Origin of the sequence: Flavonifractor sp. An91, from assembly GCF_002159225.1 — a bacterium.
Classification (GTDB): Bacteria; Bacillota; Clostridia; order Oscillospirales; family Oscillospiraceae; genus Flavonifractor; species Flavonifractor avicola.
This window is the reverse complement of record NZ_NFHA01000016.1, coordinates 1-56,618: the sequence shown is the minus strand read 5'-3', so window position 1 is coordinate 56,618 and position 56,618 is coordinate 1. Positions and strand designations below refer to the sequence as shown.

Annotated in this window: 53 protein-coding genes, 2 tRNA genes, 1 pseudogene and 1 riboswitch (1 of these 57 running past the window's edge); of the genes and pseudogenes, 27 read left to right on the top strand and 29 right to left on the bottom strand. The window is 61.7% G+C overall.

The features are described 5' to 3' along the window. From B5G42_RS10405 to B5G42_RS10385, 5 genes are all read right to left on the bottom strand, one after another. Positions 1-1,153: the 5' portion of a serpin family protein gene (locus tag B5G42_RS10405; protein ID WP_087269945.1), read on the bottom strand. It extends 308 nt beyond the left edge of the window; only the first 1,153 of its 1,461 coding nucleotides appear in the window; it begins with the start codon at positions 1,151-1,153; the stop codon falls past the left edge of the window. Then, the gene (locus B5G42_RS10400) at positions 1,150-1,656 is read right to left on the bottom strand and encodes an RNA polymerase sigma factor (RefSeq protein ID WP_242961199.1); all 507 of its coding nucleotides are present in this window, start codon (positions 1,654-1,656) and stop codon (positions 1,150-1,152) included. Before B5G42_RS10400 ends, B5G42_RS10405 begins: the two co-directional genes overlap by 4 nt. Before the next feature lie 123 nt (positions 1,657-1,779). Next, the gene (locus tag B5G42_RS10395) at positions 1,780-3,051 is read right to left on the bottom strand and encodes an amidohydrolase family protein (RefSeq protein ID WP_087269939.1); all 1,272 of its coding nucleotides are present in this window, start codon (positions 3,049-3,051) and stop codon (positions 1,780-1,782) included. Between the two features lie 28 nt (positions 3,052-3,079). Beyond that, complete coding sequence (locus B5G42_RS10390; protein WP_087269936.1) at positions 3,080-4,441, bottom strand: TraB/GumN family protein; 1,362 nt, start codon at positions 4,439-4,441, stop codon at positions 3,080-3,082. 34 nt (positions 4,442-4,475) lie between these two features. After that, on the bottom strand, positions 4,476-5,678 hold the full coding sequence (locus B5G42_RS10385; protein WP_087269933.1) for an ATP-binding protein: 1,203 nt from the start codon (positions 5,676-5,678) through the stop codon (positions 4,476-4,478). Between the two features lie 127 nt (positions 5,679-5,805). Between B5G42_RS10385 and B5G42_RS10380 the strand changes: the two genes are divergently transcribed. The 4 genes from B5G42_RS10380 (at position 5,806) to B5G42_RS10365 (ending at position 11,463) form a co-directional block, all read left to right on the top strand. Then, on the top strand, positions 5,806-6,450 hold the full coding sequence (locus B5G42_RS10380) for an L-fuculose-phosphate aldolase (protein WP_087269931.1): 645 nt from the start codon (positions 5,806-5,808) through the stop codon (positions 6,448-6,450). 67 nt (positions 6,451-6,517) lie between these two features. Next, positions 6,518-7,171: a helix-turn-helix transcriptional regulator gene (locus tag B5G42_RS10375; RefSeq protein WP_087189213.1), complete on the top strand. Its 654-nt coding sequence runs from the start codon at positions 6,518-6,520 to the stop codon at positions 7,169-7,171. Positions 7,172-7,176: 5 nt separating this feature from the next. Further along, the gene (locus B5G42_RS10370; protein ID WP_087269928.1) at positions 7,177-8,583 is read left to right on the top strand and encodes a Sapep family Mn(2+)-dependent dipeptidase; all 1,407 of its coding nucleotides are present in this window, start codon (positions 7,177-7,179) and stop codon (positions 8,581-8,583) included. A gap of 198 nt (positions 8,584-8,781) precedes the next feature. Beyond that, on the top strand, positions 8,782-11,463 hold the full coding sequence (locus B5G42_RS10365) for an S-layer homology domain-containing protein (RefSeq protein WP_162611077.1): 2,682 nt from the start codon (positions 8,782-8,784) through the stop codon (positions 11,461-11,463). Between the two features lie 70 nt (positions 11,464-11,533). Here B5G42_RS10365 and B5G42_RS10360 read toward each other — a convergent pair whose 3' ends face one another. Next, positions 11,534-11,980, bottom strand: coding sequence for a hypothetical protein (locus B5G42_RS10360; RefSeq protein WP_087269922.1), 447 nt, complete (start codon positions 11,978-11,980; stop codon positions 11,534-11,536). A 201-nt stretch (positions 11,981-12,181) separates the two neighbouring features. On the opposite strand from B5G42_RS10360, the gene B5G42_RS10355 reads away from it, so the two are divergent. Together B5G42_RS10355 and tnpA are read left to right on the top strand one after the other, a co-directional pair. Further along, positions 12,182-13,276: an aldose epimerase family protein gene (locus B5G42_RS10355; RefSeq protein WP_206406180.1), complete on the top strand. Its 1,095-nt coding sequence runs from the start codon at positions 12,182-12,184 to the stop codon at positions 13,274-13,276. A gap of 204 nt (positions 13,277-13,480) precedes the next feature. Then, a complete protein-coding gene (gene tnpA, locus B5G42_RS10350) occupies positions 13,481-13,957 on the top strand; it encodes an IS200/IS605 family transposase (protein ID WP_206404945.1) in 477 nt (158 codons plus the stop codon). Between the two features lie 133 nt (positions 13,958-14,090). Here the strand turns inward: tnpA and B5G42_RS10345 are convergent, their stop codons facing one another. Continuing rightward, on the bottom strand, positions 14,091-15,044 hold the full coding sequence (locus B5G42_RS10345) for a hypothetical protein (protein WP_087269916.1): 954 nt from the start codon (positions 15,042-15,044) through the stop codon (positions 14,091-14,093). A 128-nt stretch (positions 15,045-15,172) separates the two neighbouring features. Between B5G42_RS10345 and B5G42_RS10340 the strand changes: the two genes are divergently transcribed. Together B5G42_RS10340 and B5G42_RS10335 are read left to right on the top strand one after the other, a co-directional pair. Continuing rightward, a complete protein-coding gene (locus B5G42_RS10340) occupies positions 15,173-17,344 on the top strand; it encodes a Tex family protein (RefSeq protein WP_087269913.1) in 2,172 nt (723 codons plus the stop codon). After that, positions 17,341-17,724: a metallopeptidase family protein gene (locus B5G42_RS10335; protein ID WP_087269910.1), complete on the top strand. Its 384-nt coding sequence runs from the start codon at positions 17,341-17,343 to the stop codon at positions 17,722-17,724. Before B5G42_RS10340 ends, B5G42_RS10335 begins: the two co-directional genes overlap by 4 nt. A gap of 209 nt (positions 17,725-17,933) precedes the next feature. Here the strand turns inward: B5G42_RS10335 and B5G42_RS10330 are convergent, their stop codons facing one another. The 6 genes from B5G42_RS10330 to B5G42_RS10305 all read right to left on the bottom strand — a co-directional run bounded on the left by B5G42_RS10330 (position 17,934) and on the right by B5G42_RS10305 (position 19,948). After that, on the bottom strand, positions 17,934-18,122 hold the full coding sequence (locus B5G42_RS10330; protein WP_087269907.1) for a hypothetical protein: 189 nt from the start codon (positions 18,120-18,122) through the stop codon (positions 17,934-17,936). Between the two features lie 23 nt (positions 18,123-18,145). After that, the gene (locus tag B5G42_RS10325) at positions 18,146-18,478 is read right to left on the bottom strand and encodes a cupin domain-containing protein (RefSeq protein ID WP_087269904.1); all 333 of its coding nucleotides are present in this window, start codon (positions 18,476-18,478) and stop codon (positions 18,146-18,148) included. A gap of 13 nt (positions 18,479-18,491) precedes the next feature. After that, on the bottom strand, positions 18,492-18,851 hold the full coding sequence (locus B5G42_RS10320) for a DUF6483 family protein (protein ID WP_087188356.1): 360 nt from the start codon (positions 18,849-18,851) through the stop codon (positions 18,492-18,494). Between the two features lie 15 nt (positions 18,852-18,866). Then, positions 18,867-19,496, bottom strand: a complete 630-nt coding sequence (locus B5G42_RS10315) for a LexA family protein (RefSeq protein WP_087269901.1) — start codon at positions 19,494-19,496, stop codon at positions 18,867-18,869. Positions 19,497-19,775: 279 nt separating this feature from the next. Then, a tRNA-Tyr gene (locus B5G42_RS10310) sits at positions 19,776-19,860 on the bottom strand. Positions 19,861-19,872: 12 nt separating this feature from the next. Continuing rightward, positions 19,873-19,948, bottom strand: a tRNA-Thr gene (locus tag B5G42_RS10305). Positions 19,949-20,206: 258 nt separating this feature from the next. Between B5G42_RS10305 and B5G42_RS10300 the strand changes: the two genes are divergently transcribed. The 4 genes from B5G42_RS10300 (at position 20,207) to B5G42_RS10285 (ending at position 22,871) form a co-directional block, all read left to right on the top strand. Then, a complete protein-coding gene (locus B5G42_RS10300; RefSeq protein WP_087269898.1) occupies positions 20,207-20,440 on the top strand; it encodes a hypothetical protein in 234 nt (77 codons plus the stop codon). A gap of 25 nt (positions 20,441-20,465) precedes the next feature. Further along, on the top strand, positions 20,466-20,738 hold the full coding sequence (locus B5G42_RS10295) for a sigma-70 family RNA polymerase sigma factor (RefSeq protein WP_087188353.1): 273 nt from the start codon (positions 20,466-20,468) through the stop codon (positions 20,736-20,738). A 97-nt stretch (positions 20,739-20,835) separates the two neighbouring features. Continuing rightward, entirely contained in the window at positions 20,836-22,200 is a 1,365-nt protein-coding gene (gene rpoN, locus B5G42_RS10290) for an RNA polymerase factor sigma-54 (RefSeq protein ID WP_087269895.1), read from the top strand. 14 nt (positions 22,201-22,214) lie between these two features. Beyond that, complete coding sequence (locus tag B5G42_RS10285) at positions 22,215-22,871, top strand: HAD family hydrolase (protein ID WP_087270005.1); 657 nt, start codon at positions 22,215-22,217, stop codon at positions 22,869-22,871. 150 nt (positions 22,872-23,021) lie between these two features. Here B5G42_RS10285 and B5G42_RS10280 read toward each other — a convergent pair whose 3' ends face one another. The 8 genes from B5G42_RS10280 to rd all read right to left on the bottom strand — a co-directional run bounded on the left by B5G42_RS10280 (position 23,022) and on the right by rd (position 32,638). Next, the gene (locus B5G42_RS10280) at positions 23,022-23,810 is read right to left on the bottom strand and encodes an OAM dimerization domain-containing protein (protein WP_087188351.1); all 789 of its coding nucleotides are present in this window, start codon (positions 23,808-23,810) and stop codon (positions 23,022-23,024) included. Next, on the bottom strand, positions 23,807-25,375 hold the full coding sequence (locus tag B5G42_RS10275; RefSeq protein ID WP_087188350.1) for a lysine 5,6-aminomutase subunit alpha: 1,569 nt from the start codon (positions 25,373-25,375) through the stop codon (positions 23,807-23,809). Before B5G42_RS10275 ends, B5G42_RS10280 begins: the two co-directional genes overlap by 4 nt. An 83-nt stretch (positions 25,376-25,458) precedes the next feature. Continuing rightward, complete coding sequence (gene ablA, locus B5G42_RS10270; protein ID WP_087269892.1) at positions 25,459-26,712, bottom strand: lysine 2,3-aminomutase; 1,254 nt, start codon at positions 26,710-26,712, stop codon at positions 25,459-25,461. A gap of 429 nt (positions 26,713-27,141) precedes the next feature. Then, a complete protein-coding gene (locus tag B5G42_RS10265) occupies positions 27,142-28,182 on the bottom strand; it encodes an L-erythro-3,5-diaminohexanoate dehydrogenase (protein WP_087188348.1) in 1,041 nt (346 codons plus the stop codon). A gap of 79 nt (positions 28,183-28,261) precedes the next feature. After that, positions 28,262-29,080, bottom strand: a complete 819-nt coding sequence (locus B5G42_RS10260; RefSeq protein ID WP_087269889.1) for a 3-keto-5-aminohexanoate cleavage protein — start codon at positions 29,078-29,080, stop codon at positions 28,262-28,264. A 121-nt stretch (positions 29,081-29,201) separates the two neighbouring features. Then, positions 29,202-29,379, bottom strand: a riboswitch (Lysine riboswitch). Between the two features lie 204 nt (positions 29,380-29,583). Further along, entirely contained in the window at positions 29,584-31,083 is a 1,500-nt protein-coding gene (locus B5G42_RS10255; RefSeq protein WP_242961198.1) for a MutS-related protein, read from the bottom strand. Next, on the bottom strand, positions 31,064-32,080 hold the full coding sequence (locus B5G42_RS10250) for a hypothetical protein (protein ID WP_087188345.1): 1,017 nt from the start codon (positions 32,078-32,080) through the stop codon (positions 31,064-31,066). Before B5G42_RS10250 ends, B5G42_RS10255 begins: the two co-directional genes overlap by 20 nt. A 399-nt stretch (positions 32,081-32,479) precedes the next feature. Further along, positions 32,480-32,638: a rubredoxin gene (rd, locus tag B5G42_RS10245; RefSeq protein WP_087269882.1), complete on the bottom strand. Its 159-nt coding sequence runs from the start codon at positions 32,636-32,638 to the stop codon at positions 32,480-32,482. Between the two features lie 132 nt (positions 32,639-32,770). Between rd and dusB the strand changes: the two genes are divergently transcribed. From dusB to B5G42_RS10215, 6 genes are all read left to right on the top strand, one after another. Beyond that, the gene (gene dusB, locus B5G42_RS10240; RefSeq protein ID WP_087269879.1) at positions 32,771-33,757 is read left to right on the top strand and encodes a tRNA dihydrouridine synthase DusB; all 987 of its coding nucleotides are present in this window, start codon (positions 32,771-32,773) and stop codon (positions 33,755-33,757) included. A 39-nt stretch (positions 33,758-33,796) separates the two neighbouring features. Then, positions 33,797-34,393, top strand: a complete 597-nt coding sequence (locus B5G42_RS10235; RefSeq protein WP_087269876.1) for an RNA polymerase sigma factor — start codon at positions 33,797-33,799, stop codon at positions 34,391-34,393. A gap of 41 nt (positions 34,394-34,434) precedes the next feature. Next, positions 34,435-35,394, top strand: coding sequence for an anti-sigma factor family protein (locus tag B5G42_RS10230; RefSeq protein ID WP_087269873.1), 960 nt, complete (start codon positions 34,435-34,437; stop codon positions 35,392-35,394). Between the two features lie 120 nt (positions 35,395-35,514). Next, complete coding sequence (locus B5G42_RS10225) at positions 35,515-36,018, top strand: RNA polymerase sigma factor (protein ID WP_242961197.1); 504 nt, start codon at positions 35,515-35,517, stop codon at positions 36,016-36,018. Further along, on the top strand, positions 36,011-37,348 hold the full coding sequence (locus B5G42_RS10220; RefSeq protein ID WP_087269870.1) for a DUF4179 domain-containing protein: 1,338 nt from the start codon (positions 36,011-36,013) through the stop codon (positions 37,346-37,348). The genes B5G42_RS10225 and B5G42_RS10220 overlap by 8 nt, the downstream gene beginning before the upstream one ends. A 172-nt stretch (positions 37,349-37,520) precedes the next feature. Beyond that, the gene (locus B5G42_RS10215; RefSeq protein WP_087269867.1) at positions 37,521-39,599 is read left to right on the top strand and encodes an elongation factor G; all 2,079 of its coding nucleotides are present in this window, start codon (positions 37,521-37,523) and stop codon (positions 39,597-39,599) included. Between the two features lie 325 nt (positions 39,600-39,924). Here the strand turns inward: B5G42_RS10215 and B5G42_RS10210 are convergent, their stop codons facing one another. Together B5G42_RS10210 and B5G42_RS18685 are read right to left on the bottom strand one after the other, a co-directional pair. Continuing rightward, positions 39,925-41,397 (bottom strand): hypothetical protein, encoded by a 1,473-nt coding sequence (locus B5G42_RS10210; RefSeq protein WP_087269864.1) that lies wholly within the window; start codon positions 41,395-41,397, stop codon positions 39,925-39,927. Then, a pseudogene (locus B5G42_RS18685) lies at positions 41,384-41,932 on the bottom strand (sigma-70 family RNA polymerase sigma factor). The gene B5G42_RS10210 and the pseudogene B5G42_RS18685 overlap by 14 nt, the downstream one beginning before the upstream one ends. 188 nt (positions 41,933-42,120) lie before the next feature. On the opposite strand from B5G42_RS18685, the gene B5G42_RS10195 reads away from it, so the two are divergent. Further along, a complete protein-coding gene (locus B5G42_RS10195) occupies positions 42,121-42,957 on the top strand; it encodes a DUF6612 family protein (RefSeq protein ID WP_087269859.1) in 837 nt (278 codons plus the stop codon). A 64-nt stretch (positions 42,958-43,021) separates the two neighbouring features. Here the strand turns inward: B5G42_RS10195 and B5G42_RS10190 are convergent, their stop codons facing one another. After that, on the bottom strand, positions 43,022-44,506 hold the full coding sequence (locus tag B5G42_RS10190; RefSeq protein ID WP_087269856.1) for a DUF1846 domain-containing protein: 1,485 nt from the start codon (positions 44,504-44,506) through the stop codon (positions 43,022-43,024). Positions 44,507-44,679: 173 nt separating this feature from the next. On the opposite strand from B5G42_RS10190, the gene B5G42_RS10185 reads away from it, so the two are divergent. From B5G42_RS10185 to B5G42_RS18150, 6 genes are all read left to right on the top strand, one after another. Next, entirely contained in the window at positions 44,680-45,045 is a 366-nt protein-coding gene (locus B5G42_RS10185) for a BlaI/MecI/CopY family transcriptional regulator (protein WP_087269853.1), read from the top strand. A gap of 3 nt (positions 45,046-45,048) precedes the next feature. After that, positions 45,049-46,983: a M56 family metallopeptidase gene (locus B5G42_RS10180; RefSeq protein ID WP_087269850.1), complete on the top strand. Its 1,935-nt coding sequence runs from the start codon at positions 45,049-45,051 to the stop codon at positions 46,981-46,983. Then, complete coding sequence (locus B5G42_RS10175; protein WP_087269847.1) at positions 46,980-47,516, top strand: hypothetical protein; 537 nt, start codon at positions 46,980-46,982, stop codon at positions 47,514-47,516. Before B5G42_RS10180 ends, B5G42_RS10175 begins: the two co-directional genes overlap by 4 nt. Positions 47,517-47,794: 278 nt before the next feature. Then, positions 47,795-48,154, top strand: a complete 360-nt coding sequence (locus B5G42_RS10170; protein WP_087269844.1) for a BlaI/MecI/CopY family transcriptional regulator — start codon at positions 47,795-47,797, stop codon at positions 48,152-48,154. A gap of 6 nt (positions 48,155-48,160) precedes the next feature. Beyond that, the gene (locus tag B5G42_RS10165; RefSeq protein ID WP_087269841.1) at positions 48,161-50,746 is read left to right on the top strand and encodes a M56 family metallopeptidase; all 2,586 of its coding nucleotides are present in this window, start codon (positions 48,161-48,163) and stop codon (positions 50,744-50,746) included. Then, positions 50,743-50,904, top strand: coding sequence for a hypothetical protein (locus tag B5G42_RS18150; protein ID WP_162611076.1), 162 nt, complete (start codon positions 50,743-50,745; stop codon positions 50,902-50,904). Before B5G42_RS10165 ends, B5G42_RS18150 begins: the two co-directional genes overlap by 4 nt. A gap of 43 nt (positions 50,905-50,947) precedes the next feature. Here the strand turns inward: B5G42_RS18150 and udk are convergent, their stop codons facing one another. The 5 genes from udk to selD all read right to left on the bottom strand — a co-directional run bounded on the left by udk (position 50,948) and on the right by selD (position 54,408). Further along, complete coding sequence (gene udk / locus B5G42_RS10160; RefSeq protein ID WP_087269838.1) at positions 50,948-51,565, bottom strand: uridine kinase; 618 nt, start codon at positions 51,563-51,565, stop codon at positions 50,948-50,950. Positions 51,566-51,640: 75 nt separating this feature from the next. After that, positions 51,641-51,901 (bottom strand): DUF3343 domain-containing protein, encoded by a 261-nt coding sequence (locus B5G42_RS10155; RefSeq protein ID WP_087269835.1) that lies wholly within the window; start codon positions 51,899-51,901, stop codon positions 51,641-51,643. Beyond that, on the bottom strand, positions 51,879-52,082 hold the full coding sequence (locus B5G42_RS10150; protein ID WP_087269832.1) for a sulfurtransferase TusA family protein: 204 nt from the start codon (positions 52,080-52,082) through the stop codon (positions 51,879-51,881). The genes B5G42_RS10155 and B5G42_RS10150 overlap by 23 nt, the downstream gene beginning before the upstream one ends. A gap of 10 nt (positions 52,083-52,092) precedes the next feature. Beyond that, complete coding sequence (gene yedE / locus B5G42_RS10145; protein ID WP_242961196.1) at positions 52,093-53,166, bottom strand: YedE family putative selenium transporter; 1,074 nt, start codon at positions 53,164-53,166, stop codon at positions 52,093-52,095. Positions 53,167-53,364: 198 nt separating this feature from the next. After that, positions 53,365-54,408 carry a selenide, water dikinase SelD gene (selD, locus tag B5G42_RS10140; protein ID WP_087269829.1) on the bottom strand — a complete coding sequence of 348 codons (1,044 nt, stop codon included), beginning with the start codon at positions 54,406-54,408 and terminating at the stop codon, positions 53,365-53,367. Between the two features lie 72 nt (positions 54,409-54,480). On the opposite strand from selD, the gene B5G42_RS10135 reads away from it, so the two are divergent. After that, positions 54,481-55,386 carry a selenium metabolism-associated LysR family transcriptional regulator gene (locus tag B5G42_RS10135; RefSeq protein ID WP_087269826.1) on the top strand — a complete coding sequence of 302 codons (906 nt, stop codon included), beginning with the start codon at positions 54,481-54,483 and terminating at the stop codon, positions 55,384-55,386. A gap of 68 nt (positions 55,387-55,454) precedes the next feature. After that, positions 55,455-56,543, top strand: a complete 1,089-nt coding sequence (locus B5G42_RS10130) for a hypothetical protein (protein WP_242961195.1) — start codon at positions 55,455-55,457, stop codon at positions 56,541-56,543. Positions 56,544-56,618: the final 75 nt, after the last annotated feature.

Here is a 56,618-nt window from a genome sequence, read left to right as displayed (position 1 = left end):
GGCCGGACACGTCAAATTTGGGCATGGACAGGTTGACTCTGAGGTACTTCTGGTTTTCCCATTCCCCGTTGGAGAGCAGGAACTCCATGACCTCCGGGTCGTCCAGCAGCTGATCTACGCTCACCCCTTCGTCGGGCAGGACCATCCACAGGGTACCGCCGTACAGCACGGACTTCCCCACGGCGGAGAACTGATCCCCCCAGCAGTAGTTGTTGGAGGAGGAGCTGTGCATGAAGTCGCACTTTACGTCCCCGTCGGGGGCGTGGAACGTGTCGGGGGCGGTGTTGTCCGGGTTGAACTCCTGGGACCACCGGCCCTGGTAATAGACGGTGGTGGCCAGGGCCAGCACGGTCTCCGGGTCCAGGCTCATCTGGCCTGCCGCCTCCTTCAGCAGCCCGCCGGTCTGGTCGTTGAGCCACGTTTGCAGGGCCTGGTCCAGCTCGGCGGAGCCCATCTCCCCCTGGTAGGAGGAGGCGTAGTAGGTGTCCGCCAGGGTGTCCAGGGTGGACTGGTTAAAGGGTACATCCTCATTGAGCCACAGGGAGGAGGCCAGCACGCTGGTCAGCATCCCGTCGTCGCTGTAGTTGGCGTTCCATAGGGCCCTGGCCTGGGCCCGCAGGGTGTCGATGCTGTCCTGCCCCAGCAGGTCCAGGATCTGCTGGCGGCTGCTGCCGTCGGTGAGTTCTGCCAGCATCCCCAGAGCGAAGTAGATGTTCAGGGGGGAGCACACCTTGTTTTCTGTCCCACTGCCCCCCAGGAACTGGCGCAGGGTAGCGGTATAGTATCCCTCCAGCCCGCTGTCATAGCCCTCGGGCTGGTTCAGCTGGGCCTTTTGGCTGGTCCGCCAGGTGTCGTAGTCGGCGCTCCAGCGGTCGGAATCCAGGGAACCGTCGGGGTTGAGATAGTCCATCTCGTTGGGGTAGGGGGCCATGTCCGGATACTCCGCCACCGCCAGGGCGGAGGCCTGGCCTGTCAAAGGGCTGCCTCCGGGCCACAGCACAATGCCGATGACGATGGCGGCGGCTGCCGCCACGGCGGTAAGCCCCATCCACAGGGGGCGGCGGTGAGGCGCTTTTTGGGGCGGTTTGTCTGCCTGAGCCACCAGCTCCGGGTCTACGTGCTCCAGGCTGTCCAGCAGATCATCCGCTTTCATACCGTAAATCCCTCCTTGGTCAGGTGGTCCCGCAGCCGCTGCCGGGTGCGGAACAGGGTGGTTTTCACCTTGCTCTGGGTGAGCCCGTATCGCCGGGCGATGGCGGCGATGGGGTCAAAGAACCAGTACCGCCGCAGGAAAAGGTTCCGGGGCTCCTCGGGCAGGGCTTTGAGGAAGGCGTTCAGGCTCTCGCCCAGGGCCAGCGCGTCCACAAGCGCCTGGGTGTGGTCAGGGCCGGGGAGGCAGTCCTCCAGCTCCTGAGTGAGAGCGGTGAGCCGGGCCAGGAAGGGAAAGAGGTAGTCTCTGGGCTGGTGGGGCGGAATGCTGTCCCAGGCCAGCAGGTAGGCGTCGTTTTCGCACTCCTCCACCGTCAGCCGGTCGGGCAGCAGCCGGAAGCCCAGCTGCCGCAGGCGGCTGCCGTACTTGTCCGATGCCGCCCGGATGCCTCCCTCGTCCCGGGTCAGAAATAAGGTCACAATCTGGGCGTCCTCCACGGTACTCACTCCTCTCCTGTGGGCTGGTGAAAAGGCCTTTCACCCCTGTCAGCGAGTTGGGAGGGGGAAAGGTTACAGTCAGAACTAATTTTTATGGGAAAAAGGGGCCTGCCGCTGGCAGGCCCCTTTTATTCAGATCTGAGGGAAAGGCTGAGAAATCAACTCCCCGGCGCAGTAGCGGGCGGCGATGTTCCGGTCGTCCCCGTCATAGAGGAACTGCTCCAGCCGCTCGAAGGGAGTGCGCTCCACCAGGGCATCCAGAGCGGAGGGGCGGAGCACCAGGGCGTCAAATTCGAAGCCGGGCAGGAAGGCCCCTACCTGACCGAAGAAGGAGCCCGCGCCCCGGGTGGCCAGATAGAAGGCTTCCGTCAGGGAGAGGGGGGCCTGGTCGGGGTGGTTGAGCCAGTTCAGCTTGGAGGCCTGCACCGTGGCGGTTACGCTGCGGCTCACGTTGGCGGTGTGGCCACCGGCCACGTCGCTGGCCACGCAGCAGCGCAGCCCCTGCCCCAGATCCTGCCGCAGAGGCATGATGCCGCTGGACAGGTTGGTGTTGGACAGGGCGCAGTGGGCCAGCATGACCCCCTTGTCCCGGAGCAGGGCCTTCTCCCCGTCGGACAGGTGGATGGCGTGGGCCATGATGGTCTTGTCCTGCCGCAGCAGGCCGAAGTGCTCATACACCTGGGTGTAGGTGGGGATATCCGGGTGGAGCTGGGCTACCCAGGCCACCTCGCTGGGGTTCTCCGACAGGTGGGACTGGATGGGCAGATCATACTTCTCGCCCAGTCGGCCCAGACCGTCCATCAGCCTGGCCGTGGTGGAGGGGACGAACCGGGGGGTGAGGATGAAGCCGGTGCGGCGCAGCGCTTCCCGGCTGCGGCAGATCAGCTCCTCGGTGTCTGCCAGGGAGGCGTCGGTGTCCTCCCGCAGGTCGTCCGGGGAGTTGCGGTCCATGTTCACCTTGCCGATGAGGCCCCGGAGGCCGGAGGCCTCGGACAGCTCCATAAGACGCCAGGCCGCGTCCTTGTGGATGGTGGCAAAGGCGGCAAAGCGCAGGGTGCCCACCGCCCACAGATGGTTGAGGAAGGCCTTCCACGCCCGGTCGGCAAAGGAAGAATCGGCAAAGCGGGCCTCCGCCGGGAAGGTATAGGTCTCCAGCCAGGGCAGCAGCTCCTTGTCGTAGCCGATGCCCCGGTTAATGATCTGGGGGGCGTGGATATGCAGGTCGGTAAAGGCAGGGATGATCAGGGCGTCCCCCCAGTCCTCCACCGGCTGGGCGGCGTACTGCGGGGGCAGGGTGTCGTACAGCCCCACAATGGTTTCGCCTTCAGAGACCAGATAGGCATTTTGGCGTACCTCCAGTTCTCCCAAAGCAGGGGTGTGGAGGAAGGTTCCTTTCAGGATCATATGGTACTCCTTTCGGGATTAGCGGAGTTTAGGGCACCAGTTCCACAGTATAGCCCAGCTCTTTCAGCCCGCTGACAATACCGCCGGGGTCCACCATGTGGCCCGCACCCACTGCCATAAAGTAGGTGTGGCTCCCCTCGGTCTCCAGATAGCCTGCGGCGGCCTCAATCATGCCGGGGTCCCGCTGGGTGAACAGCTTGGAGTTGAGCTCGTCGGTGCTGTTGATAATGGCGGCCTTGTCATAGACCTTGGAGAAGGCCTCCGGGTCCCGGTCCTTCCAGGCGGCGAACATGGCGGAGAGCATCTCCTCCTGTGCCTGGAGCGCCTCGTCGATCTCGGGGGAAGTGGCGGCGCCGGACAGGGTGGCCTCAAAACCAGCCAGAGCGGAGTCCAGATAAGACTCCTGATACTCGGGGGAGAGACCGTCAAAGATGCCGCCCTGGAAGGCGTAGGTCTCCACCGCGCCGATGGCCTTGCCGGAATTGACGGCGGCGGCGTTCACATAGAGGTCAATGGCCATGGCGTTGCTGCCGGTGGTGTCGTCCTGCATGGACAGGGTGGAGAAGGTGGAGGCCAGAGCCCAGGGCTTATAGGCGTCCAGCCCGTTGGGGGCCATGCCCAGGGCGGCAGCGGCGGCCTGTACCCGCTGATAGAGCTCGGGGCTGATGTGGTCGGCCAGAGTGGTGCCATCCTGATAGGTCTGGAGGCTCTGAAGCAGGGCGATACCCTCCTGGTCGTTGAGATCCAGCTCAAAGATGACCTCCTCGGAGGCCTGAATGGCGTCCCGGAGGGACTTGTGGAGGGGATAGACGTTGTCCCGGTCCAGATGTATGGTGCCCAGCAGATACAGGGTATTATCCCCGTTGGTGGCCTTCCACAGCAGGCCCTTGGAGCCGGCGTCCTGCCCGTCATAGATGGCCAGAATCAGCCGGTTGGCCATGACCATGGCCTCCTGATAGGTGCAGGTGCGCTCCTGGGCCAGGCTTGCGCCGTCTCCCTGGACCACGCCCAGCCCGGTCAGAAAGGCCTCCGGGCCCTCCTCCACGCCGGGCAGGTCATAAGTGGCCGCCTCTTGATACAGGGCGTTCATCACGCCGCCCCGGGTGGTGTCTACCACCAGGCCCACGGCGTCTGCCGTCCGGGGTTCCAGCTCCAGCAGGGCCAGCTTGTCGGCCACTACCTTGGTCATGGACTCCAACTGCTCCATGGTCACCGGGCTCTGGATATAGGTGGTGTAGTTATCGTCCACCAGACCCAGGGCGTAGCTGTCGGCCAGCTGGCTTACCGCCCAGGAGGAGGGCTGCTGAGGCTCCGCCGCCAGCGTGGGGAGGACCAGCAGAGCGGCGGAGAGCAGACCGGCCAGTGCTTTTTTCAACAGATTCCGTCTCATAGAGATGCTCCTTTCCTTGTACGGGGCACTGTGTTTATGCCAGACTGAGGCTGGCGATGTACTGTTTAGCGGTTCTGGGGGTTCGGCCGGGATGTCTCATCTCCCAGCGGTCGGCGCCGGTGCGGAGGGTCTCCCGGTCCATGGTCACGCCGTACAGAACGGCCATTTTTTCCACCAGGTCCAGGAATTCAGCCTTGTTCAGGGCCAGATAGGGGATACGCAGGCCGAACCGCTCGGCCAGAGAGGTCTTTTCCTGGATGGTCTCGCTGGCGTCCACCTCGTCCCCCGCCCGGTCGGAGAAGGTCTGCCGCACCAGATGGCGGCGGTTGGAGGTGGCGTAGATGGCCACGTTGGCGGGACGGCGCTCCAGACCGCCCTCCAGGATGGTTTTCATGACAGAATAGGTGGTGTCGTCCTGATCGAAGGCCAGATCGTCGATAAACAGGATGAACTTGAGCCGCCGCCCGCCCAGCTTCCGGATGAGCCGGGGCAGATCGGCCAGCCCCTCCTTCTGTACCTCGATGAGCCGCAGGTCCTCAAAGCCGGGCTGGGAGAGCAGGCTCTTCACCGTGGCCGACTTGCCGGTGCCGCTGTCGCCGAAGAGCAGCACGTTGTTGACGTGGTGACCCTCCAGCATGGCCCGGGTGTTGGCAATGACCTGGTCCCGCTGGAGCTCGTAGCCCAGCATCTCGTCGGGGCCGGGACAGTCGGGCTCCTCCACCGGGAAGAGCTGGCCGTCCTCCCACAGGAAGGCACGGCTGCGGGCGAAGAGGCCGGAGCCGTGGGCACGGTAGAAATCGGTGAGCCCCTCAAAGGTGAAGGGACAGCCGGCGGGCCACCGGGGCAGGCCCTCCAGCACCGGCAGCAGGGCGGGGTCGGCCTTCCGGGCCATGGCGGCGATGAGCTGCCCGCAGTCCAGCTCACACAGCTGGGCGAAGATGGCCACGTCCCGGCGGGCGGCCTCCTCCAGGGCGGGGTCTGACCCGCCCTCCTCGGCCAGCCGGGCGTAGGGGGACTCGGTATAGCGCAGCTGGTCGTACAGCCAGTCCCCCAGGCCGGGATACCGGCCCTCCCGCAGGGTATAGAAGAGACTGGCGTAGGCCTCCGCCGCGCCGGCAGCGTCCCCTCCGGCCAGCTTGTCCAGCAGCGTGCGTACCAGACCCAGCTCAGGGGTGTCCAGAATATGTCGATAAGCGGCCACGCCCCCCAGGGCGAAGCGCAGGGTTTCCGTTGTCATAATGGGTGCCTCCTTGTCTGTATCCATTTTATGCGCGGGTGGCCCTGCTGTCAATGCAAAGGCTTGACTTGCGCTCCGGTTTTCCGTATGCTTGAGGAAACGAGCATGGAGAAAGGAAGTCTTGTTTATGCTGTTACAGGAGCAGCGGGAGCAGGTGGTGGAGTACGGCAAAAAGCTGGTCACCACCGGCCTCACCGACGGAACCTTCGGCAACCTCAGCGTCTTTGACCGGGAGAGCGGCCTCATGGCCATCAGCCCCTCCGGTATGGACTATTTTGCCACCACCCCGGAGGACGTGGTGGTGACTGACCTGGAGGGCAAGGTGGTGGAGGGCAAGCGCAAGCCCTCCAGCGAACTGGACCTCCACCGGCTGTTTTACCAGCGGCGGCAGGATGTAAATGGGGTGGTCCACACCCACTCCACCTTCGCTACGGTGCTCTCCTGCCTGCGCTGGAATATTGAGCCGGTCCACTATCTGGTGGCCTACGCCGGGCGGCAGGTGCCCTGCATCCCCTACTATCCCTTCGGCTCTCTGGAGCTGGCCGAGGCGGCCTGGGAGGGGATGAAGGAGGAGTACAACGCCTGCCTGCTGGGCAATCACGGCCTGCTGGCGGTGGGGGGCAGCCTGTCCTTCGCCTTTGACGCCGCCCAGCAGCTGGAGTTTCTGGCCAAGGTGTACTACTACACCAGGCAGGCCGGGGGCGGCGTGAACCTGACTCCGGAGGAGCTGGAGGCGGTGCTGGGTAAGTTCCAGAGCTACCGCCAGGCCTGAGCCTTGCATTTTAGCCCGGTTCAGAGTACAATCTGGACTGGAAACCAAGAGAGAAGGAAGTGAACCAATGGATCGGGAGGAAGCCTTTGAATTTCTGGACCGGACCGCCCGGGGGATCGCGGAGATGTTTGGCTCCACCTGCGAGACGCTGGTCCACGACATGGGGGACCCCAGGCACCCCATTTTATCCATTTATAACGGCCATGTATCCGGCCGGACGGTAGGCTCCACCATGGACATCCTGGGCACCGCCAAGGAGCTGGACCAGGACGCCTTGGTCACCGATTTCGTCAACCTCTACGCCACCACCCCCTCGGGCCAGCAGATCAAGAGCAGTACCTTCCACCTCATCGGGGAGGACTTCAACCTGGCCCTGGGCATCAACTTTGACTACAGCTCTCTGGTCTATGCCAACCGCATTCTGGTGGACCTGATGAGCGCCGAGGCCGACCTGCAAAGCGCCATGTGGCACGGCGGGGAGGGTCAGCTGACCCAGATCTTCGAGGAGTGTCTGGCGGCGGTGGGCAAGCCGGTGAATGTATTGACCAAGCGGGACCGGATGAAGATCATTGCCCTGTTGGACCAGAAAAACGCCTTTTCCTTCCGCAAGTCGGTGCCCTTTGTGGCCAAGCGGCTCCAGGTGTCCCGGTATACGGTGTACAAGTACCTGGGGGAGCTGACCGGCGCCGCCGGCGGAGATGAAGAACCCAAGGAGGAATAAGTTCCATGTATCAGGATCAAATCAACGCCTATTTTGACGACCCGGCCCGCCGGCAGCAGCTGGTGGAGGCCATTTCCCGGCTGGTGCGTATCCGCAGCGTCCGGGAGGAGGCCCAGCCCGGGATGCCCTTTGGCCCAGGCCCCGCCGCCGCCCTGGCGGAGGGCCTGAAACTGGCGGAGGAGCTGGGCTTCTCCGTCAAGAACTACGATAACTATGTAGGCACTGTGGACTTCAACGATCAGGAGACCCAGCTGCACATCCTGTGCCACCTGGACGTGGTGGGGGAGGGCACCGGCTGGACGGTGACGGAGCCCTATGAGCCCATCGAGGTAGACGGGATGCTGTACGGCCGGGGCACCGACGACGACAAGGGCCCGGTGGCCGCCGTGCTGCTGGCCATGCAGGCCGTCAAGGACCTGGGTGTACCCCTGAAGAAGAATGTCCGGCTGCTGCTGGGCACCGACGAGGAGAGCGGCTCTGAGGATATCGCCTATTATTATAGTAAGGAGCCCTACGCCCCCTGCACCTTCTCCCCCGACGGCGAGTTCCCCGTCATCAACCTGGAGAAGGGCAGCTACAAGCCGGTATTCACCAAGACCTGGGCGGCGGAGAGCGCCACCCCCCGGGTGAAGGAGTTCCACGGCGGCTTCCGCATCAACGTGCTGCCTCCCGAGGCGGAGTGCGTGGTGGCCGGCCTGTCCGCCGAAGCGGCTCAGCCCTACTGCGACAAGGCTGCTGCTGAGACCGGCGTCACCTATGTGCTTACCGAGCGGGGGGATGACCTGCACATCCTGTGCAAGGGCAAGGGCGCCCACGCCTCCACCCCGGAGGAGGGTGTCAACGCCATCACCGGCCTGATCCATCTGCTGTGCGCTCTGCCCCTGGCCAAGGTGGGTTCCACCGCTGCCCTCCATGCCCTCAACGCCCTCTTCCCCCACGGGGACTGCGCCGGTAAGGCTCTGGGCATTGCCCAGGCCGACGAGATGTCCGGTCCTCTGACCCTGGCCTTCTCCCTGCTGGAGCTGAACGACACCGGACTGTCCGGCCAGTTTGACAGCCGGGTGCCGGTGTGTGCCAATGAGGATAACTGTAAGGCCGTGACTGAGGCTGCCTTCGCCAAGTTCGGCTTTACTGCCGAGGGTGGGATGCAGGCCCCCCATTATACCCCCGCCGATACCCCGCTGGTCAGCACTCTGCTCAAGTGCTACGAGCAGTACAGTGGCCGGAAGGGGGAGTGCCTGGCCATCGGCGGCGGCACCTACGTCCACGATATCCCCGGCGGCGTGGCCTTCGGCTGCGCCATGCCCGGCTTCAATGGCAATATGCACGGCGCCGACGAGCACACCTGCATTGCCGACCAGCTCACCGCCGCCAAGATCTTCGCTCAGGCCATCATTGACCTGTGCGGCTGATGGAAATCCATTGATTGGGTCAAAAAGGCCGAAATCTCCAAACAGGGGATTTCGGCCTTTTTTGTGGCTACCTGACGGCTACCCGCTGGCTACCAGTAGCCGGTTAAAAAAGTGGAAAGCCTTGCAGCACAGCCTGTTCTTGAAAAACTCGCAGGATGTTCCCTCCTCATGGTCAAATCAAATAAGGAGGAATTCCAAATGAGAAACCTCAAGAGGACTCTCAGCCTGGCTCTGGCCGCTGTTATGCTGATGGGCATGATGGTCGTGGGCGCCGGCGCTGCGAGCAAGGATTTCACTGATGCCAGTGAGATCAAGAATGTTGAGGCTGTCGACGTTATGGTTGCTCTCGGTATTCTCGAGGGCGGCGATAAGGGCGACTTCCAGCCCAACACCATTCTGACCCGCGAGCAGGCTGCAAAGATCATCACCTATATGCTGCTTGGCTCCGACGCTGCTGAGAAGCTGACCACCAACTCCGCCGTCTTTAAGGACGTGGCTGCTGATCGTTGGTCCGCTCCCTACATCGGCTACTGTGTGAACCTGGGCATCCTGGCCGGCGACGGCAACGGCAACTTCTTCCCCGAGGGCAAGCTGACCGGCGCTGCTTTCGCCAAGATGCTGCTGGTTGCTCTGGGCTATGATGCCAAGATCGAGAAGTACGTGGACAACGAGTGGGTTATCAATGTGGCCACCGACGCCATTGCTGCGGGCATCGTTCCCTCCGGCCTGGTGCTGACCGATAACCTGTCCCGTCAGGACGCTGCTCAGATGGCTTTCGAGACCCTGAAGGCCGACATGGTGAAGTACGATGGCAAGGGCAGCGTTACTGTGGGTGACATCACCATCAACCAGAACGCCAGCGCTGAGAAGATTGCTGCTTCCAGCAAGTCCGGCTACAAGACTTCCGGCAACGACGAGTATCAGCAGTTCTGTGAGAAGTACTTCACCGATCTGAAGCTGAACGAGAACTCCAACGATGACTTTGGCGCTCCCGCCAGCAAGTGGACCTACAAGAACAAGGTTGTGGGTACCTATGCTCAGGCTGCCGATGCCACCTACAGCGAGGAAGTGCAGTCCAAGGAGCTGTACTCCGACCTGGGTCTGGACACCACTGTGAAGGCCGACGTGATTAAGGACGGCAAGACCGAGGGCACCTTCACCATCCAGAAGGGTAACACCACCGACAAGATCGGCGGCAAGGGCATTGTTGTCAATGCTTACGCTGACGACAAGAACAACGTGACCCTGGTTGTGATCAACACCTATGTGGGTGAGGTCTCCAAGGTTACCGCTGCCAAGGGTGACGAGAAGGCCTATGTCACCGTGGACGGCATGAAGTACGAGACCGAGAACTTCGCTAAGGACGACGTGGTCCTCTACACCAAGGCTGACGGCGTCATTCAGAGCATGGCTCTGGCTGAGAAGGTCGAGGGCGTTGAGGTTACTCGCGTTAACGGCACCTCCAGCTTTGTGGCTGACGGCACCACCTACAAGTTCAACAGCAACGTGACCTTCTCCGATGACGTGAAGGTTGACAGCGTTCTGGACCTGTATCTGGACAGCTACGGCTATGTCATGAAGGTAGATGTCTCCAAGGCTTCCAGCGACTACGCCTATGTGGTTGACACTGGCGCCAGCAAGGGCATCTACAGCAACGAGGACAACTACTATGCCAAGCTGGTCCTGGCCGACGGCACTCAGACCGAGGTCACCGTGGACGGCGACAAGCTGACCGGCAGCGGCTTTGACGATAAGAAGGGCAATCTGGATAATCTGAAGGGCGATATCGTGGAGTACACCAAGGACTCCAAGGATCTCTACACTCTGAAGCATGTGGCTGAGCACGCTACCGGTAAGGTGGAGATCAAGAAGGGCGAGTCCGCCATGACCTTTGGTAGCGGTAGCGGTAATACCAAGTACGCCAACAGCAAGACCATCTTCATTGTGCAGTCCGGCACCGACAGCAAGGCCACCTATGCCACCTACACCGGCTACGCCAACGTGCCCAGCATGAACAGCAGCAACGGCACCTACACCGTGTTCTGCAAGAGCGGCGATGTTGCCACTATTGTGTTTGTCTCCGGTGTTGCCACCAGCTCCAAGGACATCGTCTACGTCCTGGCCTCCAAGGCTGGCGTTAAGGTCAACGACAGCGATGCCGGTACCTACTGGGAGTACAAGGCTGTTGTCAACGGCGAGATCACCACTGTTAAGATGAACAAGGAGATTACCGGTAACGACAGCAAGGACGTGCTGTACAGCAGCATCTCCTACGCCGACAAGGACAATGAGATCCTGGATACCGCTGCCTGCGTGCCCTACACCACCGATAAGGGCGACAACTATGCCCTGAAGGATAAGCAGGTCACCGCTGAGGCCAAGGACGGTATCATCGGCATCGGTGGCACCAACTACGCTCTGTCCTCCGAGGTGGAGCTGTACGCTGTCACCACCAAGGACAAGATCGAGACTGGCGCTCTGGCTGACGTGGCCAAGAACGCTACCGTGACCGCCATCGTGAAGAACGGCGAGGTCGTCGCTATCTTCTACGGCGTGACCGACGAGGGCCCCATCGGCCCCGGCGTGGGCGACACCTACAGCGTGTCCCTGGCCAAGGATCAGGATGTCTCTTCCACTCTGAAGCTGACTGTGAAGAGCACCAACGACTCTGACAATGCCAAGTTCACCTACAAGGTGTTTGCTTTCAAGCTTGGCGCTAATAAGGACACCGCCATTGAGGTCAGCGCTGGTGAGAACACCCTGGCTAACGGTGCCAAGACTGTCGAGGCCATCAAGAACACCAGCAACGATCAGGTGTACTACGTTGTTGTGACCGTGGGCGGCGAGACTCTGACCACTTCTACCGTCATCGGCGGCTAAAAAGCGGTCCCGTCAGAACAACTGACACTTTATAGCAGCGGCCCCGCTCCTCTGGAGCGGGGCCGCTTTTTTAACGAAAGGCGATATAGTGATAGGTGACCCCTGCAGTGTTAAATCCGCGTCCTTGGGAGAAAGCATCACCATTGATTTGAAATCCCGAGGGGGTCATATAAAAAATCCCCTCTCGGACCCAGGTACTGCCGGTGTTATCAAATGCACATTGGATCTCCCCGGTACCCAGGGCGAATTTATAAATATAATGGTCACCCGTGGGATCGCAGTTGAACAGATACAGCAGCGACGGCTGAAAGGCAAGGGGGATATTCTGCAGCCCCGTGCCGCCGTCCCCGATATAACTGCCCAGGACAAAGACCTTTTTGTCCTCGCCGTATTTTTGGGAAGCCAGCTGGAAAAGGGCCTCATCCACCTTGCCAAAGTCCTGGTTGAAGTCTGTCCGCAGGAAGGGGTCCGACGGTTTCCACTGGTGCAGCTGATAATGTTCCGTATAGCTTGCCATGCACATTCCTCCTTGTTTTTGCTTGGACCGTTATGATCCATCAACAGCGCCAGACGGCGATCTGTTGCACAGGCAAAAAACAACTGGCAGACTGCCGGCAAGGAGTGCCCTTGCGGAGCGTCTGGCTATTGGCATGGGACGCAAAATATGTTATCATTTCCTGTAAGGCTGTCCCGGGAACGGGACCGGATATGGAGTGGAATGATCAGGCAGAACGGGCTTTGCTCACAGGAAGGGGAGGCCCGCTTCGGCCGGGAGAAAGGTGGAACCATGGCAGACTGGACAAGAGAACCTTTCGGCGTCACAGCCGGGGGCAAGGAAGTGGAACAGTGGACCGCCCAGGCGGGCAGCTATACGGCCAAGATCCTCACCTATGGCGGCATCCTCCGCAGCTTTATGGTGGAGGACAGAGACGTGGTGCTGGGGTGCGACACGCTGGCCGACTATGAGAAGCAGGACAAATACTTCGGCGCCCTGGTGGGCCGGGTGGCCAACCGCATCGGCGGCGCCTCCTTTGACCTGAACGGGGTCCATTACCCCCTGGCCGCCAACAACGGCCCCAACTGCCTCCATGGCGGTGTTCACGGCTTTCATGAGGCCGTGTGGGAGGCGGCGGTCCGGGAGGGCAGGCTGGTGCTCTCCCACACCAGCCCCGACGGGGAGGAGGGCTTCCCCGGCACCCTGGAGGTGCGGGTGAGCTACGACCTCACCGCCGACGGCGTGCTCTCCCTGGACTACTGGGCCAAGAGCGACAAGGATACCCTGTGTAACCTGACCAACCACAGCTACTTCAATTTGATGGGCCACAACTTTGGGTCCCTGGAGGGACAGCGGGTCCAGGTGTATGCCAGCGCCATCACCGAGAACGACGCCGACAGCACCCCCACCGGCTCCCTGCTGGCGGTGGAGGGCACCCCCTTTGACCTCCGTTTCCCCCGGGCGTTCCTGCAGGGACTGGCCATGCAGCATCCCCAGCTGACGGTGGGCAACGGCTACGACCACAACTTTGTGCTGCGGACCCAGCCCAATGCCCCTCTGGGGCTGGCCGCCCGGGTCATGGGCGGCGGGCTGTGCCTGGAGTGCTACACCACCCAGTGCGGCCTCCAGCTCTACACCGCCAACTATCTGGACGGCGTGTCCGGCAAGGACGGGGCGGTGTACGGGCCCCGGTCGGCCTTCTGCCTGGAGACCCAGGGCTGGCCCGACGCCATCCACCACCAGGGCTTCCCAAGCCCCATCCTGCGGGCGGGGGAGGAGTACCGCCACACCACCACCTACCGGCTGGCTACCATATAATCCGGGTGGACGAAATAAAAAGAGCCGGTCTGCCCCATTGGCAGGCCGGCTCTTTTGCGTTGGTGGTACCAAAGTCAACCCCCGGCTATGCCGGGGGTAAAAAATAGCTTATAGCGAGGAGGAAAGTAGAAAAGTAAAAAACTCCCTGATAAGGTAGGAGTGGTTTGCCGACCACACAACTACGATAACAGGGAGGCCTTCATCGTGAAAGATAAAGACATAAGTAGTTTAGAGCATACAAGCTGGAGATGTCAATATCACATCGTCTTTGCGCCGAAATACCGGAGGATGGAGATATATGGCCAGATAAAACAGGATATAGGAGTGATACTGAGGAAACTATGCCAGCAAAAGGGGGTAGAAATTATAGAAGCCAGAGCATGCCCAGACCATATACACATGCTGATAAGCATACCGCCCAAGTACAGCGTATCACAGATTATGGGGTACCTGAAAGGAAAGAGTAGTCTGATGATATTTGATCGGCATGCAAATCTGAAATATAAGTATGGGAATCGACACTTTTGGGCCAGAGGATATTATGTGGATACAGTGGGACGCAATAAGAAGCAAATAGCAGAGTATATCCGAAACCAACTGGCATCGGATCAAATCGCAGACCAGATAGGACTGAAAGAGTTTGTTGACCCGTTTACGGGTCGCGAGAACAAGAAGGCATAAAAGGAACCCCTTAAGGGGTAGCCCGAGAAAGAAATGCAGTCGGCAAACCTTTCGGGGCCCCTTAAGGGGCTTCGTCCGTATCAGGCCCTTATAGGGCCTACTCAAGCCTCCGGCTTAGCCGGAGGTTTTGACTTTAAGATGAGACGGAATCCAGCAACTCTTCCCGCTCCCGTTTCAGAGAAGCCTGCTGGTCGTTCAGGTCCTGAGAGGCGGCCTCCAGATCCCGGAGTGCGGCGGTCAGCTTCATGTGGACCTCCGATACCCCCTCCTGGGCCGTTTTGATGCTGGACTGGACGTACCAGTCGGAGAAAATGCCGTCAAAGAAGTAATCGGCAAAGGTGGCAAACTCCCCGATCTGGATGTTGGGCACCTGGAGCTGACTCACATCGGCCAGCTCGGTGCGGAAGTCGCTCAGGGCCCGCTGAGCCGCCCGGATGCTGGACTGGGCGCTGTCCAGCCGGTCATACTTGGCCATGGTGGCGATGAGTCCGCCCCCCAGCATATCCCAGGTGCCCCAGCCCCGGGCGCTGTCCAGATCGTCCTGGACCTGGCCCAGCAGCCGCTTGGCGTTCTCGCCGGCGGAGAGTGCCTCCTCCAGTTCCTTCTGCTGATGGGTCACGTCAGACAGCTGGCGGTCCAGCTCCACCAGCCGGGCCCCTGTCTGGCCGCCCATGGCCTTCACCAGCTCTGCCTTCTCCGTCCACAGTGCCTCCAGCTGCTCGGGGGCGTCCCGCAGGCCGTCCCGCTCCCGGATCAGGCCGTTGAGCTTGTTCTCCAGATATTCCAGGTCCGACCTGGCCTGGTCGTACTGGAGTTTGGCGGCCAGAGCCTCCCGGCGCTCCTTGTCCAGCCGCTCCTCCTTATGACCAATCAGGGTAAGGAGAAAGGCGTGCACGCCGCCCTTCTCCAGCTTGTCCACGTCGTCCTGCTCCTTGCGGAAGCTTTGGGCGGTCTCGTCCACCTTGGCCTGCCGCTCCCCCCGCTGACGGTGGAGTTCCTCGATCTGGGCATCCAGCTGCTTGCGGCGGGCCTGGGCGGCGGTCAGGGCCTCGATGGCCTGGTCGATCTCATAAAGGCGTTGATTCATGACGTCTCTCCCCCTTCTTTCCCCTTGATTTTACACGCAACGACGGGGGAAAGCAAGGAGATACCCTGGACTTGCGGTCCAAAACCGGGTAAAATATTGATGACAAGCCCGCTGCAAAGGAGAACACTATGGATACCATCATTCAGATCCTGGCCAGGGAACTGGGCCAGAAGGAGACATACATTCAGAACGTGGTGAACCTCATCGACGAGGGCAACACCATTCCCTTTATCGCCCGCTACCGCAAGGAGCTCCACGGCGCCATGGACGACACCACCCTGCGCACCCTGGCCGACCGGCTGCAATACCTGCGCAACCTGGACAAGCGGCGGGAGGAGGTCAAGTCCGCCATCGAGAACCAGGGCAAGCTGACCGAGGAACTCTCCGCAGCCATTGACTCCGCCGCCACCCTGGCGGAGGTGGAGGACCTGTACCGCCCCTACAAGCAGAAGCGGCGCACCCGGGCCACCATGGCAAAGGAGAAGGGGCTGGAGCCCCTGGCCGATCTGCTCTTCGCTCAGGCCATGGACGGCCCTGTGCCGGAAGAAGCTGCCGCCGGGTATGTTGACCCGGAGAAGGGCGTGGAGACGGTGGAGGAGGCCCTCCAGGGCGCCAACGACATCATTGCAGAGCGCATCTCCGACGACGCCGACATCCGCAAGCTGCTGCGGGAGCTGGTGTGGAAGAAGGGCTATCTGGTGTCCGCCGCCGCGGCCAAGGAGCGGTCGGACACGGTGTACCGGCTGTACTACGACTTCCGGTCTCCCATCAACCGCCTCCAGGGCCACCAGATCCTGGCCATCAACCGGGGCGAGCGGGAAGATATCCTGAAGGTGAGCGTGGAGATGGACCGGGAAGCCGCCCTCATCCCCGTCCGCCGGCGGGTGCTCAACCCAGGCACCCCCGCTATGGCCTTTGTGCGCGCCGCCGCCGAGGACGCCTACGACCGGCTCATCTTCCCCTCGGTGGAGCGGGAGATGCGCAACCTGCTTACCGAGCAGGCCGACGAGGGGGCCATCAAGATGTTTGGCCTCAACCTGAAACCCCTGCTGATGCAGCCGCCGGTGAAGGGCTTTGTCACCATGGGTCTGGACCCGGGCTACCGCAACGGCTGCAAGGTGGCGGTGGTGGACGCCACCGGCAAGGTGCTGGATACGGCGGTGGTCTATCCCACCTTCAATGAAAAGAAGAAGCAGGAGGCCATTGACATCCTGTCCAAGCTCATCCGCAAGCACGGCGTGGCCCACATCGCCATCGGCAACGGCACCGCCAGCCGGGAGACCGAGCAGATGGCAGTAGAGATGATCCGCAAGCTGGGGGGCGGGGTGAGCTACATGATCGTCAACGAGGCGGGCGCATCGGTGTATTCCGCCTCCAAGCTGGCGGCGGAGGAGTTCCCCGACTACGACGTGAATCTGCGTTCCGCCGTGTCCATTGCCCGGCGGCTCCAGGACCCCCTGGCCGAGCTGGTGAAGATCGATCCAAAGTCCATCGGCGTGGGCCAGTACCAGCACGATATGCCCCAGGCACGGCTGGACGAGACCCTGGGCGGCGTGGTGGAGGACTGCGTCAATGCGGTGGGCGTGGACCTGAACACCGCCTCGGCGCCCCTGCTGGCCTATGTGGCGGGCCTCAATAACACCACCGCCAAGAACATCGTCAAGTACCGGGAGGAGAATGGCGCCTTTACCACCCGGAAGGGGGTACTCAAGGTGCCCAAGCTGGGCCCCAAGGCCTTCGAGCAGTGCGCCGGCTTCCTGCGGGTGCCGGAGAGCAAAAACGTGCTGGACCACACCGGCGTCCACCCGGAGAGCTATGAGGCGGCCCAGAAGCTGCTGGAGCTGTGCGGCTACACCCTGAAGGATGTGGGGGCAGGAACCATTGACGAGCTGTCTGACCGGGTAAAGGCTTACGGCAGGGAAAAGGCAGCAGAAGCCTGCGGCGTGGGCCTGCCCACCCTGGATGACATCGTGAAGGAGCTGCTCAAGCCGGGCCGGGACCCCCGTGACGAGCTGCCCAAGCCCATTCTGCGCACCGACGTGATGGAGATGAAGGACCTGAAGCCGGGGATGGAGCTCACCGGCACGGTGCGCAACGTCATCGATTTCGGCGTGTTTGTGGACATCGGCGTCCACCAGGACGGACTGGTCCACATCTCCCAGCTGTCCAACCGCCGGGTGCGCCACCCCAGCGAGGTGTGCGCCGTGGGGGACATCGTCACCGTCTGGGTGCTGGAGGTGGACGAGAAAAAGAAGCGCATCTCTCTCACCATGAAAAAGCCCAAGGAGGGAGCGGTATGATTCTCAGCTTTGACCAGGTGGGGGACCTGCTGGACGAAATGGCGGAGGAATTCCCGGAGGAGTTCTATCAGGACCTGAACGGGGGCATCTCCCTGCTGCCTGAGGCGGTGGAGGACCCGGCGGGGGAGGACCCGGCGGGGGAGGACCTCTACATCATGGGGGAGTACTGCAACGACATGATGGGGCGGTACATCAACCTCTACTACGGCTCCTTTGCCGCCCTGGCGGAGCAGGAGGACTGGACGCATGAGGACTGGGAGGACGAGCTGTACACCACCTTGTCCCACGAGTTTACCCACCATGTGGAGGGCCTGGCCGGCGAGCGGGGCCTGGAGATCAGGGACCAGCTGGAGCTGGAGCAGTACCGGCGGGAGCAATAAGAAAAGGGCCTGTTGCAAAATGTGCAGCTCGTACAAAGACCCGTCATTCCGAGAAAAACGGCCGCCCACCGGGCGGCCGTTTTTCGTGGGAATCCGCCCCTTTTGCCGGGGAAACGGATTGCCACGCCAGTGTGCGCACTGGCTCGCAATGACAGGTTTGTGCAAAACAGCTATTTTGCAACAGGCCCTTTTGTAGATACGCTATCCTCTTATTTTTGTTGGTTTTCGCGTTGAATGAGGAAGCGGATGCTCAATGCTACACCGCATCCATACCCTAAAATAACGATCAGATAAATGGCCGTGCAGCTGCGTAATTGGGGGAAAAGCAACAGCAATAAATTACATACCACCGCAATCACCTGCATAAGGAGCAGGATATAATTGATGGCTTTCTTCATGCTTCTATAACCCCCTTTTTTGTTCAGTTGTGCTGAGGCACCACGGCGAAAAAGACCAGGTCGGCCCCGCCGTCGTTGATGAGGGTATGGGCGTGGCCCTCCGGGCAGTAGTGGCAGTCGCCGGGGCCCAGACGCTCCTCCACGCCGTCGCAGATGGCTTTTCCGGTGCCGGAAAGGATGTACATGACCTCGCTGTTGCCGGTGTGGGTGTGCAGGCCGATGGAGGCGCCGGGTTCCAGACGGTTCATCATGATGCGGTTGACGCAGTCGTCCACAAAACGGCTGTAGGTAGTCTTTTCGCCCCCCTTGAACTGAGGTATGGGGGTCTCTTCCATCTGGGAAAAACAGAGTTTCATAGGGGTATCCTCCTTACAGAATCACACCGTAACGGGCCGCCAGCTCCTGCAGGCCCTCCTGCAGCTCCTGCCGGTCAAAGCCGGCCTGGTCCAGCTGGTCGTCGGTGAGGGTGTTGGCGCGGGCATAGAAGTCCACTGCCACCTCCAGGTAGCGCAGGTCGTCCCAGTCGCTCTCCTGAAAGAGCAGATCTTCTCCGCCGCCCACATCGCCGGCGGCCAGCCGCTCCACCAGTCGGAGATGGAGGGCATCCAGCGCTGCGTCCTCCTCCGCACCGGTGGGCAGATAGTCGGCGGAGTCCTTCTTCAAAACCAGCTTGGCCAGGGAACGGGCCAACCCGTCCACCTGCCGCAGCATCCAGTCGTCTGTCAGCATGGTATCGCTCCTTTGTTATAATTCCCGCACCAGTTTGACGGCTATGCCCACGATGCGGGCCAACCCCTGCTCGAAGTCCCGCAGGGGAATGATTTTGGGCTCATAGCAGGGATTTTCCGGCTGAAGGATTACCATACCCTTCTGGCAGCGGAACCGCTTCAGGGTGGCGTCCTCGCCGTCCACCAGACAGGCCACGATCTGACCGTTCTCCGCCGTGGATTGCCGCCGGATGAGCACCAGATCCCCGTCCCTGATACCGGCGTTGATCATGCTGTCGCCGGTGACCCGAAGATAGAAATGCTCCTCCGGATCGGGCACGTCGGCAGCGGCATAGCCCTCGATCTGCTGGCTGGCCAGAATAGGGGAGCCCGCCCGGATGACACCGAGTATGGGTACCACCGGCTCCCGGCGAGCAGGGCAGGGGGGCTGGCGGGGGACGTTGAAACCCTGCAGCCACAGCGGGTCCACCCCAAGGGAGCGGGCAATGGCGGCGGCGGTGCCGATTTTGGGCTCACGCTGGCCCAGGACATAGCGGTTCAGAGTCTGGGGATTCATATTCAGCCGGTCCCCCAGCTGTTCATAGCTGAGGCCGGACTCTTCCATCAGGCTGCGCAGACGGGCGCCGAAGGTGCTCTCCTGCTCCATACCATGTTCCCTCCTGTCCAATTTGTGGGTCTATTCTATCACATTTTATCACCAAACGCAACATACTTCGACAAAAAATGATTGACTTTTATCTCCGTTTGGTGTTATTATGGCTATGCGATGGAACGAAAGTTCCATATTTGGATAAGTTCATCACCAATCGGAGATTTATTTCGGAGAGGGGAGAAACGCAGGGGAAGAAAAAAGCCCCGCCGTCCGGCGAGGCATCCCGATTGGGGAGGAAAATAAAAAATGCCCCGCCTTCTGGCGAGACATTTTTGGTGGAGGAGGGTGGATTCGAACCACCGAAGCGAATCGCAACAGATTTACAGTCTGCCCCCTTTGGCCACTCGGGAACTCCTCCATATGAACTTGTTGGAGCTGGTGGACGGACTCGAACCCCCGACCGGTTGATTACAAATCAACTGCTCTACCAACTGAGCTACACCAGCAGACCAGCTCGTCCACAGCGAATGTTATTTTATCAGGGAGAAGGGGATTTGTCAAGAGAAAGAACAAAATTTTTTAAAAAATTTTTGGAGGAGGAATGGGTATCCGGCCACGGGTGTGGACAGACCCGCTGCGGGATGTGCAGCGGGTACCGCCGGCAGAGTGGTGCCGCCTTTGCGGCGCGGAGCTGTATGGCCAGGAGCGGGAGCTTTGCCCGCTCTGCCGGGCGGAGCTTACCGACAGAGAGAAGGGGACTAGGCATGACATTACAGGAGTTATCGATTCAATATCGGGCAGGTGCGGAGACCCTGCGGCAGCGGGTGCAGCTGCTGGAGAGCCGAAGGACGGCCGCGGTGGACGAGCACGGACGCCGGCTGCTGGAACAGCGCATTCGCCATCTGGAGGCCATGTGGCGAGAGGCCCGGGACCTAGCGGTCCTGTGTGAGCGCTATTACGACAGGGGGTATCACTGCAATGTCCGGTACACGATATAGGAGAGGGAAAGAGTTTGCCGCCGATATGGCAGTCTATGCTCAGGTCATGGCGGAGGATAACTCCGAGCAGATGGGGCGGCTGCGCCGCAATGTGATGCGGGCCCTCCAGGAGGATGTAACCCCCCGGCAGCGGGAGTGTATGCTGCTCTATTATGAAAAAGGGCTCAATATGCGGCAGATCGCCGAGCTGACCGGTGTGGATAAATCCACCGTGTCCCGCAACATCAAGCGGGGAGAGTCCCGGCTGCGCCGCTGCCTGCGCTATGGAGCCGAGCAGCTGCTGGCGCCTCGGGAGTGAAGTATTTTCTACCGGGCGAGATGTTGAAATGTGAGGGGGTTCCATGATATACTTTCTTCCGAGAAACCGCGAAAATGGGCGAAGGGAGGAAGTTACCTTGGAATTGAACCTGACACAAAAGCAGACACAGACCCTCTCTCCCCAGATGATGCAGTCCATGGAGATCCTTCAGATGGGGTCTCAGGAGCTGCTGGAATACATTGAGGAGGCCGTGCAGGAGAATCCGGTGCTGGAGCCGGAGGAGCGGTACGACAAGGCGGATGAGAGCGATCAGCTCCGCCGCAAGCTGGAGTGGCTGGAATCCACCGACCCTCAGAACCGTTACTATCACCAGCAGGATACCGAAGAGGAGGACGACCAGCTGGGCAATTACGGCACCATGGAGGACCGGGAGGACAACCTGTATTACTATGTGCTCTCCCAGCTCAAGGTGCTGGATCTGCCGCCGGAGGTCATGGAGGCCGGTACCTTCCTGGTGGAGAGCCTCAACGCCAACGGCTGGCTGGATGAGCCTTTGGATGCCCTGGCTGCCGATTACGGCTGCCCGGTGGAGGTGCTGGAGCAGGCGCTGGCTGCCGTCCAGTCCCTGGAGCCCGCCGGCGTGGGGGCCCGGGACCTGTCCGAATGCCTGCGGCTCCAGCTGGTGCGCCGTACGCCGGTGGACCAGCTGGCAGTGCGTATTGTGGAGAGCCAGCTGGATGCCCTGTCCAAGAGCCGCTACGGCCTCATTGCCCGGGAGCTGAAGGCAACCCCGGAGGAGGTGCGGGCCTCCTGCGAGTTGATCCGCACCCTGAATCCCCGGCCGGGCACCGGATTTGCCGCCAGAGAGAACCTGACCTACATCAATCCCGATATCATCGTGGTCAGCTTTCCCGATCACTTCGAGCTGCTGACCAACGACTACTATTTCCCCACTCTGGGGATCAGCGGGTACTATACCCGTCTGCTGAAGGAGAGCGATGACCAGCAGGTGAAGGATTATCTCACCGGAAAGGTCAAGCAGGCCAAGTGGATGGTCCATGCCATTGAGCAGCGCCGCTCCACCCTCATGTCCTGCGCCGGGTGCATCCTGGAGCTGCAGGAGGCCTTCTTCCGGCAGGGACCGGGCCATCTGGTGCCCATGTCTCTGGCCGACGTGGCCGGGCGCATCGGGGTCCACGAGTCCACGGTGAGCCGGGCGGTAAAGGACAAGTACATCCAGTGCTCCATGGGGGTGTATCCCCTGAGCTACTTCTTCTCCCGCAGCCTGGGGACCAGCAGTGAGGACGCCGCCTCTCCCGACGCGGCCAAGGCCCTGCTGAAAAAGCTCATCGCCGGAGAGGACAAGAAAAAGCCTCTGTCCGACCAGAAGTTGTGTGAGATGATGACCGCCCAGGGCTGCCCTCTGTCCCGGCGCACCGTAGCCAAATACCGGGATGAGCTGCATATCCCCAGCACCACAGGGCGGAAGCAATACGAATGATTTTTGGAGGAATCATGAGTTTTCAAGGGGTATTTTTTGATTTTGACTATACATTGGGGGATGCCACAGAGGCCATTGTGGCCGGTTTCCAGTACGGCTTTGAGCAGATGGGTCTGCCGGAGCCGGAGCGGGAGGCGGTGCGCCACACCATCGGTATGACTCTGGAGGACGGCTATACCACCCTCACCGGAGACCAGCGGCCCGAGCAGCGGGCCCTGTTTCGGAAGCTGTACACCGAGAAGGCTGGACCGCTCCAGGTGCAGGTGACCAAACTCTTCCCCGGCGCGGCGGAACTGCTTGCCGCCCTGAAGGAAGCGGGCATCCCGGCGGGTGTGGTAAGCACCAAGCGCACCGACACACTGACGGCAGTGCTGGAGGCCAGAGGAGTGCGGCAGTACCTGGTGTCTCTCACCGGAGGTGACAAAGTGGACCGGCCCAAGCCGGATCCCCAGGGGCTGCTGGCAGCCCTGGCAGAGCTGGGCCTGAAGCCGGAAAATGTGCTCTACTGCGGGGATACCCTCATTGATGCGGAGACCGCCCACCGGGCCGGGGCCCATTTCTGCGCCGTTCTCAACGGTACCACTACCCGGCAGGACTTTGAAGCCAGCGGCCTGCCGCTGGATCATGTGGCGGAGGACCTTGGGGATCTGAAGGCCTGGCTGGGGCTGTAATTCTATTATATAAGGTAGCAAAAAATGCCGGGGCAGCAGCCCCGGCGTTTTTTTACGCAAAACGGACAACGGGGCCCCGTCTGGGGCCCCGTTGTCCTACAGAGAAAAAGAGGGGAAAAAGAGGAAAAATCGAAACAATTGAGATTTGGGTTACTTACCCAGGCGGCGGACCATTTCCTTGGCGCAGAAGGTGGCCACGTCGTCAGCGTAGGTACCGGCACCAAAGCCGGCGTCATAGCCCAGCTCCTTGGCCAGAGCGTGGGTGATACGGGCGCCGCCGCAGCAGAAGATGTACTTCTCGCGGACACCCTCGGCCTCGGCCAGCTCGATGAGCTCGGTGAGGTTCTGGATGTGGACGTCCTTCTGGGTCACGGTCTGGGACACCAGCAGCACGTCGGCGTTGACCTCGGCAGCCTTCTTGAGGAACTCCTCGTTGGGCACCTGGGAACCCAGGTTGTAGGCCTCGATCATCTCGTAGCGCTCCAGGCCGTAGTGGCCGGCAAAGCCCTTGCGGTTCATGATGGCGTCGATGCCCACGGTGTGAGCGTCGGTGCCGGTGGAGGCGCCTACCACCACCAGCTTGCGGCCCAGCCGCTCCTTCAGGAACTCATCGGTCTCGTCCATGCTCATGGCCTCGTCGGCCACGGTCTGCACCACGATCTCGTTGTAGTTGATGGAGTGGGTGAGGGAGCCGTACACCACATAGAAGGTGAAGGCCTCGTCCAGCTTCTGGCGGAGAGCCACGTTGGGATCGGCCAGGCCCATCTTCTGAGCCATCAGCACGGCAGCCGCGGCGCCCTTGTCGTCGTCCTTAACGGGCAGGGTAAAGGAGAGCTGCACCTTGCCGTCGTTCATGGTGTCGCCATAGGGTTTCAGCCGGGTCAGGTCCAGCGTGGTGTCAAGGTCCTTATCGCGAATCTGATACAGTCCGGAACTCATTTGCCGGCACCCCCTTTCATCATGGGCTCAAGGAAGGGGTTGAAGTACCCGGCGGCCTTGGTCACAACGCCGTCCAGGCCCTTGCCGCCGTCGCGAGGACGCTTGATGTCGGCAAAGATGCCCCGCTCCAGGGTCTCGAAAATGCCCAGCTGCTCGATCTGGCCCAGCAGATCGGTAGCCTTGTGCAGCACGTCGGCGGCACGGTTCTGCATGATGCCGCCTTCCTTGAACACGATCTCGCTGCCCAGGTCGTGCATGGTGCGGAAGATGTACTGGGCATTCTGGATGGCCAGGAAACGGTCGGACAGGAAGGGAGTGTGAATGGCCTCGGTCATCATGCCCAGCAGGTGGATCTTCTGGTTGGTCAGGATGGTCACCATGTTGAACAGGGCGTCCTGAACGTGGCCGCGGAAGATGTTGCCGGTCATGAACTTGGTGGGAGGCATATACTTCAGGGGAGCGTTGGGGAAGATCTCCCGGGCCATCTCGGCCTGGGCCAGCTCATACAGGAAGCCATTCTCCACGTCGGGGTCAATCTCAAAGGCATGACCCAGACCCATCTGCTCCTCGGGCAGGCCGGCCCGCAGGGCGAAGGCCTCGTTAAGGAACTGGGAGGCCAGCACGGTGTGAGCCTCTTCCACAGCGTCGGCGGTGGTCAGGTAGTTGTCCTCGCCGGTGTTGATGACCACGCCGGCATAGGCGTTGATGGCGCGGGAGAAGGACTGGTCCACCAGGGTGCGCTGCATATTGATGTCGCGGAACAGGATGCCGTACAGAGCGTCGTTCAGCATCACGTCCAGACCCTCGAAGGCGCCCATGGCGGCGATCTCAGGCATACACAGGCCGGAGCAGTAGTTACACACGCGGATGTAACGGCCCAGCTCCTCGCCCACCTTATCCATGGCCTCACGCATCAGGCGGAAGTTCTCCTGAGTGGCGTAGGTGCCGCCGAAGCCCTCGGTGGTGGCGCCGTAAGGCACATAGTCCAGCAGGGACTGGCCGGTGGTACGGATCACGGCGATAACGTCGGCGCCCTGGCGGGCGGCGGCGGTAGCCTGCACAACGTCCTCATAGATGTTGCCGGTGGCAACGATCAGGTAGATCCAGGGGCCCTGCTTCTCGCCGCCGTGGGTGGCGATGAAGTCCTCGCGGCGCTTGCGGCGGGCGCGGATCTTGGCCAGGCTGGCCTCCACAATGGGATCCAGAGCGGCGTGGATCTCGGCCTCGCTGTGGGTGGGCAGAGCTGTCAGGTCCAGCTTGTCGTTGGCCACGTCCTCGGCGATGGCCTGGGGATCCTTACCGGTCTCCACCATGGCGTTGCCGATCCAGAAAGCGGCGCCCTGGGGCAGAGCGCCCTTGTCCATCAGGTGCTCCACAACCACGTTGGGCAGAGGCACGTCGCCGGCGTCCACACCGTCGATGCCCAGCAGGCGGCAGATGGTACGCTCCACGGCCACGGTGGTGCAGCCGTCGATGAAACGCTGGGTGTCGTCCGCCACACGGGAAGCGTGAGCGCGTGCCTGTTCCACCAGCTTAAAATCAAGGTTCAGCTTGGATTCCAACATCGATCACTTCCATTCTTTTTCAGTTCAAAACGGGGGGCAGCGGATCGCCGCGGTTGGGCGGCGATCCGCTGTATTTATCTGGATTACTCCTCGTGGTGGGAGCGCTTATGACGCTCCAGGTTGGCGGGCTCCATGGAGAGCGCCTGGCCGCGCTCCAGGCCGGCCACGCCCATGAGCTCCTTCTTCTTCTTGCCGGTGCAGTAGTCGCACTGACAATCGGTGTAGTGCTCGGGCTCGGTGTAAGTGGTGATAACGCCCTCGTAGTTGCGCAGGATGACCTTCTTGGGGGTCTGAGAGATGACGTACTGAGGCATGACGGGAGTCTTGCCGCCGCCGCCGGGGGCGTCCACCACGAAGGTGGGCACGCAGAAGCCGGAGGTGTGGCCGCGCAGGCCCTCGATGATCTCGATGCCCTTGCTGACGGGAGTACGGAAGTGCTCCAGGCCCATGGACAGGTCGCACTGATAGATGTAGTAGGGGCGCACCCGGATTCTGACCAGCTCGTTGACCAGCTTCTTCATGGTGTAGACGCAGTCGTTGATGCCGGCCAGCAGCACGCTCTGGTTGCCCAGAGGGATACCGGCGTCAGCCAGCATGGCGCAGGCCTTGGCGGACTCGGGGGTGATCTCGTTGGGATGGTTGAAGTGGGTGTTCAGCCAGATGGGATGATACTTCTTCAGCATATTGCACAGCTCGGGAGTGATACGCTGAGGCAGCACCACGGGGGTACGGGAGCCGATGCGGACGATCTCCACGTGGGGGATCTCACGCAGCTTGGCGATGATGTACTCCAGGCGCTCGTCGGAGCAGAGCAGAGCGTCGCCGCCGGAGAGCAGCACGTCACGGATGACGGGAGTGTTGCGGATGTACTCGATGGCCTGATCCACCTGATCCACGGGCAGGCCGGCGTCGTTCTGACCGGCGAAGCGGCGGCGGGTGCAGTGACGGCAGTACATGGAACACTGGTCGGTGATCAGCAGCAGGCAGCGGTCAGGATAGCGGTGGGTCAGACCGGGAGCGGGGGAGTCCTCATCCTCGTGCAGGGGGTCCAGCAGGTCGGCGGCGGACTGATGCAGCTCCTTGGCGGTGGGGACGGCCTGCAGCCGGACGGGATCGTGAGGATCGCCGGGCTGAATCAGGGACAGATAATAAGGAGTGATGGCCATGCGGAGGGTGCCGAGGCAGGCCTTAACACCTTCCTCTTCCTCGGGGGTCAGATCCACATACTTCTTCAGGTCCTCCAGAGTCTCGATGCGGTTCTTGACTTGCCAATGCCAGTCGTTCCACTGCTCGTCAGTCACATCGGGGAACAGAATCTTACGGCGGGACTCTACCATAACAAGGTCATCCTTTCTAAATCAATGTGGGGATGTGCCATCCGCAGGCGTCGGGGACCGGGAACCGGAACGGGGGGAGAAAGGGTTGGGGAGGAGAGTTTCTCCGGCAGGACCGGACCGGAATCGTCGGCCGCAGAACGATCACATCAATCAGCTCATCTGTCGATGGGACAGGTAAGTCACAAAGTAAATGGGAAATAATCTGGAAATCGGTAAAACAGGAACTTACAGGTACTTCTTCTCGAAGTAGGCCTTCAGCTGGGGATTCTCACGCAGTGCCCCACGCAATGTTCCATTGCGCGGGGGCCCCGTGATTTGACATCCTCGGGGCAACTGAATTGCCCCTGCGGGAACGCTGCGCGTTCTGCGCGCCAAAAGGCGCGGCCAGCTGGCGCTGGCGTCCGAGCTGCACAGACAGCTCAGAATATCTTACAGATATTTCTTCTCGAAGTAGGCCTTCAGCTGGGGATTCTCACGCAGCTCGGACAGGGTGATCTCGGCGTGGTCCTTGGTGTAGCCGTTGCCGACGATCATGGTGACGTCCTTGCCGCAGCCCTCGGCGCCCAGAGCAGCCTTGGCGAAATCGGTGGCCATGGAGAAGAAGTACACCACGCCGTTGTCATGGACGGGCAGAATGGCGGCCATCTCGCAGGCGGGCACGTTCACGATCAGAATGGAGACATCGTACTCCTTGCCGTTGTTGACGGCCAGGGACTTCTCCAGCACCTCGGTGGGGTTGGTGGCGGAGCCCACGATGGCGTGGTGGCACAGGTTCATGCTCTTCAGCAGGTCGGCGTCCTCCTGGCAGATGACCAGGGCAACCACGTTACCGGTGGGGCCAACGCGCTTCATGGCCTCGTAGCAGCACATCATGCCGCCCTTGCCGGCGCCGCCCAGGATGAGCACGGAGTCACCGGGCTTCACCAGCTTAGCGGTCTGGGCGGGAGCACCGGCCACGTCCAGAGCGGCCAGAGCCAGCTCCTCGCTCATGTCGTCGGGCAGCTTGGCATACAGGCCGGACTCAAACAGGATAGCCTGGGCATCCACGTCCACGCGGTCGATCTCGGGGTGGATGGCCTTGATCTTGTTGATCTTCAGGGGGGTCAGGGACAGGGAGACCAGAGAAGCGATCTTGTCGCCCACCTTCAGGTCGATCTTGCCCTGCAGATCCTCGCCGATCTCACGGACGGTGCCGATGAACATACCGCCGGAACCGGTGACGGGGTTCTGCATCTTGCCGCGCTCATTGACGATATCCAGGATCATCTGCTCGGTCTTGGCCAGGTCCTTCTCGCAGGCCTCATAGATCTGGGTGAAGGAAGCGGAGTCAATGTTCAGAGCGGAAACGTCGCACAGGATCTCATTGGAGTAGCACTCCATGGTGTTGTCGATCTTCTTGGCAGCCTGGGTCAGCAGGCCCTTGGGCTCGATGACGCGGTGAGTGCCGTACTTGTTGCCTTTCTTCTGCATAGAAAGTTCCTCCTGTTTCGTTTAATGTTTGGTTGGGGAGATATATGGTTGGGGAGATAAGTAAAACAAAGGAATGAGATCAGGCCAGGGACAGGATCTTCCGGGCCTCATCGGGAGTGGCGATCTCGCGGCCCAGCTCCTTGGCCAGGCGGACCACCTTGGCGACCAGCTCGCCGTTGGAGGCGGCCTTGTGGCCCTTCTCCAGGTAGATGTTGTCCTCAAAGCCCACGCGGACGTTGCCGCCCATCACGATGCCGGCGGCAACCATGGGCCAGGCGCCCCGGCCGATGCCGGTGACGGTCCAGGTGGAACCGGCGGGGATCTGCTTCACCAGGTAGTCCAGGTTGCCCACGGTAGCGGGGGTGCAGCCGGACACGCCCAGCACGAAGTTGAACTGCATGGGAGCGCCGGGGACCAGACCCTTGTTGGCCATGTTCACGATGGTGTCCAGGTGGCCGATCTCGAAGCACTCATACTCGGGCTTGATGTTGTTTTCCAGCATCCGCTTGCCGAAGGCCCGCATGGTAGGCATATCGTTAACGAAGATATCGTCGCCGAAGTTGCAGGTGCCGCAGTCCAGCGTGGCCATCTCGGGGCACAGCTCGGTGGGCTGGAGCCGTTCCTCAGGAGTCATGCCGGTGGCGCCGCCGGTGGAGGGGATCAGGATCACGCCGGGGCAGGCCTCCTTGATGGCGTCCAGGATCACCCGGAACCGCTCCCGGTCCTGAGTGGGGGTACCATCGTCCTCACGGACGTGGACGTGGATGACGGCAGCGCCTGCGTCAAAGGCGCTCTTGGCCTCACGGACCATTTCCTCCACGGTATAGGGGACAGCGGGATTGTGCTCCTTGGTGACCTCTGCGCCGCAGATGGCCGCGGTAATGATAAGCTTTTCCATGACACGCCTCCTCGAAAAAATAAAGCTACCCCGCCGGCAGAAGATGTATTCCTCCGGCGAGATAGCGCTTCATGAACAAAAAAACACTACTCATGTCCGCGGGAGGGGAAACTCTCGTTCAGACACAAATAGCGCTTCATGTGACTCATGACAATCCGTAAGCACTGGGCCCACGGCTCAGGGGGAGGGCTGTACGATTCACGTCCCCCTTCGGCGGAGCGGACATTCACAGAGTACATCGGGCTCGCCTGCCCTTATCATTGCTCTGCTACCTTGCGCTCCGCGCCTCTATCCATGCGTGTTATTTACTTTTGACAAAAACACTATAACCCAGCCAATTTTGTTTGTCAACTATTTTTTGAAAAATTAGGCTCACAAAATTTTTCTCTGTTCTGTAGACTTTTGTACGCTACAGCGGGATAGTGCTTACCAAATGGTAACCAGAACTGGAAGGGCAAAAACTCCGGCAGGCGGCGTGAACCGCCTGCCGGAGCAGGGAAAATTTACAGGTCGGCCTGGAAGAGTTCCATGAGGGTATCGTCCAGTTTGAGCAGCCGGCACACCCGCAGGGCGTCCCGGGGACAGGGGGCTCCGGGAGGGGCGGGAAGGAGCCGATAGTCCATCCGGCGGGCGATCCGCTTGCGGGGATCGTCCCCCTCGTCGCCCTGGATGTCCCGCACCAGACCGGCCACCTGGTAGTGGGCGGCGGCCACGTCGGACACCCCGTCGTAGTGGGTGGTCATGAGGGCCACGCAGTCCAGACTGCTCAGGTGACGCACCAGAGCACGGGCCAGGGCCGCGCCCTCCTGGGGGTTGGTGCCCCGGGCGAATTCGTCCAGAGCCACGAAGAAGAACTGGCCGTGGGTTTCCCGCAGCAGCTTGTCCAGCAGATGGACTTCCTTGCCGAAGGAGGACAGGCCGCCGGCGCCGGGGCCGCTGTCGGCTAGGATGAGCTCCACCCGGTGGAACAGGGGAAGGGTGGCGGACTGGGCAAAGACGAAGAAGCCGCACTGGCACAGAAGCAGGGAGAGCACGGTGGAGCGGAGAGACACGGTCTTGCCGCCCATGTTGGCGCCGGTGATGACGGTGCAGCCCGGTTTCAGATCCAGATCCAGCAGGGTGAACTGTTCGCCCCGCTCAGCCAGATCCTCCTCCACCTGAGGATGGCGCACCCCCCGGAGGGTGATGGATTTGTCGGCGCTGAGGGCGGGCCGGACACAGTTGTACCGCAGAGCCAGCTTGGCCTTGGCCACGATGAGATCCAGACGGCCCAGAGTCTCCATGTTGTCCAGGAAGGCCTGCTTGTAGGCCATCAGCTTGCCGGTGAGCATCCGGCGGACCTCCAGCTCCAGCTTATCCTCCTCCACCGCCAGGACACGGCGCTTTTCCATCAGGGGGCCCCGCTTGTCCTCCATGGTCATGCGGATGGCCTTCTCCAGCTTGGCCTTCTCCGCGCGCAGGGGTGCCAGGTCGTTGTGGTAGGAATTGACAACGGAGAAGGTGGGCAGACGGCGGCCCTCCGGGTCCATCAGCTCCAGGGCGTCGGCCAGGGAGGGGAAGGACAGCCCGGCCATGGGGGGCAGAGCGGCATAGGCCTGGACCAGCTGCTCCAGGGTGACCAGGAAATGCTTGATCTCAAAGAGCTCCACCAGATCGAAGGGGGCGCCGGGGTCCCGGTCGAAGGAGCCCCGGATGTCGTGAAACAGGGGCAGGCAGCGGGTGACACCCCGCAGGGCAGCGGCGGCGTCCTTGCGCTCGGCCTCGGTGAGCCGCACCGGGCCGCAGCCGCAGCCCTCGGTCTGAGGGGCGGTGGTGCCCGCGTTCCAAAGCTCCATGGCCAGGGCCACATTGTCCAGCTCCTCCTCCAGGGCGGCCTCCTCTCCGGGGCCGTACCACCGCAGGGAACGGGCGGCTGCCTTGCCGAACGGCGACATGGGACTCAGCCGGTTCAGTACCCACTGAAACCCTGCGTTTTCCCGCAGTTCATGCGTCAGTTCCATCATGATCCTCCTTCACGTTGACCACCGGCAGGTGGATGGCCTGCCGCAGGGCGGAGATGAATTTATCCGGTTCAAAGTGCCAGCCGTAGGCAGACCAGGGGTTGGCCGCCACCGCGGCGATGGTCAGCTCCCGGCGGACAGCCAGTTGGCCGCCGTTGCGCTGGAACAGCTCCAGGGCGGCCCGGCCCGCCAGCAGGTGGGTGGCGTCCTGGGTGACCAGGGTAGTGGGGGCTCCCCGGCGGGCCAGAGTTTTGAGCAGGGGGTCGGTAACCCCTCCCGCTGCCCACACCGCCAGGGGGCGGCGGGGCAGCTTGTTCCACTTGGGACTGCCGCCTTCGTCCAAAGGCAGCTCCAGAGGTGTGCCGTCCAGCTCAAACAGAGCAAAGCGGTCCTCCACGCCCTCCAGAGCGGAACGCAGACCGGCGTGCTCCGGTACTTTCCGGTCAAAGAGCCAGCAGGTGTGGGCGGTCTCCGATACCACCAGGTCCATATCCCGGTCCAGAGAGGCACCGGTACACAGCAGGGCCACGCCCTCCACACCGGCGCCAGCCAGAGACTTCCGTCCGGCGGCCCCGTCGATGAGGACCCGCTGGGCCCCCAATTCCATGAAGCGGGCGGTCAGGGGGCGCAGCTGTCCGGCGGCAGAGGGTCCGGCCAGCTGAACATAGCCGTCAGACAGAGTGCGGAAAATAGCCACCGGTCCCAGGGGGGTCATCACGTCGGTCAGGTCCACCACCTCCAGGGTGGCGTCGCACAGCGTGATCATGCCCCGGGCGGTGGCGAACAGATCGCCGGCTTTCAGGTACAGATCGGGCTTCTCGGTCCCGGTGACCAGGTCGGTGCGTTCTCCGTCCCGGCCCACCGAGGTGAGGGCCAGCCGCTCGTCCCCCAACTCGGCCATCAGGCGGCGCATGGCGGTGGTCTTGCCCGCGTTCTTGCACAGGCCGATCACGGTCACGGGGGAGGCATCCCCCACCAGCGGCGCTAACAGATGTTCCAAAATAGGGCCTCCCTTCCATAGGAAAATTGGGTCATTTTTGAGTTCGTCGAGGCCATTATAAGAGGCCCCCATCGGTTCTGTCAATGGGGAGAAGCAGAATTCCAGCCGCCTGAAATCAGATGCGAGGAGTAGCAGAAAATGAAAAAAGAATACATCAATCATGCAGAGCCGGGGAACGGACGAAAGAAATATATAGCATAATGGCAGGGTGGACGATTACTTTTTGGAATATAGAAAATAAAATTTACAAAATAACCGGGGAAAACCAAACGAGAATCATTTGACAGAAAAGAGGAACGCTTTTGCACATGAATTTTTGGAATGGAATTGATGCAAAAAAGAAAACCGCCTGTCCGACGGAACAACCGTCAGACAGGCGGAATGCGGTGGGGGAAAAGCTTACTGCTTGGAGAACTGGTCCTTGCCGGCGCCGCACAGGGGGCACACCCAGTCGGCGGGAACCTGCTCCCAGGCAGTGCCGGGGGCTACGCCGTTGTCGGGGTCACCCTCAGCGGGATCGTAGACATAGCCGCAGAGATCGCAGACGTACTTATCCATGTTAGAACGCTCCTTCATTTTCATCTTAAATCAAGCGGAGGATACCCGACGGGGAAACAACCTTGCCGGATTTCCTGTCCTGTGGTATGATACGCTTGTTACGCTACTATTTATAACACATCGGGGGACACTGTGAAAATTGGCAATATCACGATAAATTCGGCCCTGGCGCTGGCTCCTATGGCGGGAGTGACAGATCTGGCCTTCCGGACCATCTGCCGGGAGCTGGGGGCGGGCTATACCATTACGGAAATGGTGAGCGCCAAGGCCCTGTGCTATCAGGACAAAAAGTCGGTTCCGCTCCTTCAGCTGGGGGAGGGGGAACACCCGGCGGCGGTGCAAATCTTCGGCAGCGACCCGGCCTGTATGGAGCAGGCAGCGGGTATGGCCGCGGAGCGCTCCGGCGCCGATATCATCGACATCAATATGGGCTGCCCGGTGCCTAAAGTGGCCAATTCCGGCGACGGCTCGGGGCTGATGAAGAACCCGGAGCTGGCTGTGAAGGTGGCGGAGGCGGTGATCCGGGGCGCCGGCGGCAGGCCGGTGACGGTGAAGTTCCGTCTGGGCTGGGACAAGGGCTCCATCAACTGCGTGGAGTTTGCCAAAGCCATGGAGCAGGCCGGAGTGGCTGCCGTGGCGATCCACGGCCGCACCCGGACCCAGATGTACTCCGGCACCCCCAACTGGGACTACATCCGGGCGGTGAAGGAGACGGTTTCCATTCCGGTCATCGCCAACGGCGATGTGTTTGAGCCCAAGGACGCGGTACGCATCCTCAAGTACACCGGGGCGGATATGGCCATGATTGGCCGGGGCTGCTTCGGCAATCCCTGGCTGTTCCAGCGGGCCAATGCGGCGCTGGCGGGGGAGGAGATCCCGCCCCTGCCGCCCCTGGCCCAGCGGTGTGACACGGCGGTGCGGCAGTTTGAGCTGTCGGCGGCCCAGAAGGGGGAACACATTGCCTGCCTGGAGGCCCGGAAGCACTACGCCTGGTACCTGAAGGGCGTGCCCCACGCCGGATACTATAAGGAGCAGATCAGCCATGTGTCCACCCTGGAGGATATTTACAAGGTGACGGCAGGCATCAAGCGGGACCTCAAAGACGAGCCGGACCGGTAACGGCGGCGGGCACAAGACAGACAAGGGGGTGAGAAAGGCATGAAAGCGGAATGGGAGCTGGTCCAGCGGGCCAAGCAGGGGGACGAGGAGTCCTTTGCCGCCCTGGTGGAGCAGAATCAGGGACGGATCTACAATCTGGCCCTGCGGATGACGGGCAACCCGGACGATGCCCTGGAGCTGAGTCAGGAGGCCTTTCTCAACGCCTGGAAGGGGCTGGGCAAATTCCAGGGGGACAGCTCCTTTGCTACCTGGCTGTACCGGCTGACCAGCAATGTGTGCATTGATTTTCTCCGCCGGGAAAAGCGGCGCAGCGCCCTGTCCATGACCATCTCTCTGGATGATGAGGAGGAGGCCAGGCAGGCCGAACTGCCCGACGAGCGGTTCTCCCCCCATGTGGAAGCTGAGCGCCGGGAGCGGCAGGAGACGCTCCGGGCGGGCCTCAGCACCCTGTCGGCGGAGCACCGGCGGGTGCTCATCCTCCGGGAGCTGGAGGGGCTGTCCTACGGCGAGATCGCCCAGGTACTGTGTCTGGAGGAAGGCACGGTGAAATCCCGCATTGCCCGTGCCCGGCTGGCTCTGCGAAACTATTTGAAAAAACAGGGGAACTTTTTTGATTCGTCCACGTCTATACCATGAACAAGGGGGAACTTCCCCCAAAACGGAGAGGAGGGAACGATATGCTGAGCTGTGACGAGGCGCTGGAACTAATCAGCGCCCGGTTGGACGGACCTCTGACCCAGGAAGAGACTGCCCGGCTGGAGGAGCACCTGTCGGCGTGCCCGGCGTGCCGGACCCTTGCGGAGGATCTGAAGGAGCTCCATGAGGAATTACCCCAGCTGGCCGCTCAGCCCCCTGCCGGGCTGAAGGAGGGGGTTATGGACCAGATCCACACCTCCAAGGTCACCCCCTTCCAGAGCAAGAAGCGGCAGTGGCGCTGGCGGAGCCTGGCCTCCCTGGCGGCGGTGGCCGCCCTGGTGCTGGTGGGCGCTGGGGTTATGGACCAGTGGCGCACCGGCGGCTTCCGGGGCGGCGAGCAGGCCCCCGGCAGCATTTCCGTGGCGGTGGAGAGCAACCTGCCTGCCGGAGGCGATGAGGAGGGACCGGTGACCCGAGAGATCGTGCCCCAGCCCACCCAGGCCCAGGCAGAGAGCGGCAATCAGGAGGATCAGACTGCCGGCGGCAGCTCCGGTCAGGGGACAGACAGCCAGCAGGGCGGTCAGAGCTATTCCGGAGAGGGCAGCACAAAGACCACGGAGCCTGCTGCTGCGTCCCAGACACCTGCTGGAACTGGAGCTGAACCCTACAGCGTGACCCCGGACGACCGGGGCGTCCAGACGACCCAGGCCACCGTGAATCCCACGCTTACCCAGATCGGTCTTACCCAGACGGAAGCCCTGTACAAGCTGGCCGCCTGGCTGGGCTGGAACACCGACGAGCTGACGGTGGGTGAGGACGGTACCATGACCGGCCCCACTGCTCAGGACGGCACTACCACCAAGCTGATGTGCGCCGGACTGAACCAGGAGGGTACCGGCTGGCTGTGCCAGCTGGAGCAGGTCACCCCTGGCCCTGACGGTACCGCCAGCTGCACCGCCTACACCGTGCCGCTGGACGGCAGCGAGATCGTGCAACCGTAATTATTTTGAGAAAGCGCAGGCTGCGGGCCTGCGCTTTTTCTATTTGGATGTGACGAAACAGAGGGCTGGCGCGTAGTTCAGGTGAAAGGCCTTTTCAAACACCTGGAGAGGAGGGGTCATGTGAAGAAGGATGCCGACGGGTTCAATGCCCGGGCGGAGGAGCTGCTGGAGCGGTACGCCGGGCTGGTCTACCGACTGGCCTTTGCCCGCACCCGCAGCAAGGAGGGGGCGGAGGACGTGTTTCAGGAGGTGTTTCTCCGCCTGGTGGCCAAGCGTCCCCAGCTGGAAACTGAGGAACACGAAAAAGCCTGGTTCTGCCGGGTGACCATCAACTGTGCCAACTCCTACTGGCGCAATCCCTTCCGCCGCCGGACCCAACCCCTGGAGGACACGGGGGAGCTGACGGCGCCGCCGCCGGAGGGGGGAAGCGAGCTGGACGCCTGCCTGGATAGGCTGTCCCCCGAGCTGCGGGTGGTGGTCCATCTCTACTACTACGAGGGGTACTCCACCCCTGAGATTGCCGGGCTGCTGGGCAAGAAGGAGTCCGCCGTGCGGATGCGCCTCATGCGTGCCCGGCGGCAGCTGCGAGACTATCTGGAAGAAGGAGGGGATTCCTGTGTTTGAGCACGACTATCGCGCCAAATTTGACGAGATTGCTCCGGACCGGGCACTGGTGGAGGATACCCGGCACCGGATGAGGGCCGTTTTGTTCGGGGAAAAGATCCGGCCCCGCCGCCTCACCCGGCGGGGACTTGTGGCGGCAGCCGCTGCCGCCGCCCTTACCGTTACCGCCTTGGCGGCGGGGCCCACCCTCTGGCAGGCCATCCAGAACGACCTGGGCAGCCGGGCCCCCTATGCCACAGAGGTGGAGGCCGCCTGTGAGGATCAGGGGATCCGGATCGAAGGAGTCCGAGCCCTAGCTGACGGCAGGATGGTGCGGGTCTATTTTACAGCTCAGGATCTGAATGAGAATCGGCTGGATGAAACCACGCAGATAAGCTATTCCCTGATGGGAACGGGCAGGGATGTCTGGCCCTACGGCAGTTACAGTGTCAGGCAGCTTTCCTACGACCCGGACAGCAGGACCTGCCTGTTTGTACTCACTGCCACTGGCAGGGAGAACGTACCGGAGGGCGCCGTACTTTGTCTGGACGTGGAGCGCCTGCTGGGGGGGTACCAATCGGTATCCCAGCGGATTTCCGCTTCTTCGGAACAGACCGGAATCACAGAAAAACTGCTTCCCAGTACCCGGACACAGGACGGCTCCACCGTCCTGCTGCCCCAACCGGAGTTGGAAAGCGCCGATGCTGGAACGCCGTTTTCCATTGTGGCGGCTGGCTTTGCAGAAGATGGTAATCTCCATGTGCGGGTACGCCCCGCCAATCGTGCGGTTTGGCAGAACGTAACCGTCTGCGCCACCATCTTGAATGAGGACGGTGCGGGAATCGGGCGTGATCTGGAACAAGTCACGCTGGTGGAGGGAGATTTGGACTACTGTCTGGAGGGCTTTGGCCCCGAGCAGTTGCCCAGGCTAACCCAGGTGGAGATGCTGGTGGACTATTCTGCCCTGAGTAAACCGGTGGAAGGGGAGTGGACCATAGAAATTCCACTCCAGACAGTGGAATCTGAGCATTTTTCCATCTCCCTTGCATTGCCTGCTGATCTTGAGTCGGAGGGCTCTGTCATGGCCCAGTCCTTGGAACTCTCCCCGCTGAGCCTTACTTTGGTTTGTGATCAGGATACCATGTACCTGGAGGATGGAAAAACCCTCCGCTTTATTACACTGGAGAAATTTACTCCTACGGTCTTTTTGAAGGACGGCACCGTCCTGACCCCAACGTATGCGGATGGAAACAGCTGGTGGGCCACCTGGGCCTTCGATCAGCCCATCGACCCGGAGCAGGTGGTTTCCATTACCCTCAACGGCCAGACCATCCCCGTGGACCAAAGCTGAACTGTCCCAAGGCCCCGCCCCTTCTGCGGCGGGGCCTTCCTCTGCCTTACCCGGGAGTTTGCGCGATTTTTCTAAAGTTTTAGTTGTAACTGACGGAACTTTCATGTATAATGGACAACAGCAGTTTACCATGCTGCTCCGCGATTCCAAATGTAAGGAGAGGAAACAAGTTATGAGCTATTCCGTACAAAATATCCGCAACGTCTGTCTGCTGGGACACGGTGGCAACGGAAAGACCTCCCTGGCCGAGAGTATGCTGTTTTTGACCGGTGGTACCCCCCGTCTGGGCAATCCTGCCGACGGAAACACCGTTTGTGATTATGATCCCGAAGAGACCCGCCGCCAGATTTCCATCTCCACCGCGGTGGCCCCCATTGAGTACAACGGCTGTAAGATCAACGTGCTGGACACTCCCGGCTACTTCGACTTCTCCGGTGAGGTCATGGAGGCCATGCAGGTTTCCGACGCCGCCATCATCGTCTGCTCCGCCAAGGGCGGCATGAGCGTGGGCGCCGAGAAGGCCTGGAAGCTGTGCCAGCGCCGCAATATGCCCCGTCTGCTCTACATCTCCAAGACCGACGAGGATAACTCCGATTACAACGCCGCCTTCGACACCCTGCGGGAGCGCTTCGGCAAGAACATCGCCCCCGTGGTGGCCCCCATCTGGGACGCCGACAAGAAGGTCATTGGCTTCATCGACGTGCTCCATAAGCGTGCCTTTGAGGCGGGCCCCAAGGGCGAGCGCGTGGAGATCGACGTGCCCGACGAGAAGTTGCCCGTGCTGGACGAGCTGTACGACGCCCTGAAGGAGTCCGTGGCCGAGACCAGCGAGGAGCTGATGGACAAGTATTTCTCCGGCGAGGACTTCACCTACGCCGAGATGATCCAGGGCCTGCGCCAGGGTGTCAAGGACCTGTCCCTCTTCCCCGTGGTGTGCGGCTCCGCCATCACCGGCCTGGGCACCCGTATGCTGCTGGATATCATCGTGGAGCTGCTGCCCTCTCCCCTGGAGGGTCATCCCCTCATGGGCGAGAACGAGAAGGGCGAGCTGGACGAGTTCGTGGCCTTCCCCGGCGCTCTGCCCTGCGCCTTTGTGTGGAAGACCGTGTCCGACCAGTACGGCAAGTACTCCTATGTGAAGGTGCTCTCCGGTAACCTGAAGCCCGATATGCAGGTGGTCAACGCCCGCACCGGCGCGACCGAGAAGCTGGGCCGCCTGTACGTCATGAAGGGCAAGAAGGCCGAGGAGGTCAAGGAGCTGGAGTGCGGCGACATCGGCGCCATCGGCAAGATGGACAAGGTCAAGACCGGCGACACCCTGTCTGATCCCCGCAAGGTGGTCAAGATTGAGCCCATCCCCTTCCCCGAGCCCTGCTATTCCGTGGCCATCAGCCCCAAGACCAAGGGCCAGGAGGACAAGATCGCTGCCGGTCTTACCCGCCTGAACGAAGAGGATCTCACCTTCAACTGGGTGAACAACGCCGAGACCCACCAGATGGTGGTTTCCGGTACCGGCGATATGCAGATGGACGTCATCGTCTCCCGCCTGAAGAGCCGCTTCGGCGTGGACGCCGAGCTCTCCGAGCCCCGTGTGGCTTACCGTGAGAAGATCCGCAAGAAGGTGGAGGTCCAGGGCCGCCACAAGAAGCAGACCGGCGGTCACGGCCAGTTCGGCGACGTGTGGATGCGCTTTGAGCCCGGCGACACCGAGGAGCTCCAGTTCTGCGAGGAGGTCGTGGGCGGCGCTGTGCCCAAGAACTACTTCCCCGCTGTTGAGAAGGGTATGCGTGAAGCCGTGGTCCACGGCGTGCTGGCGGGCTATCCCGTGGTGTACCTGAAGGCCACCCTGTTCGACGGCTCCTATCACCCCGTTGACTCCTCCGAAATGGCCTTTAAGACCGCCGTGCAGCTGGCTTACAAGGCCGGTATGCCCCAGGCCAGCCCCGTGCTGCTGGAGCCCATCGGCGAGCTGAAGGTCACCATCCCCGACAGCTACATGGGCGACGTCATCGGCGACCTGAACAAGCGCCGTGGCCGCGTGATGGGTATGAACCCCGACGGCGAGGGCAACCAGGTGGTGGAGGCCGAGGTGCCTATGGCGGAGATGAGCCGCTATGCCATCGACCTGCGGTCCATGACTCAGGGCCGCGGTTCCTTCACCTTCCACTTTGTCCGCTACGAGGACGCTCCTCCCGCCGCCCAGGAGAAGGCCATCGAGGCCGCCAAGGCGATGCAGGACGAGGCAGACTAATAGAATGCACAAGGGCCGGGCTGATATCAGCCCGGCCCGTTTTTTCGGCGGGAGGAAAAGCGTCCTCGTCCAAGCGTTTTGCCCTATGGGCAAAACCTTGATGCCGGGGCAATTCATTTGCCCCGAGCAGATAAAAAGAAATGGGGTCCCCGGCGGGTCTTGACCCGCTGGGGCGGACGCACCTCCCGCCGCCCAGGAGAAGGCCATCGAGGCCGCCAAGGCGATGCAGGACGAGGCAGACTAATCAGATGCACAAGGACCGGGCTGATATCAGCCCGGTCCTTTTTTGCGGAAGAACAGCTATTATGTGCCGTAGGGGCGATTCCTACGAAAGAAGATCTGCACTTTCTGCTGTGGGGTAGAACTGAAGCGCGTCCTGAACGGTGTAGAAGGGACCGTACCAGTTCAGACCGTTGCTCATTCTGGCCTCCATAGCGGTCATGGCGGGGTACTGGAGGGCGGTGCGCTGGTGGGTGTAATTGAACCAGCTGTCAAGGATATAGCCGTCCTGGAGTGCTGCAATGGGATAGGCCAGATAACCCCGCTTGTTTTCGCCCGTCTCAGGCATGGAGAAGGCGGCGAATAAGTCGGTGCTGGTCTGCTCTCCCCAGAAAATGCTGTCTGAGGTAAAGGTCTGCTCGCCCAGATAGTAGTAAGGAGCGGAGTAGGTTTGCCCGTTCTTGTCGTACAACACCCGACCGGAGACAGTTCCCGCAGACCTCCATCCCTCCGAAAGGTGCTGGGCGGGCCAGAGCTGGATAGACTCGGTGCCGTAGAAGCCGGGGTCCTCGGTCCAGAGGAAGTGGTGGAAAATCATCCATCGACCTTGTTCGCCGGGCAGCTCCACCGCCACACCGGTGATGCGCAGGGGTTCGTTCGCGCTGTTATTCACAGAATGATTGTGGGCATCTGTTACCACCCGCAGGGCGCCGTCGCAGGCGGCGATGTCCTCGGCAGTCAGATCTTGAAGCACATAATCGGGGAAGCCCAGCTCCAGCAGCTGTGCCTCGATCTCCTCCACACCGCTGTGCTCGGCAGGGTCTGTCGCCTGCCAGTCCATGGGATACTTGCACCCCAGCAGCCAGCCCAAAAAGCAGCCGGCCACCAGCAGGATGGCAATGGCCAGGGCCGCGGTTCCGTCCTCGATGCGCACCGGCGCGGGGCGGATGGCATAGCCCGCCTGATCCAGCTCTTTGGACAGCTTCCACAGGCTGCGGAGGATACAGATATAGCTCACCAACAAGATGCCAAGAAGGATGAATCCCACATACTGCACCAGGGCCAGCAGGAAAATGACGCCATACCATACCATCAGAGCCACGGCGCCCCCTGCACGAGCGGGAAGCCCCGCCTTTTGCTGCACCGCCCGAAATCCGCGCCACAGGCAGAAGAATTGGGCGAATGTAAGGAGCAGATTGACTCCGGTCAATCCATAGACCACGGGAGAGGGGAATATGGTGCTGTGCCAAATGGTGCTGTTGAGGATCAGACCGGCATACAGATAGACGGCACGGAACACCGTGATGCCGAAGCAGAGACCCAGCCACCGATTTTCCCGCCGGAGGGCCCGGAAGCCCAGCAGCATCAGCGCTATACCTATGGCGGGGAGAAGGTAGTTGAGCCACCAGAAATTTAAAGTGACGGTGGTGAGGGCGATGCCGGTGAGGATGCGCTTGGTGGCCAGCCGCCAGGGGGTGACCTCCGCCACCACTTCTTCCGGTGGGGGCTGGATGACGCTGCTTTCCAGCAGGGCTTCAAATTCCTGCTCATCCATGGCCTCCCAATCAGGGTCCCGCATATCCCTCACCTCCCAACAGTTTCCGCAGACGCTTTTTCAGCCGGTAGAGCCTGCCCTCCACCGCCCGCTCCGTGGTGCCCAGTTCGGCGGCAATCTGAGCCGTGGGCTGTAAGTAGTAATATTTTCGGTAAAAGAGGGTCTGCTCGTCGGGGGAGAGCCGGGTTAAAGCCCGGTTGACGGCGGCCTGCCGCTCCTGCCGCAGAAGCAGCTCCTCCGGGGTGGGCTGGGTGGAGGGGGTGTTTTAGTCCAGGTCCTGGGTGCTGTGGTGGGGTTGAACGGCCCGCCGGTGATTTCGGGCGGTATTGCGGACCACCGCAGTCAGCCAGGCAGTCCAGCTGCCCCGCTGGGGATCGAACTGGTCCACCCGGTCCCATACCCGCATGGCCGCCTCTGACAGACAGTCCTCCTGGTCGTGGGGGTCTGTCACGATGGGCGCGATGATATAGCGCATCAGGGGACCGTAATAGCGCAGCAGATCATGCAGACCGGTCTCATCCCGCCCCAGCAGCCGCTCTATGATGTCCCGCTCCTCCACGCCGGCACCCCCTTTCCACGTTACCTTTCTGTTTCATTATACACGGGACGGTGGAAAAACCCACGGAGAATTTTCAGAAAACTTTCAGAAAAAAGGGGAGACAAGGGGAAGAAACTATGGTAAACTTGAATACATCCCATCGGGATCCGAATAAAAATGTTAGACACAATCACAAGGAGGTAAATCCTATGAAGAGCGGAAAGAGGATTGCAGCCCTTGCGCTGGGTGCCGCTTTGACCCTGTCCATGACTGCCTGCGGCGGCGGGACTGCCAACAAGGAAGATGCTACCGCGAAGATCCGGGCGGCCTCTGAGAAGGTCAATGCGGTGGAGAGCATGGAGGCCACCATGGTCATGGAGATGGATATGACCGCCATGGGCCAGAAGGTGGAGACTGATACCACCATGGATATGGTGTGCTTCAACGACCCCATGAAGATGAAGGCCGACATGACCATGGACATGGGTTCCCTGGGCTCCGTGTCCATGAGCATTTTCGCCCAGGCCGACGGGGATACCTACAATATGTATCTCTATGACGGCAACACCTGGACCAGCCAGACCGCCGCCGTCAATGCGCTGGAGCAGTATGACGCCCAGCAGAGCGTGAACCTCTATCTGGACAGCGGCGCGGAGTACATCAGCGTGGGCACTGAGGAGATCAACGGCGTGACCACCGACAAGTATACCGGCGTGATCCGGGGCGACGCCATGGAAGAGGTGCTCAAGGCCAGCGGCGCCACCACCAATCTGGAGTCCAGCCTGGGCGGCATGGTGGATGTCTCCGAGCTGTACAGCGGCCTGGGCGATATGCCCATCACCGTGTGGATCGACCAGGAGAGCGGCTACCCCGTGCGCTACTTCATGGATATGACCGACGTGATGCAGTCCATGATGAGCAAGGCCATGTCCGGCATCGAGGGCGGCGATACGCTGACCATCGACAAGGTGGAGGTCACCATGGATTGCTCCAACTACAACAACGCCACCGACTTTGAGATTCCGGCGGAGGCTCTGGGCGCCTGATCCAGGCCACAGCCATCAAAAATGGGTGCTGTCAGCAGACAGCACCCATTTTTTGTTGGAAAACTCATTTGTGATACAGCTTGTTGGTCTCATACTGGGGCTCGCAGGTGAGGCGCAGGCCCAGACGGCTGTAGGTGTGGGAGTCCACGGGAGAGAGAATGACGGAGGAGTGGGCCTCACACCCCCGCAGGGCGGAGAGCTGATCCAGCGCCTGCTTGGCCAGAGGATTGGTGGTGGCGGAGATGGCCAGGGCAATGAGGATCTCGTCAGAGTGGAGCCGGGGGTTCACCGAGCCCAGGTGGTGGACCTTCACCTGCTGGATGGGCTCCAGAGCCTCACGGGAGATCAGGTGGTGTTCATGGTCGATGCCTGCCAGCCGCTTGAGGGCGTTGAGCAGGGCGGCGGAGGAGGCGCCCATCAGATCGGTGGTCTTACCGGTGACCACCTCGCCGTCGGGCAGCTCGATGGCTCCGGCGGGGTTGCCGGTCTCCTCGGCCACCTGGGCGGCGGCTGCCACCACCGTGCGGATGGACACGTCCACATGGGCCTGCTGCATGACGGTCTCCAGCTTGTACACCAGATCGTCGGTGGCGGTGCCGATGCGGCGGTCGCACAGGGCGGTGTAATACCGGCGGACGATCTCCTGCCGGGCGGCGGCACACACCGCGTCGTCGTCCACAATGCACTTGCCCGCCATATTCACGCCCATATCGGTGGGGGACTTGTAGGGACACTCTCCCATGATCTTCTCAAACATGGCGGAGAGGACGGGGAAGATCTCCACGTCCCGGTTGTAGTTCACCGTGGTCTCCCCGTAGGCGGCCAGGTGGAAGGGGTCAATCATGTTCACATCCCCCAGGTCGGCGGTGGCGGCCTCGTAGGCCAGGTTCACCGGATGCTGGAGGGGCAGGTTCCAGATGGGGAAGGTCTCAAACTTGGCGTAGCCCGCCTTCACGCCCCGCTTGTACTCGTGGTACAGCTGGGACAGGCACACCGCCATTTTGCCGCTGCCCGGGCCGGGAGCGGTGACCACCACCAGAGGCCGCTGGGTTTCGATATAGTCGTTTTTGCCGTAGCCCTCGTCGCTGACGATGAGGGTGGTGTTGTGGGGATAACCGGCAATGGGATAGTGCAGATAGGTCTTGACGCCCAGGTGTTCCATCCGGCGCTGGAAGGCGTCGGCGGCGGGCTGGCCGGCATACTGGGTGATGACCACGCTGCCCACCAGCAGGCCCTGGCCCCGGAAAGCGTCGATGAGCCGCAGCACGTCCACATCGTAGGTAATACCCAGGTCGCCCCGGACCTTATTTTTCTCAATGTCATTGGCGCAGATGGCGATGACCACCTCCACCGAATCCCGCAGCTCCTTCAGCATCCGGATCTTGCTGTCCGGCTCAAAGCCGGGCAGTACCCGGGAGGCGTGATAATCGTCAAACAGCTTGCCGCCAAATTCCAGGTAGAGCTTGTTGTCGAACTTGCGAATCCGCTCCCGGATGTGCGCCGACTGGAGCTCCAGATATTTTTGATTGTCAAACCCGATTTTGTCCATTTCCGGTCTCCGTCCCTTCTCATATCATTTTTCACTCAACGGCTATTGTACCACAATTCCGGGATGGTCTGTAGGCTTTTTTTCTGTTTGCGGAAAATTTGGCGAAAGTGTTGACATTATACTCCTACAGCTGTAGTATCTATGTAGATACTACAGCTGTAGGAGGGGCGGAGATGAAGCTGAGTGACAAGGAGTGGCGGGTGCTGGAAGTGCTGTGGACGTCGCCGGATGGGCTGGCTCTGGGCGAGGCGGTGGAGGCGCTGCGGCCCGCCACCGGCTGGAGCCGCAATACGGTGCTCACCTACCTGACCCGGATGGAGGCCAAAGGTTTGGTGACCATTGACAAGACTCAGGCGCCCCACCGCTACCAGGCGGCGGTGGACCGGGAGGCCTGTGCAGCTCAGGAGCGGCGGGGGCTGCTGGACCGGGTGTATCAGGGCTCGGCGGGCAAGCTGGTGGCCGCCTTTTTGAAGGAGGAGAAGCTGACTGCCCAGGAGCGGGAGGAGCTGCGGAAGCTGCTGGACGACATGGAGGTGTGATCCATGGAAAACATCTGGGCCTTTTTGATGCAGACCCTTACCGCCTCGGTGGCGGCGGCGGTGCTGCTCATTGCCAAGCGGCTCTTTTTGGACAAATTGTCTCCCCGGTGGCAGTATGGAGTGTGGGCCATTCTGGCCCTGCGGGTATTGCTGCCTGCCGGGCTGCTGGGCCGGTCCCTCCTGCCGGAGGGGCGGATGGCGCTGGAGACCGCCAGACTGACGGTGGAGGCCAACCTGTCCTCTGCCCTCACCCAGCCCTATACCGGGACGGAGGTGGCGGCCCCGGTGCCGCTGCTCCGGCCTGTCATGCCCACCAGTGTGACCGACTGGCTTTTTATCATTTATGTGGCCGGGGTGGTCCTTACTCTGCTGTGGTTTTTGATGACCTATGTGGCTCTGCGCCGGAAGGTGGCCCGGGGAAAGGCCCCCGCACCTGAGGTGACAGCCCAGCTGGAGCGGGTGGCGGTGAGGTACGGCCTGAAGGTGCCCAAGCGAGTGGTTGTGCTGGCGGCGGCGGAGAGCGCTTTTGTGTGCGGGCCGCTCTCCCCGGTGCTGGTGCTGCCGGAGCGGGCGGTGGATGACAAGGTGCTCCTCCACGAGCTGCTCCACCTGAAATATGGGGATTTGTGGGCCGGCGTAGGGATCTGCCTGCTGCGCTGCCTCCACTGGTGCAACCCCCTGCTGTGGTACTGCTGGAACCGGGCCCAGAACGACAGCGAGGCACTGTGCGACCAGCGGGTGCTGGAACGGCTGGAGGGGGAGCAGCGGCGGGAATATGGCGTGATCCTCCTGTCCATGGCGGAGGACAAATATGCCCGGGCGCCGGGTACCACCTCCATGGCCAACGGGGGCCGCAACATCAAGGACCGTATCGGGGCCATTGCCCGGTTCAAGCGTTACCCCAGAGGGGTGGCTTTAGGGGCCCGGTGCGTGGCGGTGGTGCTGGCGGTGACCTGTCTGGCGGGCACCGGCGGGGCGGTGGCGGTGCCTGAGTATGACCAGCGGGGGAGTTTTGCAATGACCGCCGCCATGCTCAACCGGCCCACCACCGTGGCCGGAGCGCTGGACACCTACGCTAAGGCGGTGCTGTGCGACAGTCCGGTATATTTTGCTATGGTGACCCCGGAGAAGGAACGGGCCCAGGTGGTTCAGGCGGTGGAGGCACCCTTTGAGGAGGTGGACCTGAATGACTCCCTGTTCTGGGAGTTGAATTTTCACTGGTCCCGGCCTGCCTGGCAGGCGGAGTGGTCGGTGATGAACCTGCTGGCCGATGGAGCGGGTGGCTACACCGGCACCCTGTTTTTTGTCCCACTGGAGGGAGATGAGACCAAAGGCGTGGCCGTCCAGCAGGTGGCGGTCCGTCCGGAGGGAGAATTCTGGACGGTAACTCCCCTGGGGGAACTGGAGAGCTGGATGGGATTCGCCGAGGACGGGGCGCCCCGGTGGCTCCCCCGGAATTTGAACACCCCCGGCACCACCTACGTGGCGGAGACAGCCACCCTTCGGGTGGAGGTGGACCTGCGGATGCAGCTGGGCATTGACCGCACCGTATCCTCCTACAGGCCGCAGCAACTGGTCGGTTATCTCTCCAGCGGCTGGGTCGAGCCGGCTCCCCGCCCCAATACCCCGTTTACTTTGATGCAGGACGGCTTTGCCCTCCGAGTCACTGTGAGACAGACGGAGGAGCCTGTGGAAGTGCCGGTGGAGCTGGCCTTCATGTCCCGGTCCGCCGATCCGGAGCGCGCCCTTTCCCAGGCGGACTACCGGTATACCCTGTATCCGGTGGGGCCGGATGAGGACCCGGTGCGGAAGAGCACCGGCTTATACAGCGGCGAGAATATGACCCTGACCGCCATGCCAGAGGCCCTGGCGGTGGCCGTTGAGGACGGGGATCGAACCTACATCTGCGTGGCTCTGCCGGAGGAGGTGGTCCCATGAGCAGTACCTATCGTGGCCTGACCAAAATTGCCTGGGGCTATGTATTTCTCCATCTGAATTTTAACCTGGGTACCCTGAATCTGCTGCCCAACTGGGTGGGCTATCTGCTGTTTTTCTCCGCCATCACCCTGCTGGGGGATCAGCTGCGGGACCTGACCCTGCTCAAACCCTTCTGCATCCTGCTGGGAGCGAGGGAGCTGGCCGACTGGCTGGCGGTGTTTGCCACCGGACAGACACTGATGAGGCAGTTTTTCCTGCTGAATGCGCTGCTTACCTGCATCGGCCTGTATTTTCACTTCCAACTGCTCACCGACCTGGCTATCCTGGCGGATGGAGCAGGGGAGAACGGGAGCGGCCTGCGGACCTGCCGCAATGTGGACGCGGTGCTGCGTACCCTCATGTGCCTGCCCCTGCCCTGGGAGGAATGGGATACCCTGGGCACGCTTATTCTGATGGGTGTGCTGGTGGTATGGATCATCGTCATGTTCTGCATCATCTGGCAGCTCTTCCGCCTGCGGAAGAAATTTGCCTGAAAAGGGCCTGTTGCAAAATAGCTGTTTTGCACAAACCTGTCATTGCGAGCCAGTGCGCACACTGGCGTGGCAATCCGTTTCCCCGGCAAAAGGGGCGGATTCCCGAGAAAAACGGCCGCCCGGTGGGCGGCCGTTTTTCTCGGAATGACGGGTCTTTGTACGAGCTGCACATTTTGCAACAGACCCTTTTTTGTAACCGGATTGTCATTGACAGAATGGTCTATAGACTGTAGACTACAGGTGAGGACGACAAGTAGTAGACCAAAGGAGGCGATCCTATGAGCGATTGGAAACTGGGGGCGGTGGAGTCCCGCTTTGCCGATCTCATCTGGCAGGGGGAACCCATGACCTCCACCCAGCTGGTGCGCCAGGCGGAGGAGGCCCTGGGCTGGAAAAAGTCCACCACCTATACGGTGCTCAAGCGGCTGTGCCAGCGGGGCATTTTTCAAAATCAGGACGGGGTGGTGACCGCCCTGGTGTCCAAAGAGGAGTTCTACGCCCGGCAGAGCGAGGAATTTGTGGAGGAGACTTTTTCCGGGTCTCTGCCCGCCTTCCTCACTGCCTTCACCCGCCGGAAAAAACTGTCCCAGGAGGAGATCACGCAGTTACAGCAGCTCATTGATGAGAGCAGGGGGTGACCTAAAATGACGGCATTCTTGTCTCAGACGCTGTTCCCGACCCTTTTGAACATGAGCCTCACGGCAGGTATCGTGATCCTGTGTGTGATAGCGGCCCGACTGGCCCTGAAGCGGGCCCCAAAGGTCTTTTCCTATGCCCTGTGGGCGGTGGTGCTCTTCCGGCTTCTGTGTCCGGTGTCCCTGCCCTCCGGCATCTCCCTGCTGGGGGCCCTGGACGCCCCGGCCAGACAGGCAAGCCCGGTGGTGAGCACCGTCACCTATGTGCAGCCCCAGCGGCAGCCGGAGGCTATCCAGCCCCAGACCGAGCAGGTGCCGGTGGAGCCCCAAACACCCGCCTCTGATTCCTTGGCTCCTGTAGTCCCGGAACAGCAGGCTACTTCCACTGTGGACTGGGCCGCTGTGGCGGCCTGGGTGTGGTTGGCCGGCGTGCTGGGCATGGCGGGGTACAGCATCTTCGCCTTGCTTCGGCTGCGGCGTAGACTGGTGGGCAGCCTGCGTTTGCGGGACAACATCTATCTGGCCGACCACATCTCCACCCCATTTGTGCTGGGACTGGTACGGCCTAAAATCTATCTGCCCTCCACCTTGACGGAGGGGGAGATGGGCTACATCATCCGCCATGAGCGGTACCACATCCGCCACGGGGACCATGTGGTAAAGGTGCTGGCTTTTGCCGGCCTGTGCCTCCACTGGTTCAACCCCCTGGTGTGGGCGGCCTTCATTCTGGCGGGCAAGGACATGGAGATGCGGTGCGACGAGGCGGTGGTGCGGCAGCTGGGCGAAAAGGTAAAGGCAGACTACTCCGCTTCCCTGCTGGCTCTGGCCACCGGACGGCTCACCATCGCGGGTACCCCCCTGGCCTTTGGGGAGGGAGACCCCAAGGGGCGTATCCGCAACCTGCTGCGGTGGAAGCGGCCCCGGGTGTGGCTGTCTTTGGTGGCAGGGGTGGCCTGTGTGGCGGTCATTGCCGCCTGCGCCGCCAACCCCGCCGGGCAGGCCAGCCAGACTCCTTCCAGCGAAAGCGGGCAGTATCAGAGCATGGAGGACTTTGCCCAGCAGACCTTGGACAGTGTCAAAGAGGTAACCTACTATAAATTCTCCAACGGGACAGCTACCACCGAGGAGGCCACTGCCCAGGTCACCGGCACCAAGGTGGCCTGGCTGGACAAGATGGGCGAGGTGGAAGGACTGGCCCCCGAGGGCACCCTGGAGGCCTGGACCTTTAACTACCTGGTGCAGCTGGACGTTCCCGCCGAAGAAGTTGCCCTGGTGGGCGGTATGTACGAGAAGGACGGCTGGTTTGACCTGGAGGGCCAGGGTGGGCACAACATCGTCGCCCTGCGCTACCCCGACGGCACTTATGACGTTCTTTACGATCAGGTCGTCAACGACAACTTCGATTTCTTGGGCTATCACAACAGCTATGAAGAGGCTATCTACGACTGGTATGTGACCGACCAGGGCCTGGACCTGCCGCTCTATGTGGGGGACTGGATCGAACAGATTACCTATCCGTCGGAGGACTCCAAGCCCAGCAACTATCCGGTCCACCGCTACGATGGGGACGGCTGGTATCTCTATGTTCCTGTGATGGCCTGGACCCAGTGGTCGGCGGACCCGGTCCACAGCGTATGGGTGTCCCAGTACAACACCGGCTCGGCCATTACGGTGGACTATACCAAGACCAACCTGGCCGACTATCTGGCGGGGGATACCCAGGGTATGACCCCTGCCGGCGACAGCGGACGGGTCTTTGAGGCCCAGTGGTACGGCTGGAACTACCGTTATTACTATGTGGAGGGGACGGAGGGCTGCTGGAGGATCACCACCCAGTGGCAGGACACCGCCATTACCGATTATCCTCACATCGCCATTGAGCCCCAGGTGATGGCCCTCATGGCGGAGAGCTTTACGCCGGACAGCCGGATTACCCTGTCGGGGCAAGGGCTGGCCATGGAGTCTGTGCTGAAGAATGCCAGCGGGCTGACCAGCCGCCTGGTGTGGGTAGATTGTAACCAGGAGACCGAGCTGACCCGTACCGGAACAGAGGCAGAGGTGCTGGAAGCAGCGGCGGCCAGGCTGGAGTCCATTGAGGACCCGGAGTCCTATATGGATGCCGACGGCGGGCTGTGCCTGTACCTGAACGGCCCGGGTGATTCCCACATCAGCGTCTACGCCATCCAGTCCCAGCCCTATACGGTGCTGCTGCGCTATGTGGGAGATATGGTCAACGAATCGGCCATCGTGGAGGACCCGCAGCTCTATCTCTACCTGATGGCAGCCGGGGAGAACACCAATGTGGAGCTCTACGACCTGGACGACGATGGATTCCAGGAGGCCCTGACCTGGCCCACGGGTGAGAAAAATAATGTGATCATCTATGATTTCTATGGCGATGAGATCCACAAGACCGACGCCGCCCGGGAACTGGGTGCCGACTTTGCCGACATCACGAGGCTCATCGGGAATATCCAGCTGGAATATGGTGATTTGGTGCTGGCCGATGTGGATGGAGTAGAGGGCGTATACCAGTACAAGGACGGGACGCTGACCTATGTCTGCACCCTGGAGGAGGCGCTGCTGAAAACATGATGGGAACAAAAATGCTCCACCGGCTGTGGCTGGAGGATGAGGCCCGCATTGTCTCCTTCCATCCCATGGAGGGCTGGCGGCTGCTGAACTTTTGGGACCATGGGCATTTCATGGGCTTTCTCCAGAGTTTGCAGCAAAAGGGCTACCGGTTTCAATAAGAAAAGGGGACCTGCCGTATGGCAGGTTCCCTTTTGCTGTCTGTCAATCCAAAGAAATATGGCTGCGGATGCGCTGAATGATCATGTCCATAGCCACCTGGTTGCGGCCGCCCTCGGGTACGATCAGGTCGGCGTACCGCTTGGAGGGCTCCACAAACTGCTCGTGCATGGGCTTGACGGTGGTGAGGTACTGCTGCACCACCGAGTCCAGGGAGCGGCCCCGCTGTTTTACGTCCCGCATGATGCGGCGGAGGATACGCACGTCGGCGTCGGTGTCCACAAAGAGCTTGATGTCCATCCGCTCCCGCAGGGCGGGCTCCACGAAGATGAGGATGCCCTCCACCAGGATGACTTTGGCGGGGCGGACCTCCACCGTCTCGGCGGCCCGGTTGTGCATGGTGTAGTCGTAGGTGGGGCTGTACACCGTCTCCCCCCGGCGCAGAGCGTCCAGATCGTCCACCAAACGCTGGGTGTCGAAGGCGTCCGGGTGGTCGTAGTTCAGCTTGCACCGCTCCTCATAGGGCATCTCGTCGTGCTGCTTGTAGTAGTTGTCGTGGTAGAGGATGGAGACCGCGTCCCCAAAGCGCTCCTTCAGACCCAGAGTCAGGGTGGTTTTGCCCGAGCCGGTGCCCCCGGCGATGCCGATGATCATGGTGTCCATTGCGTCCGCTCCCCCATTTTTTTATTTAGTATAGCATAATCCCCCCGGATGCTACAAGACATCCGGGGGGATTTCTCAGGTTTCCTCATTCTCGAAGAGCAGCCGGTAGCCCCCCTCTTCATGGAGGTAGACCGCCTCCAGATCCTCATCGGCCCAGGCGTGGTCGAAGGGAAGGGAGAACTTCACGCAGGTGCCGCAGGAGGCGGACAGCTTGCGGGGTACCGGCATCATCACCGCGTTGTCCCCCAGGGCTTTCAGCTTCTTGTGGAAGGTGAGGGCCCCGAAGTGGGTGTGGAAGGTGGCGATGTGCTCCTTACTTGGTGATGGTGAGCTCATAGTCCTCCCCCACCTCTTTCCAGGTCACCTGGTAGCCATTGTTGGCGGCAAACCGGCGCACGTTCTGGAGGGGAGTCTCATTGTCCACCAGCACCACCAGGGGGGTGCCGTTTTGCAGGGCCTTCTTGGTCATGAGCACCGGCTCAGGACAGGAGTAGCCTCTGGCGTCCACTTGATTCATACCGTTCACCTCACGCTTTCTTGGTGTTGCCCGCGCCGATGGCGCAGACCAGGACCAGACCGATGATGACGGCCACCTTGCCGGCAAAGCTGGGGCCGTCGGTGGAGGAGGCCAGGCCGAAGTTATGGCAGAAGGCGGCGCCCACCACCATGCCCAGCACGGCCACGGAGGAGTCGCTGTTGCCGCTGCCGGAGAGGATGAGCTGACGCAGGGGACAGCCGCCCAGCAGCACGGAGCCCAGACCCACCAGCACCATGCCCAGCAGGTTCCAAAGCTCGTCGGTGTGGGCCACGGCCTGACCGGCAAAGCCGGGGTTGAAGCCGCCCTTGAGGCCCATGCCGCCCACGATCAGGTTGCCCACCAGCACGGCCACGAAGATGGCCACGAAGCCCATCAGCAGGTGGAAGTCCTTGAGCATCATGGCGTCCCGGATGCCTCCGGCCATACACAGGCGGCTGCGCTGGGCGATGGCGCCCACCACCAGACCGGCGATGAGGGCGGCGGCGATGGGGGCCCGCATGGAGCCGGGGCCCTCGGTGGAGAAGAAAATAAAGGCGGGAGCGGCGATCACCAGGATCAGCAGGCCCACGTTGACGGCGGGCATGAGCACACCCTCGATCTTGGGCTGAGGCTGGGACTTCTTGAGGGAGAAGCCTGCTTTCAGGAACAGGGTGCCCACGAAAATGCCGATGATGAAGCCAATGAGGCCCAGGATGGCATTTCCGTCGCCGCCGCCCAGGCGGATGACCATCCGCAGGGGGCAGCCCAGGAACATGAGGGCGCCCACCATGACGCAGAAGCCCAGCACGAACCGGGTCATGGGGGAGGAGCCGCCCCGCACCTTGAACTCCTTGCCTGCCAGGGCCATGATCATGGCGCCCAGCACCAGGCCAATGATCTCGGGCCGGATGTACTGCACAATGGGGGCCCGGTGCATCCCCACGCCGCCGGCGATGTCCCGCAGGAAGCAGGCGATACAGAAGCCCATGTTTACCGGGTTGCCCAGGGCAACCAGCACCACCGAGGCGATGCCTACCACCAGCCCGGCCAGAATGACCGGCAGGTGTCCTTTGAGCTTTGTCACACACAACACCTCTCTAACTTTTTTTCAGGAAAGCAAACAAACTTTCTCTCAAGCAGATTATAGCGCCGGGGTACAAAAATTTGAAATACGAATTTTCCATAAATAAAATGAAAGATATAGAAAAAATCAATAAAGAGAGGTATAATGGGAAAACGCACAAAGGGCTGCCGCACAACGTGCGGCAGCCCTTTTGTCTGCTTATGGCTTGATGTGGACCAGCTTTTCCCCTCTGGGACGCACCGCGCCCACGGCCACGGCGGGTACCCCGGCGTCCATCATCCGGCCCATGAGGGCGTGGAGCTGGCGCTCGGGTACGCTAAACAGCAGTCCGCCGGCGGTCTGGGGGTCGTAGAGACAGTCCAGCACCTCCCGGGGGACGGCGGAGTCCTCCAGGGTGTCGCCGGCGGTAAAGTCCATGTTGCGGTAGGCGCCGGCGGGGATGATGCCGTCCCGTGCCAGCTCAAGAGCCTTGGGCACAATGGGGATTTTACCCGCCCACAGCTCCATGGTGGTGGAGCTGCCCTCCGCCATCTCCTTCACATGGCCCACCAGGCCGAAGCCGGTGACGTCGGTGCAGGCGCTGAGGGAAATAGACCCCACCGCCTGGGCGGCGTACTTGTTCAGGGTGGTCATCAGTTCCACCATCTGCTTGTAGTCGGTCTCCTCCAGCAGCTCGGCTTTGGCGGCGGTGGACAGGATGCCGGTGCCCAGCGCTTTGGTGAGCACCAGGATATCCCCCACCTTTGCCCCACTGTTGGTGAGGATGCGGCGGGGATGGACCAGCCCGGTGACGCACAGGCCGTACTTGGGCTCCTGATCCTCAATGCTGTGGCCGCCGGCGATCACTGCTCCGGCCTCAGTTACCTTGGAGGCGCCCCCTGCCAGAATATCTCCCACCGCCTCCACCGGCAGGCAGGAGGGGAAGGCCAGCAGATTCATGGCCAGCCGGGGCTCGCCCCCCATGGCGTACACGTCGGAGAGGGCGTTGGTGGCGGCAATCTGCCCGAAGGTATAGGGGTCGTCCACCACCGGAGGGAAGAAGTCCACCGTCTGGATCATGGCCACGTCGTGACTGACCTTGTAGACGGCGGCGTCGTCGCTGGAGTCATAACCCACCAGCAGGTTGGGGTCCGCCGCTTTAGGCAGGCCCGCCAATACATTCCTTAGGACACCCGGCCCTATTTTGGCCCCTCACCCACCGGCCGTGGTCATGGCGGTCAGGCGCAGCTTCTCATACGGCATCTCATCACCCCCTGAGTGTTTGTTAGCAACAGTGTATCTTATTTCAACGAAAAAAGCAATCGGAGGCTTACCATGCAATTCAAACAACTGGAGGCATTTTTACAGGTGGCGCGCCAGCGCAGCTTTTCCAAGGCGGCGGAGGCCCTCTATCTCACCCAGCCTACCGTCAGCGCCCATGTAGCCGCTCTGGAGGACGAGTTGGGGACCCAGCTGGTGGTGCGCTCCACCCGGGAACTGCGGCTCACCGCCGCCGGGCGGGTGCTCAGCCGGTACGCCGCCGAGATTTTGGGCCTGTGCCAACGGGCGGCCCAGGATGTGCGCACCGCCGCCTCCTCCATCTCGGGGACTTTGTCGGTGGCGGCCTCCACCGTGCCCTCTCAGTACCTGCTGCCCCAGATTCTGCCCCTGCTGCGCCAGCGCTACCCCGACGTGTTTTTCCAGGTCCGGCAGGGGGACAGCGGCCAGGTGGTCCAGTGGATGGTGGAAAACGGAGCCGAGCTGGGGCTGGTGGGGGCTCCGGTCCAGCGAGCGGGACTGCTGTGCGTCCCCTTCTTCGCGGAACAGCTGGTGATTGCCACCCCCAACACCCCGGAGTATCAGGCCCTGGGAGGCCAGATGACGCCGGAGATCCTGAGACACGCCCCCTTCCTGATGCGGGAGCCCGGCTCCGGTACCCGCAAGCAGGCCGAGCAGTATCTCAAGGGCATCGGCCTGGAGGTAAAGAGCCTGACCATGGCCGCCCAGCTGGAGAGCACCGAGAGTATCCTCCAGGGGGTGAAGAACGGCTTGGGCATCTCCATCCTGTCGGGCTGCGCCGCCAAAGAGGCGGCTCAGGAGGGCAAAATCCTGGTGTTTGCCCCGGAGAGTCCCCTGCTGGAGCGGCAGTTCTATTTGCTCTACCGGCGCTCCAGCCCCCTGTCCCCGGCGGCGGCCATGCTGGTGGAGGAATTACTCTACTTTTACCGGGACAAGATGTGACCGGCGCACCGTCCAACCTGCCCACGCATACCCTGAGAGTGAGAAACTTACTCTTGGAGGGTCTTTTTATGGAAGCAGAGGCAAGGATCTGTTATTACTTAGGGGCCAATTCCCCCACCGGCTTTTACTCCCTTTACGATCAGATGCTGGACCCGGAGAAGGCCCGGGACATCCGCATTTTGAAGGGCGGGCCGGGCTGCGGCAAATCTACTCTGATGAAGCAGGTGGGGCGGGCCATGGAGGAGGCGGGCCATTCGGTGGAGTACATCTACTGCTCCGGCGATCCCGACTCCCTGGACGCGGTCATCATTCCTGCCCTGGGCGCGGCGGTGGTGGACGGCACTGCCCCCCATGTGGTGGAGCCCAAATATCCCGGCCTGGTGGAGAGCTATGTGGATCTGGGGGCCTGCTATGACCGGGCGGCACTCCAGGCGGTGGGTGCGGAGCTGAAAGGGTGCATGAAGGGCTATAAGGCCTGCTATGCCCGGGCCTACCGCTGTCTCACCGCTGCCGCCCAGCTGGAGGAGGACGGGCGGGCCCTGCTGCTCACCCCTGCCCTGGAGGCCAAGATGGCCAAGCGGGCCAAGGGCATCCTGTCCCGGGAACTGAAGCGGGAGGGGGAACAGGCAGGCCGGTCGGTACAGCGGTTTTTGGGGGCGGTGACCTGGCAGGGGGTGCTGCGGGAGTACGGCACGGTGGAGGCTCAGTGCAGCAGGGTATATGAGCTGAGCGATGCCTATGGCCTGGCCCACACCATGCTCACCTGCCTGGCCGCCGGGGCAATGGCAGCGGGCCACGACGTGGTGGCCTGCCCCGATCCCATGTTCCCTGACCGGATGGCCCATCTGATTATCCCCAATCTGTCCCTGGCCTTTGTGAGCACCACCCCCGAGCAGCCCTGGCTCCGCCGGCCCTACCGCCGTATCCGGCTGGAGGCCATGGTGGACACCGAGCTGCTGCGGCGCAGCCGGGCCCGGCTGCGCTTTGCCCGGAAGGTGACTGCCGCCCTCATGGAGGAGGCGGTGGACGCCCTGGCTCAGGCCAAGGCCATGCACGATGAGCTGGAGGCCATCTATAATCCCCATGTGGACTTTGACCGGGTACACGCCCGGGGGGAGGAGATCATAGAGAATTTTCTGGCCCTGGAGCAGGCGTAAAGAAGAGAAGCGGGGGGGGGGGGGGGGGGGGGGGGGGGGGGGGGGGGGGGGGGGGGGGGGGGGGGGGGGGGGGGG

Excerpts from the sequence above, each read along its gene's own strand:
- B5G42_RS10295 (WP_087188353.1), top strand. The coding sequence starts at position 20,466 with ATGGCAGTCTATGCTCAGGTCATGGCGGAGGATAACTCCGAGCAGATG.
- B5G42_RS10260 (WP_087269889.1), bottom strand. The coding sequence starts at position 29,080 with ATGGAAAAGCTTATCATTACCGCGGCCATCTGCGGCGCAGAGGTCACC.
- B5G42_RS10345 (WP_087269916.1), bottom strand. The coding sequence starts at position 15,044 with ATGAATCAACGCCTTTATGAGATCGACCAGGCCATCGAGGCCCTGACC.
- B5G42_RS10170 (WP_087269844.1), top strand. The coding sequence starts at position 47,795 with ATGAGCGATTGGAAACTGGGGGCGGTGGAGTCCCGCTTTGCCGATCTC.
- B5G42_RS10135 (WP_087269826.1), top strand. The coding sequence starts at position 54,481 with ATGCAATTCAAACAACTGGAGGCATTTTTACAGGTGGCGCGCCAGCGC.
- B5G42_RS10330 (WP_087269907.1), bottom strand. The coding sequence starts at position 18,122 with ATGAAGAAAGCCATCAATTATATCCTGCTCCTTATGCAGGTGATTGCG.
- B5G42_RS10320 (WP_087188356.1), bottom strand. The coding sequence starts at position 18,851 with ATGCTGACAGACGACTGGATGCTGCGGCAGGTGGACGGGTTGGCCCGT.
- B5G42_RS10150 (WP_087269832.1), bottom strand. The coding sequence starts at position 52,082 with ATGAATCAAGTGGACGCCAGAGGCTACTCCTGTCCTGAGCCGGTGCTC.
- B5G42_RS10185 (WP_087269853.1), top strand. The coding sequence starts at position 44,680 with ATGAAGCTGAGTGACAAGGAGTGGCGGGTGCTGGAAGTGCTGTGGACG.
- B5G42_RS10130 (WP_242961195.1), top strand. The coding sequence starts at position 55,455 with ATGGAAGCAGAGGCAAGGATCTGTTATTACTTAGGGGCCAATTCCCCC.
- ablA (WP_087269892.1), bottom strand. The coding sequence starts at position 26,712 with ATGGTAGAGTCCCGCCGTAAGATTCTGTTCCCCGATGTGACTGACGAG.
- udk (WP_087269838.1), bottom strand. The coding sequence starts at position 51,565 with ATGGACACCATGATCATCGGCATCGCCGGGGGCACCGGCTCGGGCAAA.
- B5G42_RS10385 (WP_087269933.1), bottom strand. The coding sequence starts at position 5,678 with ATGACAACGGAAACCCTGCGCTTCGCCCTGGGGGGCGTGGCCGCTTAT.
- B5G42_RS10265 (WP_087188348.1), bottom strand. The coding sequence starts at position 28,182 with ATGCAGAAGAAAGGCAACAAGTACGGCACTCACCGCGTCATCGAGCCC.
- B5G42_RS10235 (WP_087269876.1), top strand. The coding sequence starts at position 33,797 with ATGAAAGCGGAATGGGAGCTGGTCCAGCGGGCCAAGCAGGGGGACGAG.
- B5G42_RS10355 (WP_206406180.1), top strand. The coding sequence starts at position 12,182 with ATGATCAGGCAGAACGGGCTTTGCTCACAGGAAGGGGAGGCCCGCTTC.
- B5G42_RS10340 (WP_087269913.1), top strand. The coding sequence starts at position 15,173 with ATGGATACCATCATTCAGATCCTGGCCAGGGAACTGGGCCAGAAGGAG.
- B5G42_RS10175 (WP_087269847.1), top strand. The coding sequence starts at position 46,980 with ATGAGCAGTACCTATCGTGGCCTGACCAAAATTGCCTGGGGCTATGTA.
- B5G42_RS10215 (WP_087269867.1), top strand. The coding sequence starts at position 37,521 with ATGAGCTATTCCGTACAAAATATCCGCAACGTCTGTCTGCTGGGACAC.
- B5G42_RS10315 (WP_087269901.1), bottom strand. The coding sequence starts at position 19,496 with ATGGAGCAGGAGAGCACCTTCGGCGCCCGTCTGCGCAGCCTGATGGAA.
- B5G42_RS10210 (WP_087269864.1), bottom strand. The coding sequence starts at position 41,397 with ATGCGGGACCCTGATTGGGAGGCCATGGATGAGCAGGAATTTGAAGCC.
- B5G42_RS10390 (WP_087269936.1), bottom strand. The coding sequence starts at position 4,441 with ATGAGACGGAATCTGTTGAAAAAAGCACTGGCCGGTCTGCTCTCCGCC.
- B5G42_RS18150 (WP_162611076.1), top strand. The coding sequence starts at position 50,743 with ATGATGGGAACAAAAATGCTCCACCGGCTGTGGCTGGAGGATGAGGCC.
- B5G42_RS10230 (WP_087269873.1), top strand. The coding sequence starts at position 34,435 with ATGCTGAGCTGTGACGAGGCGCTGGAACTAATCAGCGCCCGGTTGGAC.
- B5G42_RS10275 (WP_087188350.1), bottom strand. The coding sequence starts at position 25,375 with ATGTTGGAATCCAAGCTGAACCTTGATTTTAAGCTGGTGGAACAGGCA.
- B5G42_RS10365 (WP_162611077.1), top strand. The coding sequence starts at position 8,782 with ATGAGAAACCTCAAGAGGACTCTCAGCCTGGCTCTGGCCGCTGTTATG.
- B5G42_RS10325 (WP_087269904.1), bottom strand. The coding sequence starts at position 18,478 with ATGAAACTCTGTTTTTCCCAGATGGAAGAGACCCCCATACCTCAGTTC.
- B5G42_RS10255 (WP_242961198.1), bottom strand. The coding sequence starts at position 31,083 with ATGATGGAACTGACGCATGAACTGCGGGAAAACGCAGGGTTTCAGTGG.
- B5G42_RS10285 (WP_087270005.1), top strand. The coding sequence starts at position 22,215 with ATGAGTTTTCAAGGGGTATTTTTTGATTTTGACTATACATTGGGGGAT.
- B5G42_RS10335 (WP_087269910.1), top strand. The coding sequence starts at position 17,341 with ATGATTCTCAGCTTTGACCAGGTGGGGGACCTGCTGGACGAAATGGCG.
- B5G42_RS10380 (WP_087269931.1), top strand. The coding sequence starts at position 5,806 with ATGCTGTTACAGGAGCAGCGGGAGCAGGTGGTGGAGTACGGCAAAAAG.
- B5G42_RS10165 (WP_087269841.1), top strand. The coding sequence starts at position 48,161 with ATGACGGCATTCTTGTCTCAGACGCTGTTCCCGACCCTTTTGAACATG.
- rd (WP_087269882.1), bottom strand. The coding sequence starts at position 32,638 with ATGGATAAGTACGTCTGCGATCTCTGCGGCTATGTCTACGATCCCGCT.
- B5G42_RS10280 (WP_087188351.1), bottom strand. The coding sequence starts at position 23,810 with ATGAGTTCCGGACTGTATCAGATTCGCGATAAGGACCTTGACACCACG.
- B5G42_RS10180 (WP_087269850.1), top strand. The coding sequence starts at position 45,049 with ATGGAAAACATCTGGGCCTTTTTGATGCAGACCCTTACCGCCTCGGTG.
- B5G42_RS10370 (WP_087269928.1), top strand. The coding sequence starts at position 7,177 with ATGTATCAGGATCAAATCAACGCCTATTTTGACGACCCGGCCCGCCGG.
- B5G42_RS10395 (WP_087269939.1), bottom strand. The coding sequence starts at position 3,051 with ATGATCCTGAAAGGAACCTTCCTCCACACCCCTGCTTTGGGAGAACTG.
- B5G42_RS10300 (WP_087269898.1), top strand. The coding sequence starts at position 20,207 with ATGACATTACAGGAGTTATCGATTCAATATCGGGCAGGTGCGGAGACC.
- B5G42_RS10360 (WP_087269922.1), bottom strand. The coding sequence starts at position 11,980 with ATGGCAAGCTATACGGAACATTATCAGCTGCACCAGTGGAAACCGTCG.
- B5G42_RS10375 (WP_087189213.1), top strand. The coding sequence starts at position 6,518 with ATGGATCGGGAGGAAGCCTTTGAATTTCTGGACCGGACCGCCCGGGGG.
- B5G42_RS10190 (WP_087269856.1), bottom strand. The coding sequence starts at position 44,506 with ATGGACAAAATCGGGTTTGACAATCAAAAATATCTGGAGCTCCAGTCG.
- B5G42_RS10155 (WP_087269835.1), bottom strand. The coding sequence starts at position 51,901 with ATGAGCTCACCATCACCAAGTAAGGAGCACATCGCCACCTTCCACACC.
- B5G42_RS10195 (WP_087269859.1), top strand. The coding sequence starts at position 42,121 with ATGAAGAGCGGAAAGAGGATTGCAGCCCTTGCGCTGGGTGCCGCTTTG.